A 49,803-nucleotide genomic window follows, 5' to 3' on the forward strand; every position below is an offset into this window, starting at 1 on the left:
CGGGAGTCCGTCCGAAGTGAACCCGATAGGAACAGACACCTCTGGATACCCTGAAATGTTCCCTAGGAGCGTTCTGGATGGTGTATTCTCACAGTCGTAGTCAATGTCTTCTGCTGACGGTAACGGCTCCGGTGGACAAGAACCAGTTGGAGCAACGAGTGCATCAGGGTCGTGTTTCTTCATCGATTCGGTGAGAATCCGCCGGATTATATCCGGTCCTGTATCAAGCGTTCGCTGATAGAAATTGTCGGTAAATGATCCTCGAGATTGGGCCTCTTCCAGCCGTTCAAGCACTGTCTCATCAATCGAGAAGTCCTCACCGCTGCTGATCGCGATGATCTCTTCCAGATTCTCGACTGGCGTATCACGCTCTGTCAGGTATTCATTGAGGTAGTTCTTGAACTCGAGACCGGCAAGACAATCCCTCTCACCTTTCGTCATCACGATCTCGCGCTCACCGACAGCACCTAGTAGACCCTACTCTTGGTCGCCCGTAGAGCTATCCAGAACCCGAGTTTGTTTTGTCTTGTGCAACATCAATAGGAGCGGTGATTGTTGCACAAGATAGTAACCCGGCCGGAACCTCCCTTATTGCGCTCCCTTGCCCTCAACTACTACTAGCTGAACAGTCTTGTTCGCGAACTCATTCCAAAATCTACCACACCGCGATTATCAGTACGATTCCATACACCACATCATTACTCTCGTTCAAGTATAATAACACCAATCAGGATAAGAATCCCACCGATAACTGTTGCCGTCGTAACTGGCTCAGCGAAGAGTACCGCACCGAGAGCAACTGTGACAGGAGGTTCAGCAGTGCTGATGATCCCAGCTCGACTGGCGCCGATCTGTTTGAGCCCGGCGAAGAACGCAACAACCGGAATCGCGGTCGCGAAAATCCCGAGACACAGGAGGATCGTCCACGCGGACAGGGTCTGTGGAATCGTGAGGTCTCCGCCTGCCGTGCCAATGACGACAAACGATGTGCCAGCAGCCGGTAGCACGTACGCAGTCAGAACCAGCGGATCAATCGTCAGGAGCATCGATCGGGAGAGAGTAATGTAAGCGGCGTACGCAAGCGCAGCGCCAAGAACGACGAGTACGCCTACAAGCGATGCACCCGCAGGGTTTGCTCCAGTGACGAGTGCGATACCACCGAGAGCGAAGCAGAGTGCTATTAGCATCGATCGGCTCACCCGTTCCCCAATGAGGGCAACCGCTAGAATGACGACAAAGACAGGATATGTATAGAGAACAATGGCGACCATTCCTGCGGTCATAAATTCCAATCCGACGAAGTAGAGCCCGCTCTGCGTCGCGTAGCCGAACGCTCCGAGGCCGAGTGCAATCAGCAGTGCTCGCCCGTGAAGAAGTGCTAATCGGCCTCTCCACGCAAGGAGTGCCCACACGAATATCGTCGCGAATAGGAACCGAAAGACGAGCACAGTCGGAATCGAGAGACCTGCACGTTGAGCGTAGATGCCAAAGATACCGAGCGTACCGAAGCCCACAGCTGAAAGGAATACCAACATGAGCCCCGTCCGTTCAGAATCAAGATGACGCCAGTCGCTGTAGCCACTCATGCACACTCGTTTCTCAGTATCCCCCTACCAATGAGTATCGTTACATACCAGTCAGCGCCCCCTATCAACAGATCATATACACAGAAGGTACACCGTTGGTAGCCGAGTGAGTGATTATGGACAGAAACGCTGAGGCGTTTTGACGGAGAAACAGCGATAACGATAGACACTGGGGAGAAATATCGTCTGATCCCCTGTAATTTATTATTCTTGAGAATCCCACCCATAGAAGAACAATGTCTGAGTACGGTATCCTTGCGCTTGCGCCACCCCTTGTGGCTATTATCTTAGCAATGACTACGAGACAAACCCTTGTCTCGTTGTTCGCAGGGGTCTGGATCGGAGCATTGATGATCGCAAACTGGAATCCGATCGCTGCAACAGCCCTCTCAACCGACTGGATCGTCGACGTTCTCATGACTCCATTCAACGCGAGATTTCTTGTGTTGATTATGTTCATGGGAGCCGGTGCCGCCTTTATCTACAAGTCAGGCGGAATCATCGCCCTCGAACAGTGGATCGGACACCGAATCGAGACTGCACGTGATTCGCAGATCCTGACGTGGCTAATCGGGATTTTCATCTTCTTCGATTCCTATACAAGTACGATCGTTACCGGCAACGCGACACGGGAACTCTCCGAGCAAAACGATAGTTCCCGCGAGATGCACTCGTATGTCCTCGATTCGACTACCTCGCCCGTCACGACGTTCGGCCCCGTCTCGAACTGGATCGGCTTTCAGGTCTCGATGATCATCGTCGGATTCGAGGCGATTGATGTCACGACCGAAGAACTCGGCGTCACAGCCTTCGGGATCTTCCTGCAAAGTATTCCGTGGAACATCTACTGTTTTATGGCATTTTTCATGGTCGGACTAATCGCAATCACACAACGGTTCTACGGTCCGATGCTCGACGCCGAATGGCGTGCTCGGACTACAGGGCAAACGATACGTGAGGATGCGACTCCCCTGTCCGATATCACGACTGACGTCGGTGAGCCAAGCCGGAAAAATCCCAAGCTGATGAACTTCTTTCTTCCAATCATTGTCCTGCTCACTGTCGGAATCGTCGCAATGTGGTGGCTGGGGGGCGGCTACCAACCCGGTGTTGACATAGCGACTGCGTTCCAAGAGACTGATGTCGCCCTCGGATTGCTGTATGCCGCGTTCGCTTTCATGGCCGTCGGAATGATTGGCGCCCTCGGGTACGGGACAATGGATCTTGACGAGGCCAGTGATACGATCATCAACGGATTCAAAACGATGATCATCGCTGCAGCGATCATCGTTCTGGCGTGGACGATCGGCCTAGCTGCCGAGGAAGTCGGAACCGCCGAATACATCGTCAACGCGATGGTAAGCGGCGGTGTCCCCGGATCGTTCCTTCCATTGATCATCTTCGTCGCCGCGATGTTCATCGCATTTACGACTGGAACATCATGGGGCACGATGGGGATCCTGACACCGCTGGCTGTCCCGCTGGGGTACGAATTAGTCGGGACCGGAATTCTACCGGTCCTCATGGGCGTGCTGTTCGGCGGTGCGATCTGGGGTGATCACTGCTCACCGATCAGCGATACAACGGTGATGTCCTCGATTTTCGCGGGTGCTGACCATATCGATCACGTTAATACTCAGATTCCATTTGCCATGACTGCAGCGGGAGTGACGGTCATTATCCTATTGCTGTACGCTGTTGGCTTACAGCAGGTGTTCATACTCCTGCCATTGGCATTCATTCTCACTACCGCCGCCGTTCTGGGACTTAACAAGCTAGATACACGACGGAAGAATCTCCCCGAGGTGATGCCGACAAGAGAGAAGATCGAGCGCCACGAACTGCATCGCGAATCGGTCGATCGCCAACGGAGTGAGACAACCGGTGAGTATGACCTACTTGACACGGTGCCACTGGTTGCTCTTGTGGTTGTAATCGCATACTTTGCGCTCGTATTCGCCTTCGCAACACTGGGCGGATAATAAATCGTATACATCGAGCAAATCTACGAGGTTCCTAGAGCGTTCGTCCAGCATAAGCGAAGCAGCGTTCCTCGTCAACGATCCGAAGCTCCAGTTGGAAACTCTCACGTCAATTCCTGGGATCGGGCCTACGACCGCAACAGTCGTTCTCGCGTTTCACGATCCGACGACCTACGCAGTCGGTGATCGATATATGGTTGCAGCTCTCTTTGGTGAGGATCGAGCACTGCGATTTTCTGACTATCCATGAATCCTTACTGCACTCCGTGAGTGGAATCCGGGCAAGTTCGATCTCCGGACTGTCGAGACGGCGTACTAGTAGCAGTATCGAGGGACGTACAATGTCGGCCGTTGATGAAGAGTGTATACGTTAGCTAGGACTAACAGCGGGTAGTCGCTCCGCAAAGAGAATCTACCTTGTGCAATATCCTGTATCCAAGAAGCGGCTTGTTGCACAAGGCACGAAATTTGATCATCACGGCCTCAATCTTTCCTTGCCGTCAACCTCAAGCGCAGTGAATTAAAGCTCTTTGTTGGCAAGCGTCACCCGCTCCGGACTGTCAGTCTATTCCTCGGAATAGATGATCGGAAGAATACCGTTTATACAGTATATTTCTCAATCGTCAAAATCGCTTACAAAGTCTCGCTCAGTAAAATAGAGTGTATGTCACACAGACGCACGTTCTTGAAACAACTTGGAATCGCGACGACAGCAACAGCAGCCATCGGTACAAGCACCACGGCGGCCACGGCAACAGACAACGCTCACGACGGATTGAATATCGATGCAGGTCACGGAGCAGAGTTCGACTATCCCTGGCAGTTCATCGGGCGCCGATCGGCAGTAATGGCCCAAAACGGCATGGTATCGACAAGCCATCCACTCGCCGCACAAGTCGGGGTTCAAACTCTGCAGGAGGGCGGGAACGCTGCCGATGCTGCGGTTGCAACCGCAACAATGCTCAATTTCGTCGAGCCCCATATGACTTCGATTGCAGGGGATATGTTTGCGCTGACCCATTTTGATGGGGAATTTAAAGCATTGAACGGCAGTGGTCGCGCACCTGCCGCTGCGGATATCGATACGTACTGTGAGCGTACCGATGAAACGGAGAATGGTCAACCCATTATTCCGGCAGAAGGAGGACTTCCCGTTACCGTTCCAGGCGCAGTCGACGGCTTCCATCAGCTCATCGACCGATACGGCACCCAGGAGCTCGCCGACGTGTTCCAGCCAACAATTGAGTACGCCCGTCAGGGGGTGCCGATTACCGAATACGTTGCAGCACAGTGGGAAGAGGCTGCACCGCGGGTCGAAGGATTCGATTCGTTTGCCGAGACCTTCCTGCCTGATGGGCGACCACCACGGCCCGAAGAGATCTTCTCAAACCCCGCGTTCGCTGATTCGCTCGAACGGATCGCCGAAGACGGTATTGAGACGTTCTACGGTGGTGATCTCGGCCAGGAAATCGTCGAGATCGTCCAACAGCACGACGGCGTGATGGAGCTCTCCGATCTGGAAAACCACGAGAGTACGTGGGGAGACCCTATTTCAACCGAGTATCATGGTGTAGAGGTGCTTGAACATCCACCGAATACGCAGGGTGTTGTTGCGCTACAGGCACTCAACATCCTCGAGAACTTCGACATCGAGGAAGATCCGACTGACCCGGAGCGTCTCCATCGGATGATCGAAGCGATGAAAATCGCCTTTGCTGATGCCTACGAGTTCGTCTCGGATCCCGAAGCCGAGCAAATCCCAGTAGAGACGATGCTTTCGAAAGAGTACGCTGCCAACCGTGTTAACGGGATTGGATCCTCAGTAGGTGAGTATACACCACAGGCCGATAGACACAGTGATACAGTCTATCTTACCGTTGTAGACGGGGATAACAACGCCGTTTCACTGATCAATAGTGGGTACTACCCCTTTGCGAGTGGACTTGCCGTCGGAGGCTTCATGCTACAAAATCGTGGGTTCTCCTTTAGCCTTGACTCTGATGACGCGAACGCACTCGAACCCGGAAAGCGTCCGTTCCATACACTTGTCCCAGCGATGCTTGCCGAAGATGGCGAATTCCGTGCCTCCTTCGGTGTGATGGGAGGGGATATGCAGCCCCAAGGGCATGTCCAAGTCATCGCGAATATGATCGATTCGGAATTGAACCCACAGGCAGCGATCGATACCCCTCGATTCCGATTCATGGAAGATCATGAAGTGACACTTGAAACCTCGCGCCTCCCCGAAGAGACGATCAGTGACCTTCGGGAACGTGGCCATGACGTAATTACCGAAGAAGAGTACTTCGTTCCCGATGCAGGCCACTACGGTGGCGGACAACTTATCTATCGCACCGAAGACGGGACCCTGATCGGCGGTTCGGAACCGCGGCGTGATGGCCAAGCGATCGGATTCTAACGGTTCGCATTAGAACCGTTGTATCCCTGGTAACGTCGTTGAGGCCCTTTGGGAGAAACCCGCTCCTAAGAAGAGGGAGTGGTCACAAAAATCCAATTACCACTTATCCACCGCTATCTATTTATTTAAAATAGTATATAAAATATACTAAGTTAATATTAATAAATATAGTGGATGACTAGCAGAAGATGTCTGATAACGACTATCAGGGAGAAGTATCTGACACTGAGGAAGAAAGCCATGTGAATTCGAAGGACGCAACGGCCTCCCTTCCAGTCACCCGACGGTCGGTCCTACAGGGTGCTGCTGCAATCGGCCCAATTGCTGGGCTAGCAAGCACTAATACGGGTATTCAATCGGCGTCAGCCTCAACGGAGATCCATGGCTCAGGGACTGTAACAAGTCCAAATGGGAGTATCCAAGCTACCGTTGAAATGGGACCATCCCAGCGTCTTGACGATGACCTCCCGTCTGGCCGTGTTGCCTCACTTACGGTGAACTATGACGGAACGACCGTTATCGAACCCTCGCCACTAGGTATTACTACCTACGTAGGACAGTTCGTTACCAGCCTCTCGTTAGAAGATACTACTGTCAAAACGATCAAGCAACAGTACGAGACGGTGGGCGGTGACAAATCCGGACAACAGACCCTACATGCCCGACTTGGAACTCTTACATTTGGCTCACCGAACGGGAGTCTCCAACTCGAACTCCTCGTTTCAAATGAAGGGATTGCGTATCGCTATCAACTTCCCGGCGAGGGGCACATCCTTGTCGACAAGGAAGTAAGTGCGTTCCAGATTCCGGAGGGATCAACCGCATGGCTACATTCATACAATAATCGGTATGAATCCGTCTGGGAGGGAACTGACGTTGCATCCGCCAGCGGTACTTTCGGTTTCCCTGGACTATTTGAGGTCACTGATGACGCCTATACGTTGCTTACCGAAGCAAACGTCGACGGAAACTATTGTGCATCACATCTCGCAGTCAATGGTGAAGATGGTAGAATGGGCGATGACGCCCCACGTGAGGAATCACTCGTTGGCGAAGAGAACGATCGCGATGAAATCATCCCTGAAAACGAAGAGTTCGACTATGACGAGAACCCGCGACTTTTCGAACTCAGGTTCGCTGGACAGGAGGGATATGGGCTGCCCACGATTGTCGATTCATCCCTCCCATTAGAAACGCCATGGCGTGTCGCCCTCATCGGAGATCTATCGTCCATCGTCGAATCGAACCTCGTCGCAGCACTGAGTGAACCTCCACAGGTCAACGACACGTCGTGGATCACTCCTGGAATCGTCGACTGGTCGTGGTGGTCTGATGGCGACAGCCCGCGGGATTTAGAGATACAAAAACAGTACGTCGATTATGCAGCTGAGCAAGGCTGGGAGTATACACTTGTTGACCGCGGCTGGCGCCGTGAGTGGATGCCAGAGTTAGTCGACTATGCGAATGACCGTGATGTTGAGATCCTCGTCTGGATGGTTTGGACAGACTTGAATACGGAGAGAAAGCGAGAGACGTTGTTCTCACGATTGAAATCGTGGGGCGTCAGCGGAGTCAAGATCGATTACATGGACTCCGATCGTCAGCAACGGATGCAGTGGTATGATGAGGTGCTTGCAGCGACAGCCGATCATGAACTGCTCGTCAACTTCCATGGATCAACGCTTCCGAAGGGGCGGCGACGTACGTGGCCACATCTACTGACGTCCGAAGCGATCTACGGTGCAGAACAGTACAAGTGGGAAGAGGTACCGGCGTCGCACAACGTTGTACTCCCATTCACACGAAACGTCGTTGGCCCAATGGATTATACGCCTGTAACCTTCTCGGCAACGGGCGACAATGCTGAAACAACGATTGGCCATGAGCTCGCGTTATCGGTTGTCTTCCAGTCGGACCTCCAGCACTTCGCTGACAGTATCGAAAGCTACCAAGAGTATCCGTTGGCCGAACAATTCCTAAGTGAGGTCTCGGCCGTCTGGGATGAGACAACGTTCGTGAGTGGAACACCTGAAGAAGAGGCCACACTAGCGAGATGCGATGGAGACCAGTGGTTTGTCGGCAGTATCACAGCCGGAGACAGCCAGACGGTTAACCTATTACTTTCGTTCCTCCCAGATGACCAGCAATATACAATGCGTTTGATTAGCGATGCTGATGACGGCACGGCGCTCACATCGCGTGAACAAACCGTCACTGCTGATGAAACAGTCTCAGTTGATATCGCCGAGAACGGAGGATTCGTCGCTCGTCTGTGGCCATCTCGATAAGATCCAGAAAGCCAGAAGTGCAGTATACTACTAACGTCGTTTTTGCGATCAGAGGATGGCTATCGGCCTCAACCAGGATTGAATGCACGCTGCGGACTTCTAGGATCGACAAACGGCGCTCGGTCAGATTCGACGACGCACTCTTTGTCGGGCATCTCGACGTGTAGCGTCCCATCAAGCACGTAGAATGCTTCGACTTGTTCAGTATGGGAATAGTATTTGAGTCCCGATTGGTCACCCGGAGCGAGTTCGTAGACGCGAAGCCCGAGCTTTGAATCTTGGTAGTCGTATCCGGCTGCGACACTCAACGAGCGAACGTCTGTCGGGCGGTCGTCCCATTGGTCAAGGTCGTCAGCGTCGACAAGGTGGTATCCCATCTACTCTTCAACCAGAAGCAGCTACTAAACTGCTGGCCTGAGACATCAGTATAGATAAACGCTATAATGAACAGCTACTTTCAGGATCAAACTGGCTCAAGAATCATGGTGCTACTACTCCCCCGAAAGATGGTCAGCTAACTCTGCATATGAGTCAACCACCATATCAGGCGTATGACTCAGTCGGGTTGCTGGAACGTTAAACCGATTCACTAAGATCGTCTTCATTCCCGCTGCCTGTGCACCAGCGACATCAAAGGTATGGGTCGCAACCATTGTACAGTCTTCAAGCGAGCGGTCAGTATAGTTCTCGATGTTCTCGTAGGCCTTCGGGTGCGGCTTGAATACCTCGACATCCTCGACGCTTACAATACCGGTGAGATACTCGTCAAATCCAGTATTTTCCGCAAGTTCAGTGAGCATGTCTTGGTTGCCATCAGAGAGAATATACAGCTCGTGACCAGCATCTCGAAGCTGCCCGAAGTTCGCAAGATCCTCGTACGGTTCGAGATGTTTGTAGGCCTCCATCACTCGCTGATACTCCGTATCGGTCAAGTTAACGCCATAGTAGTCGAGGACATAATCAAGTGATTCAGTGGTGAGATCCCACCATGATCTGTAGTCCCTCATCAGCGTGACTTCCATCGAGTATGAGATCTGGTATTCAACCCACATCTCGGACATGTCTTGTACGATTGGACTTGGGAGACCCGTGACCGCTTCTAACGTATCTGTAACACTATGCTGATTATGGGTTGATCCATAGACATCGAAACAGAGTACTTCGGTCATGCGTGGGCACCGACGTGAAAGTCTTATATAAATTTGTTCCGCAGTAGGATGGCAGTTGCAACAACCGACGAGTCAGTGTTCGTGGCCTGCCGAAACAGTAGTGCCACCAGAGTAGTTCTGCGTAAGCATACTGACTGCAATAATCGCGATTGCAGCAGCCGGAGCCGCAATAATGACGGCGTCTAACCCTAGCGGCTGGCCAAGGATTGCTTCCCAAGAGACAGCAATAGCAAATCCAACAAGCATCCCTGCGATACCACCCATCTTCGTTAGCCGGTTACGCATAAGGAATATCGCGAACACAGCAGGCGTAATCGTTGCACCATAGGCGGTGTACGCGTAGAGTTGCAGTTCCAGAATCGTTGGAAAATATTGGCCCATTATGTATGAGAAAGTCCCGAGCACAACAACAGCACCTCGCGTGAGCCATAGAACGGCTCTATCGGATGCTTCTGGATTGATGAACCCCTTGTACAGGTCTTGTGAGATATTTGTACTCGCAGAAAGCAAGAACGAATTCCCAGTAGTAATGATAAAGGCAGCAGCTGCAGCCAGTAAAATCCCGCCTACCCAGGTTGGAATAACGGTTGTCACTGAAATCAGTGCCATGCCAGGATCAATGTTAGGGAACATAGATCGTGCCGCAAAAGCAATGATCGGAATAATAACGCCAGCGACGGCGACACCGATAAACCAACCAATGATACCAATACCGGTTCCTTCATCGCTTTCGCCAGCGATCAACCGCTGATACATGTTCTGATCTGCTAGTACTAATAATAGTGGTGGCACCCATAGTCCCATAAATTGAATCGGGCTCAAATCACCCAAAACAGTCAGACTAGATGCTGGTACCGTTGTCGTAATTTCTCCCCAGCCACCTGCAGCACTCAACACAAATGGAAGCCCGACAACAAGACCAACGACCATCAAAAATGCGCTAATTGCGTCCGTATATGCAACTGACATCAATCCACCCATCGTTGCTAAAACAATAATAACAACTGCTGCAATGAGTGTGCCAGTCTCAACAGGGAGTCCTGTTGTTGCTGCCAGAATAAAACCGAAGCCTGTGAATTGGTATGAGACAATACCAACGTATGCGAATGCAATAACCAGTAGGCCGATCCCTTTCGCTTCTTTCCCAATTCCTTCTTCGAGTATTTCCGGAATAGTGTATGTACCGAATCCCCGAATCTGTGATGCGAATGATTTGAGAATTGCGATACCAAGGAGAGGAGCAGTGCCAAAAAGTACCGCCGCCCAGATACCATTGCTGTAGGCGACAGAGTTACCTCCGCCAGTCACACTACCAGACCCCATCCACGTAGCCATCAGCGTTCCTGCGATAATGAGTGCGCCAAGACTCCGCCCAGCCAACATGAAGTCTTCTGCAGTCTCTGTTTTTTGGTAGGCCCAGAAGCCCACAACTAGCATTAGTCCTAAGTAGCCAAGAACGATGTAAAGCAGCGTAATATCGGGCTCTACGCCTGCTTGTAGTATTTGTAGCACCATTTTCTTTGTCTCTATCGGGTATGTTATTCCGTATTACGGTGACTGAGCACAAGATATATAATTAGTGGATCACTATAGTGAAAATATTATTTAAGATTGATATTTGATGGGTGGTTATATGCGGATACACGAACCGAACAGTGTATGGACTCTCTCAAGCTACCCCGTGCAGAATATCAGGATCGGACTGAAACACTCCTCTCCCATGCTCATGCGGACGGCTACGATGCTGTTCTTTTGTTCGGTTCTTTGAACATCCAGTACATCTCAGGCATGTATCATCTGCCAACAGAACGACCTGTCGTCCTTGCAGTTACCGATAAGCAGATGGACATTGTCGTCCCACGACTAGAAAAGGAACATGCAGAGCGCGATTCGTTCCTCATTGACGATGTTCATGTCTACTTCGATTATCCCCAAGGGCAACCAATGGATCGTGTCGTAACGATGTGTGAATCGTTAGGGATTGCTGATAGTACCATTGCCGTCGATACGGATGGGAGTCCGGGCAGAAATGGATACCAAGGACCGGCATTGTCTGAGCTGCTTCCAGGGACTGTACACACGGAAGACTACATCACTTCAATGCGTGAGCAAAAGAGTCAATCTGAAATTGAGCTCATCCAAGAAGCGAGTACCTGGGCGACTCTAGGCCATCGACTGTTACAGGAGCGGATTGAGCCGGGGCGACGCCCGATCGTTGTCAGTACAGAGGTCGAAGCTGAGGCATCGAAGACTATGTTGGATACACTCGGTGACCGCTACGAGATGATGAACTGGTCCGCACCAATGATGTGTAAGTTTACAACGGGTGAGGTCACTACACGGCCACACAGTGTCGATCAAACTACTCGAATCCAATCAGGCGATACCATTGTAACGATCGTCAAACCGCACGTTAGCGGTTATACAACCGAACTAGAACGAACGCTCATTGTGGGAGAACCATCCGAAGAACAACGCCACTATTTCGAGATTATGCGTGAATCACAAGAAATCGCAATCGAGGCGATCAAGCCAGGAGTGGAATACAGCACCATTGAGCAAGAGGTCTTGAATTACTACGAAGAACAGGGAGTCAGCGAATATGTGCAACATCATATCGGGCACAACATCGGATTAGAAGGTCACGAGCGACCGTTCTTGGATTTGGAGTACAACGGGGAGATTCAGCCGGGTGAACTCTATACAGTTGAGCCAGGATTCTATGTCCCTGACGTGGGTGGCTTTCGTCACTCGGATACGATTGTGGTTACAGAAGGCGGAACCGAGATGCTCACCAACTATCCACGTCAGATTTCGGAACTAACCATTACAACCAATGCGTAAACTCACACCTACACCCGATTCGCAGTTCATCGATGACGATCGCCTGCTAAAGGTTCGCGAAACAATAGCTCAAACGGAGGTCGATGGACTACTTGCATTGTCGCCAGCAAATTCGTACTACCTCACTGGCTGCTATGCAGGTATGTATTCTCGTCCGGTAGCTGGTTTGGTCACACAGGGCACAAGCATCTTTGTCGGCCCAGCATTAGAGGCACGGAAAGCAGATCGAACCGCCTGGACGGACCGAGCGATATTGTATGAGGATGCGGATGCACCCTTCGAGATACTGGCGGAGGTAGTTAAAGAGACAGGCGTTACCTCGTTAGGTATCGATCGGGCAGTAGCCCAAGCCGGCTGGGTCGATCAACTCACAAACTCAATTGACGTCGATCTAGTCGATCTAACAGAGGAGTACCAGTCATTGCGGATGGTCAAAACGGACTGGGAATTGGACATGATCCGTCGAGCAGCTGATCTTGCGGGGGCGGGTATGGAGGCGTATTTGGAGACAATTGCAATCGATACGCCTGAGCTTAGCGTCGCTAATGCAATTCAGGACGCCTACTATGAGACATATCTCGAATGGTATCCATCGTATGATATCGGGACTGCAAATGAGCTTGGCCAATATGGGTTTGCGAGCGTCCTCGCAGGTTCTCACGCCTTAGAGCCACACAGCATCTCTTCAGCCCGCGAGATCAATAGCGGTGATAGTATCGTTGGTATAGCGCTTCCTTCACTACAAGGGTATGTGTGTGAAGAAGAACGCACAGTACTGGCAGGAGATGTCTCGGATGAGATCTACCAAGCAATGGAGACGCTCGTTGACGTACGACGTGGTACGATCGAGCGCATTGAATCGGGAGTCGGCGTCGATGAGATCGATGCATGGACAGCACAACAACTGAAGGACGCTGGCTACGAATCGAACCTTATCCATCGGTCGGGGCATGGTGAAGGAATCACGATCCATGAGGGGCCCGCCCTCAACACTCGAGAAAACGGAATGCTCAAGCCGGGAATGGTCATCAGTGTCGAACCAGGCCTATATTTCCCAGACCAAGGTATCGGCCTTCGGCATTCAGATACGCTCGTCATTACCGAAAATGGAAGCGACCGACTCACTCACAGCGACGACGGAGTGATTATGATTGATTGAATTAACACCAGCAGTCCAATTTTAGCGACGACCATTTTTCTCGACGGGTCCAGAGCCTCGCACGAGGTGTCTATGCCGAAGAGATGCCGTATCGCGACCCACATACCGCAGCTCCTTGTCTCTGGGCCATCAGAGATGAGATTGGCCCCGCTCTCGAAGTATTACACGTGAGCAGCACAAAGTTAGAAGACGAGCAACAGCGAAAGGGCCTGGAAACGGCATTCATTGCCCTCCATCGGCGTGCAACCGATCGGAGTCCCACGGCTAACTTCGGACGAATAATCGACGGCTACAAACAATCCTCATACAGCTATAGCGACCCTACGTTCAAAGGCGGTATCCTCGACGAAGGCGATGAGGAGCCAAATGCTGAGCAGGGCATTGAGCCACCCAGCTGGCAACAATGGGGAACGCCGCGGTCCCGAGAGTGGATGGACTCGAGTGGTCCGAGCCATATCAACTCGATCAGCGCCTCGAAGCCACTCCGCCGGATAACGGCCTGTATCGGATCTGGTATGAGAACAGCGATGCACCGTTGGCCTACATTGGCGAATCGAGCGCGATTCCCTCCCGTCTCTACAATCACGAGAAGGCCTTCGGCGGGAAGCTCTATTTGCGTACGCAGAGCGCCTCGATCTCGACGCTGCTCACAAACGCCAAGAGATCGAGACAGACCTTTTTGGCGCGTATTATCTCGCTACGAATGAGTCACCATTAGCTCAATTTGGCCATTCGGAGAACGTTGGGTATATGTAGCACGGGACCATCGTTTGTTTCACATCAAGGTTAATAATCAATATCTGAATATCCGTACAACGTATCATGTCGATCAATTGTGAATAACGGCTTTACATAGCGGCGGAGAACGTGACGCATGAATATCGCGGTCATTGGTGCAGGCGCGCTCGGCTGTCTGTTCGGCGGACATCTTGCTGTCGCCGGTCACGACGTATGGCTTCTCCACCGCCGAGAGCAGATCGCCAACACCCTCTCAGCGGCAGGAATTTCTATTCACCGAGACGACGACCCACCGCTGGCGGCCGGAATCAACGCAACGGCGACTGCAAGTGATGTGGGAACCGCTGACTTGGTTCTCGTCCTCGTTCGGGCTCACCAAACGCCAACGGCACTGGCCGAGCACGCAGCGTGTATCGGACCGGAGACGTTGTTGCTATCGCTGCAGAACGGCCTCCGCAATTACGACTATCTGCTCGATCAGGTTGGACGCGAACGAGCGTTCTGTGGGGTCACCTACGAAGCAGCAATCACAAAGGAGCCGGGTACCATCATCCACACCTCGACCGGTTTGACGACGTTCGGTGGCAGCAGTGTAGGTGCCCGCACGACGATTCAGGAGACGTTCGCAGAGGCGGGATTCAACGTCAACACCGTCACCGACCCCCGTCCCGTTATCTGGGAGAAAGGGGCTCTCGTAGGGGCAACAGCACCTGTACTAACGCTGACCGGATGTCCAGTGACACACCTGCCCACCGACCCGCTGGACGAAGTTGTAACCCAACTTCTGACGGAAGCCGACCACGTCGCCACCAGCCAAGGGATCGACATCGACGTAGAGACGATACAGCAAACGATTGCGTCGATGACCGAGTCACACGCCGAGCATCGCGTGAGTATGGTACAAGATATCGAGCATGGACGACGAACAGAAATCGACGAATTGAACGGCGTGATTATCGACTTGGGGAAGACTGCAGACATTGCCGTCCCAATAAACAAACACGTGACAGCACTCATTCACGGTGTCGAGCAGTGCTCGTGACGTGAGTCTATACTACAGCTTCGGATTGGGTTACCTGACCGAATTCAATTTTTTCACAGGAGTAGTGTCTTTGCAATTGTTCCGATTGAGCCGAGAGACGTTCTCGTCGGTGATGAATCGGAGGAAGTTGTAATCGGACGCGACGCCGTCAAGGAAGTCACCTCGGCCGCTGAGGCAGTCATCCAGACAGAACAAGAAGTGGACCGCTTGATCGGCGAGGGGAAATCGCTTGAGCAGACATTCGAGGACCTGGCATGGAATAATCCGTCATGCTGAATATGCGCTCTGTATTCAGTACAACTCCTGAAACCTATCATCAATTGAAAGATTCCAACAAGGCCAAATCGTTATATGACCCTGACCAACCCAACTCGCTCACCGAAAGAACGGCCAGCTCACAGAATATCGTCCGTGGTCTCGGCGGTCCGGAACGACTCTAAATCCGTATACCGGAGTCCATACGGAACACGCGTTGCCAGTGGAATCGGGATAGTTCATACAACGATTCGGGCTCAAACACAACGACACGCGTGTTCGGATCGAACGGTCCCTGATCACCAGTGAACAGCGTGACTTGCTTATTCTTCGGTGCCCGGTTCCGCAATCGCATAGAGAGTTCCGTCTGAGATCACGTACACACTTCCGTCGACGACGACGGGATTGCCAGTGATCGGTAGATCGAACATCGCGATGATTGTCCCTGTCGATACCTCGATGGCATACAGAGCATCGGTCTCTACACCAAACGCGTCCGAGGTAGCGCCGACGTAGAGCACATCGTTAGCGACTACTGGTGCCGTTGAAACGCCGAAATCCATCGTATCTCCATAGATCGACCAACCACCGGCCCCATCAACGTTCCCGGCGGCTAGAACGGACACCATGTCATAATCGACCGCCGTCGTATAGATATGGCCGTCGCCTGCAGCTATCGGTAAGAGGCCGAACCCAGCGTTCGTCCTTACGGTCCGTACGTCCCCACCGGTTGTCTTATCGAGGGAAACGAGACTGTAGACAGGAGCACCAAGGATATCCTCGTCACCGCCAGCTGTCACACGTAGATAGACCCGTCCATTGGCGACGACTGGTGGGCCATCGATGTTCGCCTCGGACGCAAACGGTGGAACTAGTTTTTGTTGCCACTGAATACGTCCAGTTCGCGCCCCGAGAGCGAGGACGGTTCGATCCAAGCCTCCGTCACCGGTAACACGACCAACGTAGACACACTTCCCATGTATCGCCGGAGGCGTGAGACGGCTTCCGAGTGTTCGTTCCCAAATCACCGTGCCGGAAGCAGTGTTAAGGCTATATATTGTCTCGTGATCCGTAACATAGAGCCGCCGGCCGGCCAAAGCGAGCCCGCCAGTAGTCAGTGGCGTGGCCGACGAGATGGGCGCCGTCCATCGAACACTGCCGTCCGAACGCGAATATGCTCGGAGCGAGCCACCGCTTGCGTAGATATGTCTGTCGTCAACGGCCAGTGCATCTATTTCCGTCTCGGGATCGACCATCCAGAGAAGTGACCCATCGGTGGCATCCAGCGCGTATAGCCCTGCACGAGACTCATCAGTCTCCGGATCAAGTACCTGCCCGCTCGCATACACTACCCCGTTGCTAATGACGGGATCGGTTATCGTATTGGACTCGAATCGCCATCGTTCCTCGAGACCGCTCCGTGGCCCATCTGCAGTCGGATGATACCCCGTATGGGCGCCATTGTACCGCTGTTGTGGCCATTCTATCTCGCTCGCTGTTAGTGAGTCCTTCTGAGAGGCAGGACGAGCTCCGTGATCCGAGCGTGCCGCTGTCGCTGTCGATGCGAGAAGGCTGCTACCAGTAATCGCCCCGGCTGCCAACAAGAACTTGCGTCTCGTCGGAGTTATATTTAATAAATCATGAGATAATGTATTACTCACATGTATTCTATAGTCATCTGAGGATATAAGGAGATTGTCCATATTATATTCCAATTCGCAAGACATGTTTGTCATTTACAGCCAGTAATACTGGGGAAAATCACTGGTTCACAGCGGCGGACAGCACACAAGCCCACGAGTTTACTTTTACTGAGGCGATCTCATTTATCATTCACTGCGAGACACAGCAGGACTCGGAGACATTGCTCACTACTGGGTTCTCGACGAACACGAACTGGCTGAAGCAATAATATGATTGAGGCCGTGTGCACCACTATCCAAATCTCAACTACTGATGTTGCACACGGCTTCCACTACAAAGGAGATCACTACTTGAGGAGACGGAATGATTGATCTGTCTCAAGGGACTGGCTCTCGTATGATCGACGTCACATACGAGGACGCCAATGACGAGATAACGACGATCCACGCGGATGAAGCGAATATAACGCCCGAAGAACGCTATCTCCAGATACGAATTACAGACGACGAACGGCAACTCGATATCCCAACACGGAGGGTGATCTCTGTCGAACGTGATCTCGAGGAACTGGATTCGGACGACCGGACAGCAAGCGCACAGTATCTCTAAATCGCTCTCACAATTCACTCTCGTCGTAAGCAGCAAACTGGCTACGACGTATATGGACTCCCGATATTGACATCCTCCCCACCCTAAAGGGCGAGGATTCGTCGAAGGGGAGTTCAAGGTTGCACGTTTCCTCGGTGGTCAAATTCCCTTTCGGGAGCCACGTCAGCGGTTGCCTCCCAATTGTGACCGAGGAGGTGCGTTGCAGTGCGTATAGCCCTGTCAAAGGGGCCTTCCGTCCGACGCTCGGTCGGCGGTTCAACGCGACGAATACCGCTCGTCGCTCCACGGCGGGGTATTCAGCCCGCACGGTACCACGATTCGCGTCGCCCGAAGCGTTACGTCGTGGACTGGTTCGATGCGCGCACCGGATTTGTGACCACGGGGCAAGTCGATGCGAAGCATCGGTGCGGTCAAAGACCGCGTTTGCCGACGTGGGAACTCCGGTAGTGCGGTCTACGGCAGCGGCGAGTATAGAGAGTACGGCGCGTATCCCTGCCCTGAATGGCGAGGCTTTGCGCCTGTTTTTACGTAAGAGAGGAGACTATGGTAGTGGAGTAGTTCATAGAAGATAATTATAATGTTCTGGATTCCGTCGGCTAACAAGGACTGATGACAGACCAAAGTCACACGCCGACTGATGCTCCATCGCCTGGCGCAAGCCACACGATGAGTGGGATCGAAAACGAGTACTACTCACAGGAAGTTCACGGCCCATACGAGACGTACTCACTGGGTGAGTTCGAGCTCGCCGAAGGCGAGACACTGCCCGACTGCCAGATCGCATATACAACGTTCGGCGAACTCAACGACGCAAAAGACAACGCCATTCTCTTCCCGCATATGTATTCAGGGACCAGCAAGGATATGGAACTGTACGTCGGCGAGGAGATGGCGCTTGATCCACAGACGTATTTCATCATCCTCCCCAATCAGATCGGCGGGGGACTCTCGACGTCACCCCACAATACCCCGCCACCATACGGACAAGCGGATTTCCCGAACGTGCGTATCAGTGACGATGTCCGTGCACAACAGCAACTAGTTACCGAGAAATTCGGGATTGACGAAATCGAACTCGTCCTTGGGTGGTCGATGGGGGCCCAGCAGACCTACGAGTGGGCTGTCCGATACCCAGAGATGGTCAAGCGAGCGGCGCCGATCGGCGGCACCGCGAGAAATCCACCCCAAAGTAGCCTCCTTGTCGATGCACTCATCTCGGCTTTCAAATTGGATCCGAACTGGAATGACGGGTATTACGACGATCACCGATCGATGCGTCAAGGACTCAGGCAACATGCCCGGACGTGGGTCTTAATGGGAACGAGCGCGGATCTCTGGCGCGAAGAAGAGTGGCGTGCGGCCGGATTCTCGTCATTGGACGACTTCATGCATCGGCTCTGGGATGAGTGGTTCCTCCCAATGGATCCGAACAATCTGATTCGAATGGCTTGGAAGTGGAAACACGCCGATGTGAGCCGAATGACCGACGGTAATCTCGAGAGTGCATTGGAACAAATCGAGGCTCGCGTGTACGTTCTGCCATTTGAAGAAGACATGGTGTTCACACTCGAGGACAATCGTCTCGAAGAGGAGATGATTCCCGATAGCGAGCTGCGACCGATCCCGACGCCATGGGGACACTTCGGGATGTTCGGATTCCGTCCGGAAGACAAAGAATTCATTGACACCGCGATCGGTGAGCTCCTCGATGAATCAGTAGCCTAAGTGAGTTCGAAGAACAGCAACCCAATTCAATTTTTCACCGCCTGACCAGAAGGCACCACCACTGGCTGACCGCCCACCGGTGAGCATCCTTCTACCGACGGCGAGGGAAACCAATGCCGGCGAGGAGCTGCCCGCTCAACTTGAGGAGCTCATCGTCCTCGATAATGACTATTCTCTTCTTCAGGATACCTGGACGATCCGCGACAGCAAGACGGGTGCTACACTCGCGAAAATCACCTCCCGTGGAGCACTCGCAATACTCGCGCGACGGAAGCTCCCACTCGGTGGATTGATTCAGCACAAATACGAAATCACTGACGCGGACGGTGCGCACGTTGGGACGATCCGTGGCAAACTATCGCTTCGGGACCGATACGAGATCACCATCGACGACGCAACTACGGTCCCAAAAGAGTCGATCGTCGCTGCGGCAATCGTCATTGACGCTATTCAAGGCAATTAGCTCAGTCAGAGATACGACACCCCGGTAAGATCACTTGGAGCCGAGGACGAAGATAGCGACTACCGTGAGCTCGAATTGACGCTCTCACTGATGACGTCTCCCGATTCGAAACCCAGTCTAACTGGATGAAACAACTTTTACCGATATATCGAGAACAGATAATCGATGCCGGGCCTGCTCGTCTCGCTCCTTCTCGTGGTGGTTGCAGTGCTCATCATCTGGAAAGGAAGTGAGTACTTCGAGCGAGCAGCAGAGCGCCTCAGCAAGCACTATGGCTTGCCGGTCGCTGTCCATGGTGCCGTCGTCGTCGCAGTTGGATCGAGTTTCCCTGAGATCAGTTCGGTCGTTATTAGTACAGTCGTCCACGGGGAGTTCTCTCTCGGTGTCGGAGCGATCGTTGGCAGTGCCATCTTCAACCTCCTCGTCATTCCAGCTTTCTCGGCATTCGCCAGCGAGAACCTTGAGGCAACCCGCGATATCGTCCATAAAGACGGTCAATTCTACATTATCAGCGTTCTCGTTCTGTTCATCATGTTCGCACTCGGTGCGACATACGTTCCGGGAGGAACAAACGAGGCTGCGATCCTGACACCAGCGTTGGCGATCTTTCCCCTCGCGACGTACGGAATCTACATATTTCTTCACCAGCAGGACTCCAGTGCGCACGTTGGGGATGACTCCATAGACGTGCGACTAAGGCGGGAGTGGGGACTACTCGCGGTGGGGCTCCTGGTCATTGCTGTCGGCGTTGAACTGATCGTTCGCGCCGCCCTCTCACTTGGCGCTATCTTCGGTACACCAAGTTTCCTGTGGGGACTGACCGTCATTGCTGCTGGAACGAGCCTGCCAGATGCGTTCGTAAGCGTGCGCGCCGCTCAAAACGATAACAGCGTTACCAGCCTCACGAACGTTCTCGGGAGCAATACGTTTAATCTCCTCGTCGCCATCCCTGTTGGCGTCATCCTGGCGGGGACAGCGACCATCAATTTCCTCGTTGCGATCCCGACGATGGGGTTCCTCGCGTTCGCGACGCTCGTGTTTATTGTTTTCATCCGTACCGATCTCGAACTGACGAATCTCGAGGCCTACGGCTTTCTGGGACTGTATGGGCTGTTTCTCCTCTGGATGACGCTCGAATCAGTCGGTATCATCGAGACCGTTCAGGGCATCTAACTTGGTTCCGGGATCAAGTAGAGGGTGACTAACCTATCCTCCGTGGTTTGATCGCCTGCAGATCCGCCGTCTCGTCAGCCCGATCTCGCTTCAATTCAACAATGACCGGTTGCCGATAGAGACAAAGACAATAGACCGTCTAACCGTGTTCAGTCCTCGACTGCAGGATGCACAACCCAGCGGAGACAGAGATCCCTCCAGCCCCCAAAGTAGTAAACAGTGCCAATTGAACTACGCGCATGTCCGGTGATCCCGACGAGTTGGGCACACAGCTCTATCGCGCCTATTGAGATGTCGAGCCAATCGACTCAACAGCACTTCCGTCAACAGTAACGGTTGAGGAGGGATACGCGACCTAAGACGCGTTTATAGACCACCGGATCGCTAAGGAAGGAGAGCCAGTTGGGTACAAAATCGGCTTCACGAGCGAAGCTGTTCGGACTGATCTTTGCGTCGATGCTCCGGCATTCGGGCGGCTCCTTGCCGATACGGTTCGGGACGATCGACGCTTCGACACGGAGTCACGAATCGAGCCGGAAGTTGCCTTCCTGATGGGGGATGATCTATCGCCGCCGGTGAGTCGCCTCGACGTTATCAGTGCGACTGACCTCCTTGTGCCGGCCATTGAAATCGTTGATAGCCGAATTCGTGACTGGGACCTTATAGGACCAGCGGCGATTGCCGACAATGCGCTCGCAGCCCGACTCCTCATTGGCGATCGAATAGCGGCCAGTGATGTAGATCTCGTCCGTGAAGGGGTGGAAGTGTTAATCGATGGCGTCCGTCGGGCAACGGGAACCGGCGCAGCAGTGCTGGGCCATCCAGCCGACGCCGTCGCCTGGCTCGCAGAGACGCTCCCTGAGCATAACGAGTCGCTCAAGGCGGGCGATATCGTCACAACGGGTTCGATCACTAAACCACTCCCCATCAACGCTGGTGAAACTGCTGTTATGCGCTTCTCGTCGCTGGGTTCCGTCGTCGCACACGCTGAATAATCCGTGACAGAGAAGTCGAGATGGAGAGCTGAACCAGCCGTCGTACTCCAGCATACGTTCCATTAGGATGTTGTCTCGCCGTTCATGCTCCGACGAACTACGTAGTCGGTAACCGAATAGATAATTGCAGCTCTCTTCAGTACTTTCACGGATGGAAACGCACGTCCTATTGGAGATTTACGGTTTGCATCCCGTCGTGATACGGGCCGTGCCACGCGGCCGTTACCCCTATCCGGAGAGGACTCGGGGTTACTTGGTTGTTTATTGACGGTATCCCACTGCGGTCGCCGAGGGGGATACCCTCGACCAACCGAGGGGAACCCCGATACTGTCTCATTAGAGTAGGCGGCACGGCCGCCTCGGTTGGTATCACAGACAGACTGTATTCACGTGAATCTACCGATGCGGCGATTCATCCCCACCCTAAAGAACGGGGTTTTCTCGCCTAATTCAGATAAACAGGACAAGACCCGCTCGTGAATCGTCTCGGCCCCTTTCGCGATCCTTGGCGTACCGTAACTCGAACAACCCTTGCTGTTAGTGAGTACGGATCCCAATCGGGACGCCCCCTGATCGGCTAGTTCGTTCCAGAGGTCTTCTGTTCTCAGTCGAGATTCGTCTAAAAGAAGCGTGTAGTCGGCCGTCGGTTTGCTCAGTGGCGGTTTATATTTCATATATTTCCCTTGGAATATTCCGCCAATATATCTCGGATTATTGGACGTAGCTGAGCAGCGTAAAAAGCCGGTCAGTGTGGATCGAATCTTCTTTGAGTCGCGCTTTATAGTAATCCATAATGAGGCTCCCGAGATGTATCAGTGAGGACGATAACGGAGGGGAACGGTAACATGGAGGGCTCGGGGCCTGCAGGAAACCAGATGAGTTCCGACGAGCAAACCCCGGCTCCGAATATCCTTAACTCACTCATCGATACCGGTCAACATGAAATCGAGCGCGAAACGACGGGACTGCTTCTATCGGGCTTTTCGGCTGGTCTCGATATTGGATTCGGACCACTGCTGATGGCTGTCATACTGACGCTCAGCGATGGAGGGTATGGCGATATCGGGACGGAGTTACTTCTGGCGAGCGCCTACGCCGTGGGTTTCATCTTCGTTATCATCTCACGTTCGGAGCTGTTCACTGAACACACGACCCTTGCAGTGATGCCAGTGCTCGACAACCGAGCATCACTAGGGGGGTTAGCTCGGCTCTGGGGGCTCGTCTGGGTAAGCAACATCGTGGGTGGTATAGTGTTCACTGCGCTCATCGTTACGTTGATGCCCAGTCTCGGGGTTGCTTCGCCGGAAGCGTTCGGCAGCATTGCGCATAAACTGGTCGATCACGATTTCAGATGGCTGTTCGTCGCCGGTATCCTTGCGGGTTGGCTTATGGGGTTGCTGGCGTGGTTACTCGCCGCAGCCCAGGAAACGACTAGCCGTCTTCTCATCATCTGGCTCGTCACTGCTTCGATCGGCCTTCTCCATCTCCCACACTCGATCGCAGGCAATATTGAGGTCCTGTTCGGGGTCTTCGTCTCACCGCGGGTCTCGGTGCTCGACTACCTAGTGTTCCTCGTACTGGCGACAATCGGGAATGCGATTGGTGGCGGTATCTTCGTGGGGGTATTGAAATATGGACACGTAGTCCGCGGCGGTGGGTGAAGAACTCATCACTACTGCTGATACTCAAAAATAGACTGTCTGGCTCGGGATCAGGCCTCATGTCGACCCCGTACAGTCTTGTGATCTCCATCATGACGCACTTTTTCTATTCTATTCGCCTATTGACGAGCCCTCGAAAACCCCTCCGAATCGGAGAGGTCAACCATGAACGAGAGGGGTGGGTGTGCGGTTGGTCCGCGTGCCGCAGTCTATCTTAGAATGTCAACTGTATTAATTAACAGGTGGTTAGTGCTCTCTCAAGCTTGGCGGTATGACTACTGTCCTGAGCGTGCGAGGAACTCCCGTCTCGGAGCCGACCAACGGGAGGCGAGAATACGGCATTACTTTCTCGCGAGTGAGGGTTCCGGCCGTGAACTGTGGTACATCTCAGAGGTTAGTCCACACCCGCCGATCGTAACTAAAGGGACCGATAGATACAGAGCAACAATCGTTTCTCTCCCAGTCCCGAAACAGCACGTGAATGGATTTGGATCGGTGGCTTCAACAGCATCAGGTCGCCGTTTACGCAGTCGCAGTCATACTGGCGATTGGCGTTGGAGTTAGCCGTCCGAGTTCGGCGACATTTATCGAACAGTTCATTGACCCCGTACTGGCGGTTCTCCTGTATGTGACCTTTCTTGAAATCCCGTTCATACGACTTCGCCGTGCGTTTACGAACGGTCGATTCATGGCGGCGGCTCTCGGGATGAACTTCCTCGTCGTCCCTGTCGTCGTCTGGGGCCTTACTCGATTTCTCCCCCCAGAACCAGTCATCCTTGTGGGCGTGTTCATGGTTCTTTTGACACCATGCATCGACTACGTCATCACCTTCGCTGGGCTTGCAGGCGGCAACTCTGAGCAGATCACCGCGACGACGCCCGCTCTGATGCTCGTGCAAATTCTCTTGCTCCCGGTGTACCTGTGGCTCTTTATGGGAGCAGAGGTAGCCGACGTTATCGAACCCGGGCCGTTCATTGAGGCCTTTCTGATAATCATCGCGCTCCCGTTGGCACTTGCATGGCTCACGGAAGTGTGGGCAGAACGGTCTCCGAGAGGTGAGTCGTGGCAAGAGACGATGGGGTGGCTCCCCGTCCCCATGCTGGGTGTGACCCTATTCGTAGTTATTGCCTCCCAACTCCCACGGGTTCAGGACTCAATCGGGCAAATTGCAGTTGTCGTTCCAGTGTATGTCGCGTTCCTCATCATAATGCCCGTACTCGGACGGGTGGCGGCGGGACTGTTCCAGATGGATGTCGAGGAGAGTCGTTCTCTCGTGTTCACGTCTGTCACCCGGAACTCACTGGTTGTTCTTCCGTTGGCGTTGGCGCTTCCAGCAGGCTACGAACTGGCTCCTGCCGTTGTCGTGACACAGACGCTTGTTGAACTGATGGGAATGGTCGTTCTTACACGGGTGGTTCCGGCATGGCTTCTCCCAGAGTCACCTTCGTCGATTTCACTCCCTGACAGGGTACGAAGTGGTTAAGCCCTCACTCTCTTGTCGCTACGCCTGCAATAGGAGAGCATGAAACTCGCATTTGTCTGTGTTGGGAACGCTGGGCGAAGCCAGATGGCGACCGCTCTTGCGGAACGGGAACAGACTGAGCGGGATATGGACGTCAAGATCATCACCGGCGGGGTTGATCCGGCTGAAAATGTTCATAACGAGGCTGTCGAAGCGATGGACGAGATCGGTATCGACATTAGCGACCGATCACCTCGACAGATCACATCTGAAGACATTGAGGACGTCGACTATGTCGTGACGATGGGCTGTTCGGTCGAGCAATTCCGCCCAGACGATTGGGAGGGCGAAAGTTCCGTTTGGGACCTAGAGTCCACAGACATCCGTGAGCAGCGCGATGAACTCAGTCGCCGCGTCGAGCAGTTCTTTGACGATCTCGAATGACACGAGCCAGCACCGTAGCACGCCTTCCTTCCGATTTGATGAACCACTGCTAAACGTACACGGAACCTATATGGGTTACATAGATCCAGTAAAATAGCCAGATAACGTTGCTGGACAGGTTAATACATTGTGCCGCCTTGACCCGATATAGTGGCGTTTTCAAGTGAATAGAGGGCTCCACCGGAATGGCCAAGCAGAGTTACTGGATCGTCGATTGCATCGACTACTGCTCCCACGTCCTCGGCCTCTCGTTCAAGTTCGTACTCCTCGGCATCACCGCTCCCGCCGCGACCGCGACGGTCGATCGCGTAGACCGTGCAGTGTTCTGCGCAGGGAGAACGTGTCCCAGCCAAATCCCAGAACGTGTGAAGGTCGGCGTTCCCGTGCACGAGCACAAGCGGTGGTCCACTCCCCGACCGTACGAAGGTGATCTCAGTTCCATCAGCGGACGTGACCATTCCCATATCTTTGCCTTCATCTGGTGGTGTTGCTTTGGGCATACGTCAGGTCTCCCTTGTTTAATTGTGTGGGATAGTCATATAGCGTCATCTACTGATGAATTTGCAGAAGTTGAAAGGCACTTCGTGGAAGACACGCGCAACAGATTTTGCATACCTCGCTCGCTAGCGCTCGCTCAGCACTACTCCATCTCGTATTCGGCTTCGGTTTTCGACACCTCGGTGTCGTTATCAGATTCGGAGTCGACATCCCTGCCCTGCTTGATCGCGTCTGCCTCCCGTTCCATTGCCTCGAGATCCGGTTGTGCCTCCTCCTCGATCCCGGCGATGAGTTCGCCGATGTTGTCCAGCCCGAGCAAGTCGCGGGTTTCCTCGTCGAACTCGAGGCTGTCGAGCTGATCCTCGTCGAGTTTCACGTCGCTGCCGGTGAGGTGCTTGCCGTAGCGCCCGACCAGCGAGGTGAGCTCCTGGGGCATGATGAACGTGCTCGATTCGCCGTGACCGATCGACTCCAAGGTCTCCATGCCCTTCTCGATGATGGCGCGCTCGCCCATCGACTCGGCGGATTTGGCTCTCAGGACGGTCGAGACTGCATCTCCCTGCGCTTCGAGGATCTGGCTCTGTTTTTCACCCTGTGCGCGGATGATGTTTGACTGCTTGTCACCTTCGGCCTTCTCGACGGCGCTGCGGCGTTCACCCTGGGCTTCAAGGATCATCGCCCGCCGCTTGCGCTCCGCAGAGGTCTGCTGCTCCATAGCACTCTTTACACCCTGGGCCGGCGTGACCTCGCGGACCTCGACGGACTCAACGCGGATTCCCCACTCGTCGGTCGGTTCATCGAGTTCCTCGCGAATCCGTGCGTTGATCTGTTCGCGCCGACTGAGCGTGTCGTCGAGTTCCATACCCCCAATAACGGCCCGAAGCGTCGTTTGGGCGAGGTTCGAGACGGCGCGCTTGTAGTCGTCGACCTCCAGGAACGCGCGTTTGGCGTCCATCACGCGGATGTAGACGACGGCGTCCGCGGTCACCGGCGAGTTGTCAATCGTGATCGCCTCCTGGCTCGGCACATCGAGGGTCTGGGTCCGCATGTCGAAGTGATGGGTCGCAGAGACGAACGGGGGAACGAAGTGGATCCCCGGCTCGAGGAGTTTACGGTACTCACCGAAGACGGTCAGTGCGCGCTTCTCGGTCGCGTCGACGATCTCGACCATCTGCCAGACGGTGACGATGGCGAGGAACAATAACAGCAACGCGACGAACGTCAGCGTGAATGTCGCCTGCAGAGGTACGAAGGGGATCATATTCTACGTTTAGGGGGTCGCTACGAAAAGGGTTCGCCCGGACGCTAGATCGAGATACTATCGCTCGTGCTCAAGCTGACGGTCATGTTCGTGTTCGTCGTTGCCGTCAGTCCCGGTCTCAATTCGTTCCATGGAGCGCACAGTTGATTTCGTCCTTACTTGCACCAAGTGACTCAACGATGACGACGTTGCCGCCGCCAGGGTTGATCCCCATCCCTTTCTCGCTTTCCTTGATAGTGCTCTCCATCGACCGCGCGGTGTAGCGTGCCTGATCGCCAGCGCCAGTAGAGGACGCAAGCGAGCGTGACAGTGTCGCCTCGCTCGCCAGCACGATCTCTTCGACACATACAGCATGCATGACGGCCCCAACAGCACCGGGGATATCCAGTCCAGCAGACTCCGGATTCTGTCCGATACGAACGAACCTCAAGCATTGTTCTCCTTGAGAATTTCCCTACCATTTGTTAGTAGGTATTCCGGATCGCTTGGGTATAAGTCGGTTCAATAGCACAGAGGAGTATGGCTCGTATCGAACAATATGCTGCGGTTGGTCTCTCACCAACCGTCTGGGGTGTCGAAACGCGAGCAGATATTCGAAAGAACCTTGAGCACATTCACGAGAACCTCTCGGCTGCGGTCTGGTTGAGTGGACTCGAACTTCCTGTTCAATTAGCAGTTATTCCTGAGGGCGCTCTTCAAGGATTTACCGACGAGGTACTCGATATGGATCATGCCGAGTATCGTGAGGAGATCGCGATTGACATTCCCGGTGAAGAAACAGATATTCTCGGCGAGTATGCCCAAGAATTCGATATCTACCTTGTCGCGTCGGCTAAAGAACGGGCTCCGGAGTATCCCGAGAAATTCTTTAATACAGCATTCGTGATTGATCCGGATGGAGAGGTCATCCTCAAACATCGAAAGGTCACCCCGCTATTGCCTGTCGAACGATCGGTCTCACCACATGACGTCTGGGATGACTGGGTCAGCACCCACGGCGCCGATCTAGACTCACTGTTCCCAGTTGTCGATACCGATATCGGACGGATCGGTATTTCACTCGCCATTGAGGGTGCCTATCCCGAGTATATTCGTGGATTGGCAATGAATGGTGCCGAAATCATTTGTCGTATTTCCTGTCCGGAACCGCTTGTGGCGAACGAAGGCTGGCGGATCCAGAACCGCGCTCGAGCACTCGACAACTCGGTATACGTTGTCGCTCCAAACCTCGGAACATACTACCTTACACCGGACGCTGAGACACCTGTTGATACATTCGGTGGGGGCTCGATGGTCGTTGACCGTGATGGGGCAATTCTAGCAGAACACGAATACGGCGCGGGCTCATCGTACGTCGCTGCAACGATCGACATTGAAGGACTTCGAGAGTTCCGATACCGCTCACCACTAACAAACTGGCTGAAGGATTTACGGACAGAACTCTGTCAAGTGATCTACGATCGCGAACTATATCCACCGAATCTCTGGTTAGACAGTGATCCAGTTGATCATGAAACCTACGCAGAGGAGATCACTCAGGACCGAATCGATGCAATGGTTGAAGCAGATATATGGGTTCCACCGTATTGGGAACGCGAGGATACAGACGAACAGGACGGTGAGCGCGAGGAAACCTAAAGAACACCTCATGACTCATACCGCGTTAACTCATCGCCGGAGACCCAGGCGCTGCTCGATAAGACTGAGGAGGTTGGTGCCGACATCGTCACTGACTGGCACCACCAGTTTACCTATCGGAACGAGAACTGCGAGATGATCAACGCATCAACTCGATGGCCGCTCAATGAGGTCGCACCAACAGAAGCGGTGAATCTCTCGCGACAGATCTCCGCGTACACGCCTATCAGCAAACCACGGGCTACGGTCACACGACGTGGGATCTCATCACACCTATCGGAACCCGGTACGTTGGCGAACATGAGACCGGAATTCCAGCGACACTCTATACGCTGACTGATGAAGGGCACGCAGTTGTTGAAGAGTACTGAGCGTATAGAGGCCGACAAGGTCAATCGATGCCGTTGAGGAGCGTATCCGTTGAGTAGGACTAACAGTGGGTAGTCACCCCTCAAAGAAAGTCTCCCTTGTGCAACATTCTGTATCCGAGGACGTTTTATTGCACAAGGCCGGCTAGGTCGGGAGATAGTAGTCCGTGCGCACTGCCGCAGCTGGTACAATCAATACTCTGTTGAAATTCTCAGAATGTAATAGGAATGAGGTAATGCATAGAGAAGATGAGTTCAGCACACGGATCAGTCGATAAGATCCCGATTGATTCCATCGTAGTGATCGTGGATGGACACGCGCCCGTGTCCCAGTGTCGATGCCTTCTCCTTGAATTGATGGACGAGTTCCTCACTTGGCCGCCCATACACATCAATGGCCTCAAGTTCGATGAACTCGCCAATTGGGGGGAACTTGGGGCCTGCAACCTCCATGTGATACGCTAACGATGCCGAATCAGCGTGCGCGTGTACGACGGTCATTCGGGTGTCGTCATCATTGAAATAGACATCGTACGACAGGATGTCGGGTTCGTTGGCATCAATGAACTCCACCAAATCAGTCATCGCTGCCTTGAGTTCGTCCAGTTTCCCGTCACGTACTGCCGATTGGTCAACGTACACGATCACTTCAGACACCACCTTTCCGTTGTGAGCGGCCCCATATAGGCCGTCTGACTATGTGACCCTTTCGCAAAGTCCATAGGGGGAGTCAAACGAGATATGAGTGCTCTGTATTCAGCACGACTTCTAAAACCTATTACCGTTCGAAAGGTTCCAACACGGCCAAACCACTTACGACCCTAACCCAACAAACTCGCGAAACGAAAGAACGGCCAGCCCACAGAATATCGTCTGTCGTCTCGGCCATCCGGAACGATTCGAAGTCTATCTACCGCAACCCGTACGGACACGCGTTGTCAGCGGAATTGAATCGGACAACGCAGACAGCGACTCGGGCTCAAACACACCGGCACGCGTGTTCTGATTGACCGGTGCCTGATCGCCAGTAGAGGACGCAAGCGAGCACCCATCTCGGATCTTGGCCACAAGCCCCCTCTAACAATAGTAATATAACGGCATAGAGGAGATTGGACGCCCTCGGCGTGTTTCATCGTAGTAGGTTCGTGGCTCCAGGGGGCGTCTTACTATAATTCATTGTAGCTCCCCCGCTACTCTGTTTCTTTACTACTCGGCAGGCAGCCATCCCGAGCATGCGATATGAGAACTGTCCCGCTTGAGTGAGGTATCCCTATCTCGGAACAGAGCGAAGTGACGTTAGACTCCGGCGTTTCTTGCTCGCGAGTGAGAGTTACGGGAGGCAGCTGTAGCATCTGTCATAAATTAGCTCACACCCGTTGATCGTAACTGGAGGTTTGAGAGCTACAGATGACACAGGCATCACTCAGCAGAGAGCTATTCACAGATCCAAATATATTTGGAATACTATGGTATAATATTATATATGAACCGACGCTCGTATCTCTCCGTTTCGTTGACCCTCTTGATACCCCTCGTTTCGGGTTGTTCAGAACGTCTCTCTGATGACCAAGAGCAAGAAACTAGTGGACAAAGAGATTACAGATTAGGTGTATATAACGAGTCGCGGGATACCCATTCATTTACAGTACGAATTGGTGATAGCCCGGACGGGTATTTTCACGAAGAGAGTCTCGAATTAGAGGGAGAAACAGCTAACGAAGATATCAAATTTGACGGGATCCCGGCCCGTCTGTTCGTAACGATTGGTTCCGAAGAAGAACAAGAGTTCCCTTGGCCTGTTTCCTACTCGGGTTCGGATGAAGCATCTCTCAAAGCCAATATATATTATGACCCAACTCGCGATCAGGAAATTCTAATTTACGCCTGATTTCTGTTTCGGTGTTCGGTTCGCAAGTGAGCATAACAATGGTACCTCGCTCGCCGGCACGATCTCTTTGACACGTGTACAAACATAACGGCCCCACCATCACCGATGATATACAGTCTAGCCTACTCCGGATCCTGCCCGAGACGAACGGAACCCCCCAGCAGTGGTCTCCTCAAGAAATCTCGTCTGTTGGCACCCAGAGATTCCGATTCATTGAGGAACACTGTACGACCGACGAGAACATAGAGGAGGAGGGACGGAGTATATTGCTGTCCTCGAAAAGACAGAGGAGTAGTTCAGCAAGCCTGTCTCCCGACTGGGAAACGACATCGGTTTTGTCAGAACCACCAAACTCCGTGAAGGTAACAATCCGTATGGGCGTACTGACTAGTGGAGTTTCTTTTGGAAGCGAACACGGAGATGAATCGGGCTCATTGGTACTCCGTTTTGACCGCCGTTCCTATCTCGACTCGAACTCCACGAGTTCGACTTTGAGTTCGAGATCACCCTCGTCAGTATAGGTAGCTGCGTAAGGGGCAATACCACTCTCAGCATCGCGGATGCAGCCCTCCTGACTGAGTGTGCCGTCAAGCGTTGTTTCGACGAAGAAGCACTCAACACCCGCATAAGACCGTTTCTCAGTGACTTCCGTGATCTGTGTGCCGTCATCAGTGGTAGTCTGCTTGTAGTTGCCGATGGCCGGATCGGTAAAGCCCATCTCGAAGAGATACTGCAGCGAGACACCTTGAAGCGTAGCAATGGGCGTGTACGCTTCATTGAGGAACAGCTGGGCAGAGAACTCATCGGCGGGCCCAGTAGTAGTCGATTGGAACTGCTCACTGCCGAACTCGTAGTCCACACTCACAGTCAGCTCACCGTCACCAGCAGCCTCAGCATCATACACCAGTCGTCCAGTGACCTGCTCACCGGTCTTCCTGTCTATCCCCGCGAGGTCAAACTCGTAGTAGCCGGGTTCGCTGAGGTCGAACCAGTTGTCCTCCGTCTGAGAGCCCTCATTGACCGTTGAGCTGGTACCATCCTCGGCACCGCTACCGGCCTCGGCATCATTACTAGTATCGGTTTCGACACCGTTACTGGATAGGTCTTCGTTCGAATCGCCGTCCCCGCCAAGGCTACCGACTCCGGTACAACCTGCCAGAATAACGGTAATGGCCAGTATCACTGTTGTTAGGACGCGCATGTTCAGTAGTTGTCTATTTAATTCGTACATGATTTCGTGATTCGTATCGTATATCTGATTGTTGTCGGTCATTTCCGTCAAGCGTCAGCCCGGCTGTGTTCGGATGAGCTCGTTGGATGAGAACTTGGTCCAAGAGACCGCGGGATCTCGTCCGATTCAAGCCGTTCATCTGGCCGTCTATCATCAGCCGTTCGGGTTCACATCAGCAGTGAAACCGATATCTTCATCAGATAGATGCAAACAGTCGGCAACCGTTTGCACGGGTTCATCCACGCCCCTCGTTCAGTACTGGGCTCCGATGGGCGGGGACATCTCCATCCAAACACCGCTCGAGAAACGGTCTCTCGGCCTGGATGATCGTGCTGTGAGCAGCGGAGATCGTTTCATTTGCGTCGGATTCACTGTGTGTCGACCCCCTGTATCTGTTCAGGGAAGACGGTCAGCCTCGTTTACGACTGCCATATGTTTCAGCCACATATCTACCGTGTTCCGACCAACTTGTCAGCGATGCCCGCGACAATCGGTATGCGCGGGGTCTTGCCTTGATAGGAGCTGACCAGGAGGTAGAGCCACGTGGCCAATCCACCGAGTGCGAGAACCAACCAGACCAGTCCCAATACCATCGAAACGATACTCCCGACGAAGAACGTACTCGTACTGGAGAACATCACGGTAGTAATGACCGTCCCGACGATGCTCAACGCGATATAGGCCACAAAGAGCAGCCCCGAGAAGGCCATACTCTGGGCTGCGTGGAATCGCACGAAGTCGTTTTCCTTCTCAATCAGGAAGAAAATCAATCCCGTCACAAATCCGAATAGGTACGACAGTGCTCCTGCAACGTTTTCATCCAGTCCTGACTCGCTCTCAGTGCTTGCGACCGCGGCTTCTTCGTCGATGTCGTGTGTGATGCTTGTCATTGATCTCACTGGTGGACTCCTTGCTGTGTTCCCATTCAGACGAATGGAGCAGTATCATCCGCCAACAGCTGTCAGAAGGATAGAAACGGGATTATAATTACCGACCGGGATAATTCCAGGGCGTAAAACCGTCTCAGGTCGTGGGATGATACTACTCAGTGAATAGTAACTTAATTATGATAGATGAGTGTAGAAATTATATAATTTTCCTTATCGCTTCAATGAGATGTAAGTTACATTTAATAGATGGATGACGAAATGGAGCACTGAGGATGGACACCGAGCGGCTCATCGAACTTATTAGGTATGCACCGGTCCTCAAAACGCTCCAAGAAGGAGGTGTAGCGGATCGACGGGAGTTGGAGCAGCAGCTGGACGTATCGAAATCGACTGTACATCGATTTACGAGATCACTAAGAGAACATGGCCTGATCGAACGCTCCAATGGTGCGTTTGTGCTCACGACGCTAGGGGAGGTAAGCATCAAAGAAATCACGGCGTTCGAAACGTCCATCGAAACCGCATGGAGACTCGCCCCTGTCTTGGAGGTCCTCAGCGCCGCTGACGTAGATATCGATGTAGCGGCGTTCGCCGACGCAACCGTGACGGTCGCCGAGCCTGGCAACCCCTACCGTCCGGTGAACCGATTCATGTCGCTAGTTAGTGAGACCGACAGGCTACGCGGTCTCGATCCTACCTCGATCAATCCGTTGCATCTGGATGAGATCTATGAACGTATCGTCACTGGTATGAAAACCGACGTCGTCTTTCGGCCGGTGGTCGCTGAGGAACTCCTCATATCGAATCCCGATCGAGCCCGGACGGCCTTCGAAAGCGGGAATCTTACGATTCGAACGTACACCGATCTTCCGTTCGGACTAACCCTCTGTGATGACCAAATAGGGATCGGTATCTATGGGGATGAACTGGGTCTCCTGCGGATGTACGTCGATACGGACGCACCTGCCGCTTGCGAATGGGCTGAGGAAGTCTATACCGACTTCCGCGATAAAGCGACCGAACTCACGAAGCACAGCGAGCTTTCTCGATTGCCGCCTGTTCAAGCACTCGATGACAACGACTGAGTAAGCAGTCAAATAGGAACGATGAGTTATGGTTATTACCGCGAGCTGTCACCGTCTCAATGTCTTGTTCTGATCGAACGGTACCTAATCACCAGTAGAGAACGCAAGCGAGCGTGACAGTGTCGCTTCGCTCACTGGCACCATCTCTTTTCTACGCGCCACATAGATGACGGCCCAACAGCACCGATAATATACAGTCCAGCAGACTCTAGATTCTGCCTCATACGAACGAATCTTCAAGCATTGTTTTCTTCATAAATGGAATACCGTCCTCGTAGGAGAGGATTAACAAATGAATATTCTGATATATATGGCAATAACGGAGGGGTGACATCTTCTCTACTTACTGAGTCATGCGAGAAAATACTACTGACCACGGTACGATGAAGCGCAGAGGCTATCTCAAAGGACTCACAGCAACTGGACTCGGTGCCGGTACGATAGCTACGGCTACTGATCGTTCACGTGCAGAGGTGGAGCAACAGGATTCAGCAGCAATACAAGACACTGATTCGTACATCTTCGAGCAGGGAGATGTTTGTCAACCGATTGAGCCGCTGGAGTCTGGTGAAACAATCGAAGAGTTCTACGATTATCGGGATCACCAAACGCATCCGGAAGGTGTCGAGAGAAGTTACAGTTCATATGGAACGACGCATTTACAGGAAGACGATACAAGCATTTTATTCCTTCATGAAGGGCCCAACGGTTTGAGCCTCGTCATGGTTCATGGACGACTTGGCGGGGACGGTGATGAAAATTATGTGACGTTCGACCTTATTGGACTCCCCAATCAAGCCGACTGGGTCGTCAGAAACGACAGTTACACTTCTGAGGAGAACGTCGACGAGTTTCACCGTGGCGACGGATGGGCAAGCGCATCCTGGCTCCAGCGGGGAGACCGGACCGGCGGCGGTGCAATTCAGGGAGGGTTCGACGGTGAATTCGCCGTGACAATACAACCAGCGTTTAACGATGAAGCTACCGTTACCCCTGAAAATCATGGGCATCCGGATCCTGACTTCTATGACGAAGGTGAAATGGAAGCGTGGCATGTTCTTTCGGGAAGTGCCGACGACCCGGATCGAATGACCCTATCATCGCTCGAGGAACCGGTTACGATCCGGACTGGAACGTGCGAAGCCCCCTCCATTGTATACGATCGAAGCGACGATGGAATTACAGTCGATGTCGTGGATGCCGAGCCGGATGATCGCGTGAGTCTACAACCCACGACAGGTACGAATGATGCCATTCAATTCGAACAGATCGAGATAACCGGCGTTGATGGCGATTTTTCGCTGAACTTTGAAAACGAACCTCCGGAACGAGTGCCGTCGTCACCCGACGGCACCGATTCATTGTCATACCTCCTGATGAACGGTGAGCCAGCACAAGACATTCAAACATCTGTCACGTTTAGTATCGATCGGGAACTCCTCGAAGAACAAGACCTAGAGCCGAAATCCATTGCCCTCTACGAGGCTGCCGACGGAGAATGGGTCCAGTCGGAAACGACAGTGAGCAACGAATCGGATACGGGCTATCAGTTTATCGCAGAGGTATCCTCGCTCGAAGCGGTTACTGTTGCTGAACAACAAGGCGATACAGATGATGACGATGGTCCTGAGGTACTCTCGCTTCCCGTAGTTGGTGGTATAACTCTCGGTGCGCTCCCAGTGATTATTGTCCTCTGGGTACTGCGAAACCGTCGGTGATTTCTTTCAGCGCAATAATACCGATGGAGAACGGCGGCGTTGCGATCGGCCTTGCACACGTTTAGAGAGTGATTCGCATACGAGCGAGCGCACCCCATCTTGTGCGCACTGTAACAAGGAGTAAATGGCTTTGTTGAAACCTTCTTGCTGTCGTGTGATTTGCTGAGAGGCTACTTTGGTATCGGATCTGTGAAAATCGGTGAGAAGAGTGGCTCGTCTCACTGTCAACGCTGAAGGGTTTTAACAGAACCGCTACTACCTACTTCGAATACCTTGAAAGCAGACGTCAGCTAGTCAGCGCTGTTGTAGAGCTCAAGGAGCTCATCGTGCAGCTCACAGTTGGTTGCGACCGTATCGCCCGCTAAAATCGCCTCCAATGAGCTATTTCCTTCGAAGTCCGTCACTGTACCACCAGCCTCCTCAACGAGCAGCGCTCCGGCTGCGATATCGACCTCTTTCAAATCTTTCACAGTGAGTGTATCAAATACCCCCTCGGCGACGAACGCAAGATCAACCGCAGCAGCGCCCAGCTGCCGAATTCCGAGCGAATCCGTCACAAACGTCTTCATGAGCTCACGGTAACGCTCGTCGTCGATTCCGGCTTCCGAGTAAAAGCCGACAGAATTGAGTGACTCTTCGACCGTCTCAGTTGAGGTGACCGTGAGTTCAGTCGTCGTACCCGAAACTGGCATGCCATCCTCACCGCCAAGATAGCGATACGTGCCCTCACCGCGAACAGCCACGTACACCTCATCGGTCGGTGAGTAATAGATCACACCGGCGTAGAGTTCACTATCCCGTGTTACGGCGATCGAAACACAGTAATGAGGAATCCCGCGTGCGAAGTTGGTTGTTCCGTCAAGCGGGTCGATAATCCAGACACGGTCCCCTTCTAAAGACCCACCTTCTTCTTCGCCAAAGAGCGCGTAGCCATCAGCTTCAAAGTCGTCACCGAGTTCGTCACGGATCGTATCGCGAATGATCGTTTCCGAGCTCGTATCGACTTCCGTGACGAGTTGCTGGGGAGCCTTCGTATCCGCTTCGACGCCCGCATCTGCATTTTCATCGTGAATATCGGCAGCTTGTTTTGCCGCCATGACTGCAACCTCAAGGTCACGGCTATCAATCGGAAGTGCCTCAGTATCAGTCGTATCAGCATCGTCCGCCGCTACAGCCCCTGTGGTGCCGATACCTGCAAGGCCGGTCGCACCCATCATCTGGAGGAGGCGACGTCGCGACGTGCTAACTTCAGTTCCGGGCGTACCAGAGTTGGTTTGGTCATCAGTAACCATAGTTCATGCACCTCTATCCAACCTAATAAATACTATCCGTTCGTTAATTAGTATGAGGATTTAATATAATTATGGTTCATATGTCGATATTATTTTAGAAAGATTACTAATTGTTACTTCGGTCGGCAGTATCGGGCTTGCGTCCGCCACAGTCGTTCTCGCAGTTCATGATCTGACGACCTATGTAGTCAGTTAGTAAGGAGGTATCGCTCACCGAAAACAGACAGACACTATTTATTTCTCAAAACGTGTCTTCAGGTTTATAATCTAAATAAAGACAAATTCCATGCAGTATAAATTGAATGTCCACATACTATTACTATTGTTAGTCATCATATTCCTATAAGGGTTTTGTATGCCGGTGTTGTAGCTGCTCACGATGGCTCCTTCAACGTCAGTGGAGGTCCAGAATATCGTCGCTTCAACAAAAATCGCTCAAGAAGTTGATCTCAATACTCTCTGCCAAGATCTCGACAGAGCACAACACAGCACGGGAGCAATTACCTGTCTTACCTACCGATTACAAGAGCCAAAAATAGCAATCAATATTCATCAATCCGGCAAGCTCATCATCACGGGTGCAAAATCCGTTCAAGACGTGTATACAGGCTTCTATCGCCTGTTTGATGAGCTGCGAGAGCTACACATTGATCTGTTGAATCCACCGCACATATCTATTGACAATGTAGTAACTAGTGCTGATCTTGGTCAGTCAGTGGACCTTGCTATGATTGCTATTACATTGGGAGTCGAACAAATCGAGTATGAACCAGAGCAATTTCCAGCACTTATCTATTGGCTCGAAAAGCCAAGTGCGGTTGTGATGCTATTTGCAAGTGGGAAAATGGTTATTACTGGCTGCACAACCAAAAAGACGGCAACAGAGGTACTCGAGATCGCTGTCTCTCAAGTGCTTGATGCATGATCTTCTGTGAACGGTCGTGGTCGTATTTCTCTGTTTTCTGTAGTGTAGTTACAGCTGATATCTTCCCCGTATCAATATTCGAAATGTCTATCGGATGCATGGCTTCGGCGAAACGCTGTACAGCTCTTTGAGAGAGCTGTCGATTTTTATCGGACGTTCTTGCAGGCACTTAATTCCGTGCAGAAGTCATTCAGCGACAACGTCTATGGCGTTCTTGCCGAAGAGGGAAGCTGGTAATTTCTTTCACGTAGTGAAGGAACGTCTCAATAGAGCTAATCACAAGATGAGCTTCAACAGTGATAAGCTCGAGTCCCAGTACGGAAATACGATCCCAGAGATCAACGACAATACCTTTATCGAGAATTCGGTCCAGTATTTCTGCTAGACTTGACGTGCTTGGTCGAGCTGAACTCATAGTCCCATCGTGAATAGATACCATATCTGTACCCTCTTAGTGTTTCGTAGATAATTGCTGCCCAGACTGTGTAACATATCAATCAGAATAACCACCTGTCTTAAAATGAGCGCTAAAACAGTTCGGTATTGTCATATTGTTCACCAGTAACCCATGTGGCCTAACAAATATTACTGGAACAGGGTTAAACTCATAATTCGATATCAAAGACAAGCACGAGTAGTCTGAAACGGTCGCGAGTTAGTCGGTGCCGTCGTGATCACAAGAAGCTCATCGTAGAGTTCCAGTTGGTTACGAGCATGTCTCCCGCTAGAATTGCCTCCAACGATCTCTCTCCTTCACAATCCGTCACCATCCCCCCAGCCCACACCGCCGAATTGGCAGGGACTTCATCAAAGGGATCCTCAAGCGTCGTCTCCCCAACTTGGAGTACGAGACTCTGATCGTGAGCCAAATGAGTATTCAATCGGGTTATCGAAGACAGTAGAATGGAAACTCCTATTGCCTTAACCTATAGTACTGAGATATGGTAGCACAACGTGTAGACAATCTTCCTGCAATACTAGACGGGATCTAACAGAACAACCATGTCCAGTGTCGAACGTGCGCGATCAGCCGTCTCGCGCAATTGGCTACGGATTCTGTTCGCAGTAATTATCATTCTCTCGATCGCCGTTCTCGTTAGTGGCGCAACCGCTGACACTCTCTCAACGGCAACGAAAGAGGACGTCCCACGCGCCGAGGAGGCCGACGGTCATACGGTCATCACTGAGTCAGGGCGAGCAGGCACGATCACTGCGTATGAACCCGATGGGAGCATTCTCTATTATGAGAACGAACGGACGAAGTATTTTGACGTCGATCCCGTCGAAGACGACCCGATGACCGTCGAATACACGGCGACTGATACCATCCACACCGAGGGGCCGAAATGTGGCTCGCCCCCATGTGCGCGAAACGTCATCGAGCAGACGGACTTGGAGACCGGCGAGACCGAGGTGCTCTACGAGCGGTATGACTACACGGAGACGGCTGCCGAGTGGCACGACGCCGATCGCATCGGCGAGAACCGCTTTATCGTTGCCGATATGGTCGCTGATCAGGTGTTTATCGTCAACACCGAAACAGAGATTATCGAGTGGACGTGGGATGCGCAGGCTGACTACCCCATTGAAGAGGGCGGCCCGTTCCCCGGTGATTGGGCGCACATCAACGACGTCGAGTACATCGACGATCCCGAAAGCGAGGTCGACGGGACGATCATGGTCAGCATGCGCAACCAAGATCAGGTCGTCTTCGTCGACCCTGAGGAGGGCCTCCAAGAAGAGTGGACACTCGGAGCCCAGAATGATCATGACGTTCTCTACCAGCAGCACAACCCCGACTACATTCCGACCGATCAAGGCGGACCCGCTATCGTCGTCGCCGACTCGGAGAACGGCAACATCGAAGAGTACCAGCGCGAGGGCGACGAATGGACTCAGACGTGGGAGTGGTCCGACGAGTGGATGCAGTGGCCACGGGACGCTGACCGACTACCCAACGGCAACACGCTCGTCGTTGATAGCCATGGCAATCGCGTCATGGAACTGAGTCCCGATGGCGAGGGGGGCTGGGAGGCCGTCTGGGAGGTCGGCTCAACGATGCCATATGACGCCGAGCGCCTCGAAACCGGCGACGAAAGCGAAGGTGGCGAAAGCGCCCAGCAACTGGGCTACGAGTCCCAGACGCCGAGTGATGCCGATGGAGTCAGTGACAGCGCCGAAAGTGACAGCGGGTTCGACCCGCTCCAGGTAGTTGTGGGGATCTACGATGAGATCGGCCTTATCATCGAATCGTTGCTTCCCCACCGGATTCTCAATGCTATCCTGTTCATCACTCCGGTGTGGATGACCACCCCTCACTACGCTGCCGTGGCTGTTGGTGCCCTGACTACAATCGCATGGTTCGGAATCGAACTCGGTTGGCAGCTGTATGACAGGGGAATCCGAGCGCGACTCCCCGTCTACCAGAAGCGGTAGTAGTGATATTCAGTCATCGATTTTACGTTACGAAAAGATAGTCTGGCGCTGCTGACAAGCAATACTGATGTATTTTCGTATTCACAGCGATCTATGGACTGGGAACTCGCGCTATTTCGTGTCGTTGCGGTTCTCACGCATGCTCTCGTTGGCTATGCGCTCGTCCAGGCGTTTACAGACGTCAACCCAACCGTCGGTGTTATCGTTGGAATTCTTCCCGACGTCGATTTCTTCTTCCCAGCGGCTTGGGGAACACCATTCGTTCACAGGGGGATAACGCATACATTGTTGTTCGTCGGTGTGGTCGTCGCCGTGGCTACCCTATTTCGCTCCTCCAAGCGACTTGAACTGGCAAGTGGCCTCGCCGTTGTCTCGCACTTGGTGATTGATTCAGGATCACCCATGGGGGTACAGTGGTTGTTTCCACTTGATTTTCGTGTGAGTGGTGATCTCCCCATTCATGATCCGGTGGGAACACTCGTTCTTTGGACGCTCTCGCTTGGGGTACTCGTCTGGCAAGGCCATGTGCCGCTGACTCTGTCAGATACTGGATAATGATCACTGATTCTGCCGCCTCTCTTTGATTGAAACTGACAATGGAAGGATTCGTCTGAACATCGAACACACAGTGACGACGACCTCAAGAGAATCTAGTTGTTTAAAGATCCAGACCTTCCTTCAACAGGCATGGCCGGTTGGGATTGGCGAGCACTGCTTATCGGGTTCGCGGAAGCGTTTGCTCTTTTGAGTGGCCTCTTTCTCGTTGTCGGTGCTGAGCCCATCTTCAACTCACTCGCCAGTGCTAATCTCACGCTCGTTGGGACAACACTCATCTGTGCCTTCCTGTGGCTCAGTGCTTTGGGGGCTCGTCCTTCGAACGGTACTCGACTCTCTCGAGATCTCCATTTCCGGCGGCCTGTCGTTTTTCGTCTATACCAGTGCTGCTTTCGCAAACAACGTTACTCCGTTTGGCCAGGCCGGTGGTGAACCCATTGCAGCCCTCTTGATCTCAAAGGTCACTAACGCTCGCTATGAGACTGGGCTTGCGAGCATCGCGACTGTCGACATGCTCAATGTCGTCCCGTCACTCTCGTTAATCCTCGTCGGGGTCAGTTATTATGCGACGACCGCCGTCGTTGGCGAGCGTCTCCAAATAACTCTCGGGACAGCGTTAGCCCTTATCGCTAGTTTGGGACTCCTTATGAGCGCCGTCTGGCGGTATCAAGGTTTTATCACCGACGAACTCCCGAAACATATCGCGAAAATTGTTGCTTGGTGTCCAATTGGAACAGCAGACTCAAGGATCATCGCTGCGACCCTCTCCCGCCGCATTCACGGATTTTTCGACAAATTCAGCCAAATAGCAACTCAGCGGCATCATCTTGCGATTGCGTTCAGTCTCTCATTGCTCGGGTGGCTCCTACAGGCCATTGCATTGGTGGCCGCATTCGCAGCGATCGGTTACAATGTCCCACTCTATATTGCGATCTTCGTGATTCCACTTGGAAACCTCGCCGGAGCGGCCCCGTTACCGGGCGGTCTCGGTGGTATTGAAGATGCGTTTATTGTACTGTTAGTCCCCACAACAGGACTCCCTGTCACCACTGTCACTGCAGCGGTTCTGATCTATCGAGGAGTGATCTATTGGCTCCCGGTGATCATCGGTGGGAGTTCGATGGCCGCGTTCAGTGTCCGAACAATAGCATAGGTTTGTCGGTTACTCGTGTAGAATCGAACGAATTTGCGTTACTTGCCAGTTGTTAACACGCGCAGTTGCTGGACCACCTTACTCACAGATAGTATCGATTTCAGAATGAGCAAAGAACTCTAATTGCTGTTGATCAAGCGGAAGCGAAGCAATCTCTCCTGCAACACTAATGATGAGTTTGTGAGTGTCCTCTCCCTCATTACTATTTATCCACGGCGACAGAGCAAACCCCGTTTCCCCATTCAGCCGACAACTATTGAGAGTAGTCTCTGCGAGAGTTCGTTCGATACAGGTCTGGAGCATCTCGAGTTGGTCTCTATCACACTGAAATGAGAGATCCGTGTCTGCTGTTGTAATATGTATCTGATAACCCTCTGGTGAACCATCCACAGATTCGATTTGTAATCCTTCCACGCAGAAGACCCCACTGAATTACTCTTTGCGGACGAAGTGTATAATTCTACTGCCTTAGCCTAACAAAAGGAGCCTATCGCACATGCACCGTGGGACACAGACCAGAAATACCGTGCCGTAACCGAGAACTCGACAAGAATTTCACTATGGTGTCGGTAGGATATACCAATGGCAATTTCGTCTGAGATTGTTTCGACACTCCATGACTCCGCCCCGTCAGTATGCGAATGGACCTCTACAGTCGGTATTGGCCTCTTCTTGAGAAGCGCTGCCACCGTTCCGGACGTCTCTGTCACTACCAGTGCTCTCAGAAGGGGTATCGACAAGAGCAACGAGGCACAGACGTCGTTCGCAGTGCGGAGCAGTCAATAGATGGCCGAAAAGTATGGGAGCCGGGAACGGGAGGAGACCGGAATGCTCACGGTCGGGACGCTGCTTAATGATGAGTGAGTCTGGCTCACGGTCGCACTTCTCGCTGGCAGCATCGTTGTCACGAGCTACTACCTTACCCATCCATATCCGTCGTACGCGACGGCGCTGTTCCCTCACATGGCTGAGGTGCTGCTCGAAAATGGCTACCGCAGGCCCGAGACCATCCCGTACTATACGGAGATGGGGTGCCCTTCGCCTACCCGCCGCTCATGTTCTACGTTACGGCCGTCATGATCGGCACTGGGATCGACCCGATCCAGATCACACGTGACGTGATACGCTCGCGAAGACAGAACCGACGAATCCGTTTCTACCACCCATATATGTATCCCACACCTCCCTCACCTGTCCTGCAATATCACGGCCCATGGTCGACGCGTTAGAGACAGCGATGAAAAGATCCGACGATTCATCTCCGTTTACGTCACTGGCTCCATGCAGTGGAAGCTAAACGCCCAGCGCGGACGGCGAGATTGGTACATCGAGTGGCTGTACGAGGTTCCTGCAGTGTTCGTCCAGCGAATAAGCCAAGCAGCGTTCCTCGTCGACGATACGAAGCTCCAGCTGGAAACTCTCACGTCAATCCCTGGGATCAGGCCTGCGTCCGCCACAGTCGTTCTCGCCTTCCATGATTCGATGAACTACGCAATCGGTGATCGATACATGATTGCAGCCCTCCTCGGTGACGACCGAGCACTGCGACGTTCTGTCTACCTGCGACTCCTCGCTGAGCTCCGTGACCGAAACTCTGGTGAGATCGATCTCCAGACTGTCAAGACGGCATGCTATCAGCAGTATTGAGATACCTACGATGGCGGCCGCTGATGAGGAGCGTATTCGTTGAGTAGGACTAACAGAGGGGAGTCACTTCGAAGAGAGTCTCCCTTGTGCAACATTCTGTATCCGAGGACGTTTTGTTGCACAAGGCTGACCAAAGCAAACGATGGTAATCCGTGCGCACAGTCGCAGATGGTACAATTAGTACTCTGTTGAATTCTCAGAATGTGACCTGAATGGGGTGCTGCATACAGAGGATGAGTTCAGCAAATCCGTATCCGTTTCTCCTCCTGAACCCATCGCTACCTGAGGAATCCAGCAGAGCCAGAACTTTCCGAGGATATGCCGCCGTTAGCTCTCGTCCCAAAAGCTGCGGTCTGCTGCGTGTACGGCCCCCACCGCGCGATAGTATTTCGTATCTGCTGGCGCGGATTGCGATGGTCTGGCCGTGTTGCAATACTCAGTGGCACACTCGAGGCTAGCTCTCTCGACGGAGGATATGGCGGACCCAGCGACTGGCTCAGAGACTCACGCAGACGCTTTGAGACAGGCCTCGTGGACGGTCTCGTTGTCCTCGTTCGGCCGTCGGGATTGGCCAGGCACGATGGGGTCGCCACAGATTGCACAGCGCAGCTGTGTGGTCTCACTCGCTGCTTCGGTATCGAGATCCACTGTGAGATGCTCCATCACGTCGTTGGATTCGGTCACAGCGCTGTACCCAAGTGCGACGACACCAAGACCCGCTAGCACGCCGCGCACGGGCTTACCCTGCCGGAGCGACCGGAGTGCGACGACCGCGAGCCCGGCGGGGAGGACTATGCGGATAAGCCAGTGACGATTGCGAAGATTCTTCGTCAGTTCCATACTCCCTCTTCGTTCTCCGGATACTTGTGCTCATCCGTGCTTTCGGCGCGAGATTGGACGGCGCGACCCGGGAGCACCCGGCCAATCCCGCCGGTCGCCTGGCCGACGGATTCGGTACTCCCTCTCGATCTCTTCACCGCCGTCACAGGGGTCTTGCAGATTGGAAGAGCACTCGATGTCCCGAGTCGTCCAGGGATTAGAACGGAAGACAGCATCCGGATTTTAATCAGATTACGCAACATTCGATTGCCCAGCAGTAGGTGCAGCAGGATGTAATTACAATATGCCGAGATATCCGCGGATTCGTTCTACGAGATAGGCGCTTTGTATTCAGCACGACTCCTAAAGCCGATCACCGCTTGAGGAATTTCAACACGGCCAAATCGTCGTATGACCCTGACAAAACCAACTCCTAGGTTAAAGAACGGTCACCTCACAGAATATCGTCTGTCGTCTCGCTGTCCGGAACGGTTCGAGGTCCGTCTACCGCAGCCCGTACAGAACACGCGGTGCCAGCAGGGTTGAATCAGGCAACGCAGACAACGACTCGGGCTCAAACACGAAGACACGCCTGTTCTGATCGAACGGTGCCTGATCACCAGGAGAGGACACGTATTCCCACCGGAGCTCTTCCAGACAGAGACGCATCAAAGCGATTCAGACAGGATCTACAGGTAAGGCTGACTATGGCATAGATCATTAATACAAGTGAGTAAAGTTAGCGTCGCCAATGGGCGACAGGCTGAAGCAGGTATTATGCATGAACGACGTTTGTCGCGGTTCAAACAGGCACGTTAATATTCTATGTCAAGATCACTGAACGGAGCACTCATGACTAGAGGGAACCTATGCAAACGGAGGACTACAGTCAAGTGAGTTCACACCATCTCGGGCAACTCTACTCATGGATTACCCAAGTCAAGACGGTACTCAAAGAGATGATCCGCCTTGCAAAAGTCATAGAATTACCATTTCTCGCCGCAAGTATTGCATACTACGCGTTCGCTACGCTCATTCCGTTCTTCATTGTCACATTTATCGTTATCTCTGCTATCGGTGGCGATGACCTCGCAATACAGATTATTACCATCACCCAGGAATTTCTGACACCAACCAGTCAAGAACTCATTCGTAACGCCGTTACGAGCACAGAGGGGCGATTAGGTGTCATTGTCGGAGCGATCTTCCTTTTCGTCTGGAGTGTGTTTCGACTCCTCAGAGGCCTTGATATCGCATTTTCCGTAGTCTATAAGACAAAGACATACCTCCCAATTATAGGTCAGATTACAACCGCTATAATGTTATTCGTTGCACTTTTAGTCGCTGGAAGCGGATTAGTTGGAATCAGTGTCTTATTTACAATACTTCCAGATGTACCATTACTCGGTGTGATGAGTATAGTAGGCGTACTAGTCGTTTTGACCTTGGTGTTCCTGCCGGTCTATTACCTGCTCCCGGATATCGACCATTCGGCGGCCGAAGCGCTCCCTGGAGCGATCATTGCAGCATTCGGTTGGGTAATCCTGAATACTAGCTTCGGACTCTATGCGGCAAATGCAGGCCGATACGAACTATATGGTGTGCTTGGTGGTGTGTTGCTCTTACTTACCTGGTTCTATATTGGTAGTATGATACTCTTGGTTGGTGCCGTAGTGAATGCCGTACTCTATAACCGATCAACGGATACCAGCGTCCAAGTGAATCAATCTGCTTTAAATTGAAATGTTCAAGACACTATTAAAGGGCTCGCAAGCAGCGTAGAGTGAGTATCTATAGAAGATTCAATAACTCGCTACACGAAAGAACGTCCGGCTCACAGAATATCATCTGTGGTCTCTGCTGTCCGGAACGACTCGAGGCCTGTATATCGCAGCCCGTACGGAACACACGTTACCAACGAAATGGGATTGGACAACGCCGACACCGACTCGGGCTCAAACACACCGACACGCGTGTGCTGATCGACCGGTGTCTAATCGCCAGTAGAGGACGCAAGCGAGCGTGACACTGGTGCCACACTCGTCGGCACGATCTCTTTTATTCGTACACCATACGTGACGGCCCCAACAGCACCGATGATATACAGTCCAGCATATTCCGGATTCTACCCGACACGGACCAATCCCCGGGCAGTGGTCTCCTCGAGAAATGGAATGCCATCTTCTCGGGAGGGAGAGATTACAACCTTCGGGTCAGCAGCTCCCGGAAGTTCGCGCAGAGAGACCTCGCCGACTACAGCGTTTGCGCCACCATCTCCAAGCTTTCGTTGAATGGGTGAGTCGGTGGCTGGTGAGTAAAGAGACCTCACCTAGTAGCACGATAACTGCTCGCCAACTATTGGATCATTCATCCAGTTTCTGAACAACGTAGAGGTACTGTGTTAGATTGAAGAAGGTGTTTCCCAGGTCGTCAGTTTCCTGTAGATCATCAATCCAGGATCATGAGTAAGCCGATAATTTTGTAAGAACTTGTGGGCGAGGAATGCTCTCGACAGTCATGGACGCGAATATCGCAAGCCGTACTGGTTTCAGTGCCCGAACGTGCATATCTAGTGTTCATGACTGATTGGCGCTCGGTCGGTATCGGGTTCGTTTTGCAAGTAGTGTTCGGAATCATCGCGTTTGCGTTCCTAGGGGTCGGGACCGCCATCGCTGGGTTTCTCGCTGGCCTCGTCTCGGCCTACCTCACCAATCATGATGCCAGAGACGGTGCCTGGCACTCGCTTCTCTCCGGCGCTCTCGGTGGGATTATTATTGCAACTATCGCCGGTGTCGCTATCTCCCTCCTTGGCTTCGCACTCGGCTCATCAGAACTGGGGGCACTGTTCGGCGGAAGTGTAGTGGCTATCGGGGTTCTGATCGCATTCCTTACCGCGATCCCGAGTTCGGTCGGTGGTGCAATCGGTGGGTACATCAACTGAAAATGATGGATCACTAACGGACTACGACCGCAAAGCGATACCGACACCGGTCACATCGGGCATCCGACCCTTCGGTGTCTCGCTGGACCGCTCTTCTTAGTGACCGAAGCTCAAGAAGGCATACTACCAGTCGTACCGAGATACATACGATATCGGCCGTTGATGATGAGCGTATCTGTTGACTAGGACCAATAGGGGGGTAGTCGCTTCTCAAAGAGAGTCTCCCTTGTGCAACACCTCGCATCTAAGGACATTTTGTTGCACAAGGCCGACCACGTCAAGAGATGGGAGTCTGTGCACACAGCCGCAGATGGGACAATCAGTACTCTAGTGAGACACTCAGAATGTGAGAGGAACGAGGTGCTGCACAGGGATTGTATTCAGCACGACGACCCCATTTCTTTCAGACATTCTCACTGAACTAACTCTAGTATGCGTGACTCTTGAACGGTCATCTTGACGAAAATAGTGTTCGAGAGCGATTGCCGTTCAGGTGGACACGTTGCCACGCGTCCAGCCAGGATCGTGGCCCGTACGATCTATGAGATCAGACCGACACGCCGGACAGTAGTCAGGAGTGACGGATTCAGTTCGGGGAACGTACACTGCGCCGCCACACTTCACGCACGCATCCGCGACGATGGTCGCACAGTCCGCACAGACGTTGAAGTCGTCAACCGTGAGGTCACGCAGGGGATCGAGCTGTTTATCGAGGAGATACTCGTCGATGACCGTCTGGCAGTTCTGGCATGGTTTCATGGCGATGCATTTTCTCCCTCGTGACCGTACGGTAAATACCTGTCCCGAACCCGAACTGACTGCTGAAATTCGAACGAATTGTACGCGTGACCAATCGTTCCACAGATCTCGTAAAAGAAGAGCCGTGGTACCGCGACGCTCGGAAGTGTTATCAGTCGCCGGGGACTACATTTGTTTGCAATGGCAAACGGAAAAGTTGATTTCTTCAACGATACTGGCGGCTACGGTTTCATTTCGACTGACGACGGCGATCTCGACGACGACGAAGACGTCTTCTTCCACATGGAGGATGTCGGCGGCGAGGACCTCACGGAAGGTACTGAGGTTGAGTTCGACATTGAGTCCTCACCGAAGGGGCCTCGCGCGGCGAACGTCGTCCGACAGTAATACCGAGACACACTCGTCGCTCACAGCGACAAACACTACCCTCGATTTTTTAGACGGTTACTCGTTCCAGCGGAGGCTATCTATACACGCCAGAAACATCGAGATCGAAAACGGTGCGTAACCGAAGATTGCAACCGTTAGGTCAGCAGTCCCAGGAAGCTCACGCCGAGAGATCTCGCCAACCACAGCGTTTGCACCACCGTCCGGTGTCCACCCCTCTGGGTCTCGTTCTTGTTCTCGCCCATCTCCTGACTGTGGCTCACGGAACTCTATCACGTCTTGAACCAACCCAGCAAGCGATCCAGCGTCAATTGTATCGAATTGCAACAGTAGATTGTGAATTTGCTCGTGCTGTAGCCCAGAGTCCTCTTGGATCTCGAGAAACGTGAGTAGCTATGAGGGAGAGATACTCCGAATTCGATCACGATACTCTAAGCCACGAATCGTATTGACCACAGTATCGGTATCATCATCGCCAAGGTCACTTTTGACGGTTGCCGGCAGGAAGGCACCACGAGGATTGCCGCCATTTCCAGATGTGTGCTTGCCTTTGGGGACGTAGAGACAATAGTGATTTTTAGAAAACAGTCATTATTTAACCCCTAATCGGTGGCTCTGACAGGTAATATAATCTAAGACGGGTTTCCCTTCTCA

General features: G+C 52.8%; 43 protein-coding genes and 2 pseudogenes (1 of these 45 only partly in view). 28 read left to right on the forward strand and 17 right to left on the reverse strand.

Translation table 11 applies throughout. The annotated features are described in order from the left end of the window. Together HAPAU_RS19220 and HAPAU_RS19225 are read right to left on the reverse strand one after the other, a co-directional pair. On the reverse strand, positions 1–441 hold the 5' portion of the coding sequence (locus tag HAPAU_RS19220) for an amidase family protein (protein ID WP_066385797.1). It extends 75 nt beyond the left edge of the window; only the first 441 of its 516 coding nucleotides appear in the window; it begins with the start codon at positions 439–441; the stop codon falls past the left edge of the window. Positions 442–698: 257 nt separating this feature from the next. Beyond that, positions 699–1,586 carry a DMT family transporter gene (locus tag HAPAU_RS19225; protein ID WP_066385798.1) on the reverse strand — a complete coding sequence of 296 codons (888 nt, stop codon included), beginning with the start codon at positions 1,584–1,586 and terminating at the stop codon, positions 699–701. Positions 1,587–1,879: 293 nt separating this feature from the next. Here HAPAU_RS19225 and HAPAU_RS19230 point away from each other — a divergent pair, with 293 nt between their 5' ends. From HAPAU_RS19230 to HAPAU_RS19240, 3 genes are all read left to right on the forward strand, one after another. Beyond that, positions 1,880–3,568 (forward strand): Na+/H+ antiporter NhaC family protein, encoded by a 1,689-nt coding sequence (locus tag HAPAU_RS19230; protein ID WP_394327305.1) that lies wholly within the window; start codon positions 1,880–1,882, stop codon positions 3,566–3,568. A gap of 664 nt (positions 3,569–4,232) precedes the next feature. Continuing rightward, positions 4,233–5,987, forward strand: a complete 1,755-nt coding sequence (ggt, locus tag HAPAU_RS19235; RefSeq protein ID WP_084383925.1) for a gamma-glutamyltransferase — start codon at positions 4,233–4,235, stop codon at positions 5,985–5,987. Positions 5,988–6,175: 188 nt separating this feature from the next. Next, positions 6,176–8,275 (forward strand): glycoside hydrolase family 97 protein, encoded by a 2,100-nt coding sequence (locus HAPAU_RS19240; RefSeq protein WP_084383926.1) that lies wholly within the window; start codon positions 6,176–6,178, stop codon positions 8,273–8,275. 68 nt (positions 8,276–8,343) lie between these two features. Here the strand turns inward: HAPAU_RS19240 and HAPAU_RS20730 are convergent, their stop codons facing one another. From HAPAU_RS20730 to HAPAU_RS19250, 3 genes are all read right to left on the reverse strand, one after another. Then, complete coding sequence (locus tag HAPAU_RS20730; RefSeq protein ID WP_084383927.1) at positions 8,344–8,652, reverse strand: cupin domain-containing protein; 309 nt, start codon at positions 8,650–8,652, stop codon at positions 8,344–8,346. A 114-nt stretch (positions 8,653–8,766) separates the two neighbouring features. Continuing rightward, positions 8,767–9,444 carry a haloacid dehalogenase type II gene (locus HAPAU_RS19245; protein ID WP_084383928.1) on the reverse strand — a complete coding sequence of 226 codons (678 nt, stop codon included), beginning with the start codon at positions 9,442–9,444 and terminating at the stop codon, positions 8,767–8,769. A 72-nt stretch (positions 9,445–9,516) separates the two neighbouring features. Beyond that, a complete protein-coding gene (locus HAPAU_RS19250; protein WP_066385803.1) occupies positions 9,517–10,959 on the reverse strand; it encodes a sodium:solute symporter family protein in 1,443 nt (480 codons plus the stop codon). A gap of 144 nt (positions 10,960–11,103) precedes the next feature. Here HAPAU_RS19250 and HAPAU_RS19255 point away from each other — a divergent pair, with 144 nt between their 5' ends. The 4 genes from HAPAU_RS19255 (at position 11,104) to HAPAU_RS19270 (ending at position 15,227) form a co-directional block, all read left to right on the forward strand. Continuing rightward, positions 11,104–12,288, forward strand: coding sequence for a M24 family metallopeptidase (locus HAPAU_RS19255; RefSeq protein ID WP_066385804.1), 1,185 nt, complete (start codon positions 11,104–11,106; stop codon positions 12,286–12,288). Continuing rightward, positions 12,281–13,447: a M24 family metallopeptidase gene (locus HAPAU_RS19260; RefSeq protein ID WP_066385805.1), complete on the forward strand. Its 1,167-nt coding sequence runs from the start codon at positions 12,281–12,283 to the stop codon at positions 13,445–13,447. The genes HAPAU_RS19255 and HAPAU_RS19260 overlap by 8 nt, the downstream gene beginning before the upstream one ends. 427 nt (positions 13,448–13,874) lie before the next feature. Then, positions 13,875–14,165: a hypothetical protein gene (locus HAPAU_RS19265; protein ID WP_157078578.1), complete on the forward strand. Its 291-nt coding sequence runs from the start codon at positions 13,875–13,877 to the stop codon at positions 14,163–14,165. 156 nt (positions 14,166–14,321) lie between these two features. Continuing rightward, on the forward strand, positions 14,322–15,227 hold the full coding sequence (locus tag HAPAU_RS19270) for a ketopantoate reductase family protein (protein ID WP_066385810.1): 906 nt from the start codon (positions 14,322–14,324) through the stop codon (positions 15,225–15,227). Between the two features lie 578 nt (positions 15,228–15,805). Here the strand turns inward: HAPAU_RS19270 and HAPAU_RS23190 are convergent. After that, a complete protein-coding gene (locus HAPAU_RS23190) occupies positions 15,806–16,282 on the reverse strand; it encodes a PQQ-binding-like beta-propeller repeat protein (protein WP_368085911.1) in 477 nt (158 codons plus the stop codon). A gap of 6 nt (positions 16,283–16,288) precedes the next feature. Next, positions 16,289–17,218: pseudogene (locus tag HAPAU_RS23195) on the reverse strand (outer membrane protein assembly factor BamB family protein); the annotation flags it as partial. On the opposite strand from HAPAU_RS23195, the gene HAPAU_RS23200 reads away from it, so the two are divergent. The 9 genes and pseudogenes from HAPAU_RS23200 to HAPAU_RS19315 all read left to right on the forward strand — a co-directional run bounded on the left by HAPAU_RS23200 (position 17,212) and on the right by HAPAU_RS19315 (position 25,658). Next, positions 17,212–17,394, forward strand: coding sequence for a VOC family protein (locus HAPAU_RS23200; RefSeq protein WP_211263643.1), 183 nt, complete (start codon positions 17,212–17,214; stop codon positions 17,392–17,394). The pseudogene HAPAU_RS23195 and the gene HAPAU_RS23200 sit on opposite strands and share 7 nt — an antisense overlap. 128 nt (positions 17,395–17,522) lie before the next feature. Then, positions 17,523–17,735 (forward strand): hypothetical protein, encoded by a 213-nt coding sequence (locus tag HAPAU_RS19280; RefSeq protein ID WP_066385812.1) that lies wholly within the window; start codon positions 17,523–17,525, stop codon positions 17,733–17,735. Between the two features lie 666 nt (positions 17,736–18,401). Further along, positions 18,402–19,460, forward strand: coding sequence for an alpha/beta fold hydrolase (locus tag HAPAU_RS19285; protein ID WP_066385813.1), 1,059 nt, complete (start codon positions 18,402–18,404; stop codon positions 19,458–19,460). Between the two features lie 142 nt (positions 19,461–19,602). Further along, positions 19,603–19,923, forward strand: a pseudogene (locus tag HAPAU_RS19290) (hypothetical protein); the annotation flags it as partial. A 165-nt stretch (positions 19,924–20,088) separates the two neighbouring features. Beyond that, positions 20,089–21,096, forward strand: coding sequence for a sodium:calcium antiporter (locus HAPAU_RS19295; protein WP_066385815.1), 1,008 nt, complete (start codon positions 20,089–20,091; stop codon positions 21,094–21,096). 527 nt (positions 21,097–21,623) lie between these two features. Beyond that, positions 21,624–22,091, forward strand: a complete 468-nt coding sequence (locus HAPAU_RS22680; RefSeq protein WP_368085912.1) for a 2-keto-4-pentenoate hydratase — start codon at positions 21,624–21,626, stop codon at positions 22,089–22,091. Between the two features lie 875 nt (positions 22,092–22,966). Beyond that, positions 22,967–23,752 (forward strand): formate/nitrite transporter family protein, encoded by a 786-nt coding sequence (locus HAPAU_RS19305; RefSeq protein WP_368085913.1) that lies wholly within the window; start codon positions 22,967–22,969, stop codon positions 23,750–23,752. A 481-nt stretch (positions 23,753–24,233) separates the two neighbouring features. Continuing rightward, positions 24,234–25,235 (forward strand): arsenic resistance protein, encoded by a 1,002-nt coding sequence (locus HAPAU_RS19310; protein ID WP_066385818.1) that lies wholly within the window; start codon positions 24,234–24,236, stop codon positions 25,233–25,235. Between the two features lie 39 nt (positions 25,236–25,274). Then, complete coding sequence (locus tag HAPAU_RS19315) at positions 25,275–25,658, forward strand: arsenate-mycothiol transferase ArsC (protein WP_066385820.1); 384 nt, start codon at positions 25,275–25,277, stop codon at positions 25,656–25,658. Positions 25,659–25,777: 119 nt separating this feature from the next. Here HAPAU_RS19315 and HAPAU_RS20745 read toward each other — a convergent pair whose 3' ends face one another. The 3 genes from HAPAU_RS20745 to HAPAU_RS19325 form a co-directional block, all read right to left on the reverse strand. Further along, on the reverse strand, positions 25,778–26,158 hold the full coding sequence (locus tag HAPAU_RS20745; protein ID WP_211263644.1) for an alpha/beta fold hydrolase: 381 nt from the start codon (positions 26,156–26,158) through the stop codon (positions 25,778–25,780). Between the two features lie 140 nt (positions 26,159–26,298). Further along, positions 26,299–27,417 carry an SPFH domain-containing protein gene (locus HAPAU_RS19320; protein WP_066385821.1) on the reverse strand — a complete coding sequence of 373 codons (1,119 nt, stop codon included), beginning with the start codon at positions 27,415–27,417 and terminating at the stop codon, positions 26,299–26,301. Between the two features lie 118 nt (positions 27,418–27,535). After that, positions 27,536–27,775 (reverse strand): hypothetical protein, encoded by a 240-nt coding sequence (locus HAPAU_RS19325; protein WP_066385823.1) that lies wholly within the window; start codon positions 27,773–27,775, stop codon positions 27,536–27,538. 161 nt (positions 27,776–27,936) lie between these two features. On the opposite strand from HAPAU_RS19325, the gene HAPAU_RS19330 reads away from it, so the two are divergent. Continuing rightward, on the forward strand, positions 27,937–29,055 hold the full coding sequence (locus HAPAU_RS19330) for a nitrilase-related carbon-nitrogen hydrolase (protein ID WP_066385824.1): 1,119 nt from the start codon (positions 27,937–27,939) through the stop codon (positions 29,053–29,055). 635 nt (positions 29,056–29,690) lie between these two features. Here HAPAU_RS19330 and HAPAU_RS19335 read toward each other — a convergent pair. Further along, positions 29,691–30,080, reverse strand: coding sequence for a putative quinol monooxygenase (locus tag HAPAU_RS19335; RefSeq protein ID WP_066385905.1), 390 nt, complete (start codon positions 30,078–30,080; stop codon positions 29,691–29,693). 826 nt (positions 30,081–30,906) lie between these two features. Here HAPAU_RS19335 and HAPAU_RS21395 point away from each other — a divergent pair. Continuing rightward, complete coding sequence (locus tag HAPAU_RS21395) at positions 30,907–31,311, forward strand: hypothetical protein (RefSeq protein WP_157078579.1); 405 nt, start codon at positions 30,907–30,909, stop codon at positions 31,309–31,311. A gap of 460 nt (positions 31,312–31,771) precedes the next feature. Here the strand turns inward: HAPAU_RS21395 and HAPAU_RS19340 are convergent, their stop codons facing one another. Together HAPAU_RS19340 and HAPAU_RS19345 are read right to left on the reverse strand one after the other, a co-directional pair. After that, complete coding sequence (locus HAPAU_RS19340; RefSeq protein WP_066385826.1) at positions 31,772–32,584, reverse strand: hypothetical protein; 813 nt, start codon at positions 32,582–32,584, stop codon at positions 31,772–31,774. A gap of 407 nt (positions 32,585–32,991) precedes the next feature. Next, positions 32,992–33,432 (reverse strand): DUF4870 domain-containing protein, encoded by a 441-nt coding sequence (locus HAPAU_RS19345; protein ID WP_066385828.1) that lies wholly within the window; start codon positions 33,430–33,432, stop codon positions 32,992–32,994. Positions 33,433–33,704: 272 nt separating this feature from the next. Here HAPAU_RS19345 and HAPAU_RS19350 point away from each other — a divergent pair, with 272 nt between their 5' ends. Then, a complete protein-coding gene (locus HAPAU_RS19350; protein WP_066385829.1) occupies positions 33,705–34,517 on the forward strand; it encodes a helix-turn-helix transcriptional regulator in 813 nt (270 codons plus the stop codon). Between the two features lie 473 nt (positions 34,518–34,990). Next, complete coding sequence (locus HAPAU_RS19355; protein ID WP_211263645.1) at positions 34,991–36,235, forward strand: PGF-pre-PGF domain-containing protein; 1,245 nt, start codon at positions 34,991–34,993, stop codon at positions 36,233–36,235. Positions 36,236–36,525: 290 nt separating this feature from the next. Here the strand turns inward: HAPAU_RS19355 and HAPAU_RS19360 are convergent, their stop codons facing one another. Beyond that, complete coding sequence (locus HAPAU_RS19360) at positions 36,526–37,527, reverse strand: inositol monophosphatase family protein (RefSeq protein WP_084383933.1); 1,002 nt, start codon at positions 37,525–37,527, stop codon at positions 36,526–36,528. A 379-nt stretch (positions 37,528–37,906) separates the two neighbouring features. Here HAPAU_RS19360 and HAPAU_RS19365 point away from each other — a divergent pair, with 379 nt between their 5' ends. Continuing rightward, positions 37,907–38,452 carry a TATA-box-binding protein gene (locus tag HAPAU_RS19365; protein ID WP_066385831.1) on the forward strand — a complete coding sequence of 182 codons (546 nt, stop codon included), beginning with the start codon at positions 37,907–37,909 and terminating at the stop codon, positions 38,450–38,452. A gap of 190 nt (positions 38,453–38,642) precedes the next feature. On the opposite strand, the gene gvpA is transcribed toward HAPAU_RS19365, so the two are convergent. Continuing rightward, complete coding sequence (gene gvpA / locus HAPAU_RS22845; protein WP_084383942.1) at positions 38,643–38,867, reverse strand: gas vesicle structural protein GvpA; 225 nt, start codon at positions 38,865–38,867, stop codon at positions 38,643–38,645. Between the two features lie 587 nt (positions 38,868–39,454). Between gvpA and HAPAU_RS19380 the strand changes: the two genes are divergently transcribed. The 4 genes from HAPAU_RS19380 (at position 39,455) to HAPAU_RS19395 (ending at position 44,243) form a co-directional block, all read left to right on the forward strand. Then, a complete protein-coding gene (locus HAPAU_RS19380) occupies positions 39,455–40,888 on the forward strand; it encodes an aryl-sulfate sulfotransferase (protein ID WP_066385836.1) in 1,434 nt (477 codons plus the stop codon). Between the two features lie 93 nt (positions 40,889–40,981). Then, the gene (locus HAPAU_RS19385; RefSeq protein ID WP_066385837.1) at positions 40,982–41,443 is read left to right on the forward strand and encodes a metal-dependent hydrolase; all 462 of its coding nucleotides are present in this window, start codon (positions 40,982–40,984) and stop codon (positions 41,441–41,443) included. Between the two features lie 298 nt (positions 41,444–41,741). After that, the gene (locus tag HAPAU_RS19390; protein ID WP_245634273.1) at positions 41,742–42,596 is read left to right on the forward strand and encodes a lysylphosphatidylglycerol synthase transmembrane domain-containing protein; all 855 of its coding nucleotides are present in this window, start codon (positions 41,742–41,744) and stop codon (positions 42,594–42,596) included. A 1,281-nt stretch (positions 42,597–43,877) separates the two neighbouring features. After that, complete coding sequence (locus HAPAU_RS19395) at positions 43,878–44,243, forward strand: hypothetical protein (protein WP_245634274.1); 366 nt, start codon at positions 43,878–43,880, stop codon at positions 44,241–44,243. 504 nt (positions 44,244–44,747) lie between these two features. Here the strand turns inward: HAPAU_RS19395 and HAPAU_RS19400 are convergent. Continuing rightward, positions 44,748–45,083, reverse strand: coding sequence for a hypothetical protein (locus tag HAPAU_RS19400; RefSeq protein WP_066385838.1), 336 nt, complete (start codon positions 45,081–45,083; stop codon positions 44,748–44,750). Positions 45,084–45,931: 848 nt separating this feature from the next. Between HAPAU_RS19400 and HAPAU_RS19405 the strand changes: the two genes are divergently transcribed. Beyond that, complete coding sequence (locus HAPAU_RS19405; RefSeq protein ID WP_066385842.1) at positions 45,932–46,804, forward strand: YihY/virulence factor BrkB family protein; 873 nt, start codon at positions 45,932–45,934, stop codon at positions 46,802–46,804. A gap of 836 nt (positions 46,805–47,640) precedes the next feature. Next, positions 47,641–48,003, forward strand: coding sequence for a DUF5518 domain-containing protein (locus HAPAU_RS19410; RefSeq protein WP_066385844.1), 363 nt, complete (start codon positions 47,641–47,643; stop codon positions 48,001–48,003). Between the two features lie 489 nt (positions 48,004–48,492). On the opposite strand, the gene HAPAU_RS19415 is transcribed toward HAPAU_RS19410, so the two are convergent. Further along, complete coding sequence (locus HAPAU_RS19415) at positions 48,493–48,762, reverse strand: DUF7571 family protein (RefSeq protein WP_066385845.1); 270 nt, start codon at positions 48,760–48,762, stop codon at positions 48,493–48,495. Between the two features lie 180 nt (positions 48,763–48,942). Between HAPAU_RS19415 and HAPAU_RS19420 the strand changes: the two genes are divergently transcribed. Continuing rightward, the gene (locus HAPAU_RS19420; protein WP_008418277.1) at positions 48,943–49,149 is read left to right on the forward strand and encodes a cold-shock protein; all 207 of its coding nucleotides are present in this window, start codon (positions 48,943–48,945) and stop codon (positions 49,147–49,149) included. Positions 49,150–49,803: the final 654 nt, after the last annotated feature.

This window comes from Halalkalicoccus paucihalophilus (assembly GCF_001593955.1).
Classification (GTDB): domain Archaea; phylum Halobacteriota; class Halobacteria; order Halobacteriales; family Halalkalicoccaceae; genus Halalkalicoccus; species Halalkalicoccus paucihalophilus.

What these genes read in the sequence shown, in the direction of transcription:
- HAPAU_RS19385 (WP_066385837.1), top strand. Translation starts at nt 40,982, where the DNA reads ATGGACTGGGAACTCGCGCTATTTCGTGTCGTTGCGGTTCTCACGCAT.
- HAPAU_RS19410 (WP_066385844.1), top strand. Translation starts at nt 47,641, where the DNA reads ATGACTGATTGGCGCTCGGTCGGTATCGGGTTCGTTTTGCAAGTAGTG.
- HAPAU_RS21395 (WP_157078579.1), top strand. Translation starts at nt 30,907, where the DNA reads ATGAACCGACGCTCGTATCTCTCCGTTTCGTTGACCCTCTTGATACCC.
- HAPAU_RS19340 (WP_066385826.1), bottom strand. Translation starts at nt 32,584, where the DNA reads ATGACCGACAACAATCAGATATACGATACGAATCACGAAATCATGTAC.
- HAPAU_RS19320 (WP_066385821.1), bottom strand. Translation starts at nt 27,417, where the DNA reads ATGATCCCCTTCGTACCTCTGCAGGCGACATTCACGCTGACGTTCGTC.
- HAPAU_RS19255 (WP_066385804.1), top strand. Translation starts at nt 11,104, where the DNA reads ATGGACTCTCTCAAGCTACCCCGTGCAGAATATCAGGATCGGACTGAA.
- HAPAU_RS19330 (WP_066385824.1), top strand. Translation starts at nt 27,937, where the DNA reads ATGGCTCGTATCGAACAATATGCTGCGGTTGGTCTCTCACCAACCGTC.
- HAPAU_RS19350 (WP_066385829.1), top strand. Translation starts at nt 33,705, where the DNA reads ATGGACACCGAGCGGCTCATCGAACTTATTAGGTATGCACCGGTCCTC.
- HAPAU_RS19325 (WP_066385823.1), bottom strand. Translation starts at nt 27,775, where the DNA reads ATGCATGCTGTATGTGTCGAAGAGATCGTGCTGGCGAGCGAGGCGACA.
- HAPAU_RS19395 (WP_245634274.1), top strand. Translation starts at nt 43,878, where the DNA reads ATGCAGTGGAAGCTAAACGCCCAGCGCGGACGGCGAGATTGGTACATC.
- HAPAU_RS19295 (WP_066385815.1), top strand. Translation starts at nt 20,089, where the DNA reads ATGCCGGGCCTGCTCGTCTCGCTCCTTCTCGTGGTGGTTGCAGTGCTC.
- HAPAU_RS19310 (WP_066385818.1), top strand. Translation starts at nt 24,234, where the DNA reads ATGGATTTGGATCGGTGGCTTCAACAGCATCAGGTCGCCGTTTACGCA.
- HAPAU_RS19420 (WP_008418277.1), top strand. Translation starts at nt 48,943, where the DNA reads ATGGCAAACGGAAAAGTTGATTTCTTCAACGATACTGGCGGCTACGGT.
- HAPAU_RS19365 (WP_066385831.1), top strand. Translation starts at nt 37,907, where the DNA reads ATGGCTCCTTCAACGTCAGTGGAGGTCCAGAATATCGTCGCTTCAACA.
- HAPAU_RS19260 (WP_066385805.1), top strand. Translation starts at nt 12,281, where the DNA reads ATGCGTAAACTCACACCTACACCCGATTCGCAGTTCATCGATGACGAT.
- HAPAU_RS19230 (WP_394327305.1), top strand. Translation starts at nt 1,880, where the DNA reads ATGACTACGAGACAAACCCTTGTCTCGTTGTTCGCAGGGGTCTGGATC.
- HAPAU_RS19360 (WP_084383933.1), bottom strand. Translation starts at nt 37,527, where the DNA reads ATGGTTACTGATGACCAAACCAACTCTGGTACGCCCGGAACTGAAGTT.
- HAPAU_RS19380 (WP_066385836.1), top strand. Translation starts at nt 39,455, where the DNA reads ATGTCCAGTGTCGAACGTGCGCGATCAGCCGTCTCGCGCAATTGGCTA.
- HAPAU_RS19345 (WP_066385828.1), bottom strand. Translation starts at nt 33,432, where the DNA reads ATGACAAGCATCACACACGACATCGACGAAGAAGCCGCGGTCGCAAGC.
- gvpA (WP_084383942.1), bottom strand. Translation starts at nt 38,867, where the DNA reads ATGAGTTCAGCTCGACCAAGCACGTCAAGTCTAGCAGAAATACTGGAC.
- HAPAU_RS19270 (WP_066385810.1), top strand. Translation starts at nt 14,322, where the DNA reads ATGAATATCGCGGTCATTGGTGCAGGCGCGCTCGGCTGTCTGTTCGGC.
- HAPAU_RS20745 (WP_211263644.1), bottom strand. Translation starts at nt 26,158, where the DNA reads ATGCCCAAAGCAACACCACCAGATGAAGGCAAAGATATGGGAATGGTC.
- ggt (WP_084383925.1), top strand. Translation starts at nt 4,233, where the DNA reads ATGTCACACAGACGCACGTTCTTGAAACAACTTGGAATCGCGACGACA.
- HAPAU_RS19405 (WP_066385842.1), top strand. Translation starts at nt 45,932, where the DNA reads ATGCAAACGGAGGACTACAGTCAAGTGAGTTCACACCATCTCGGGCAA.
- HAPAU_RS19280 (WP_066385812.1), top strand. Translation starts at nt 17,523, where the DNA reads ATGATCGACGTCACATACGAGGACGCCAATGACGAGATAACGACGATC.
- HAPAU_RS19225 (WP_066385798.1), bottom strand. Translation starts at nt 1,586, where the DNA reads ATGAGTGGCTACAGCGACTGGCGTCATCTTGATTCTGAACGGACGGGG.
- HAPAU_RS19400 (WP_066385838.1), bottom strand. Translation starts at nt 45,083, where the DNA reads ATGGAACTGACGAAGAATCTTCGCAATCGTCACTGGCTTATCCGCATA.
- HAPAU_RS19305 (WP_368085913.1), top strand. Translation starts at nt 22,967, where the DNA reads ATGAGTTCCGACGAGCAAACCCCGGCTCCGAATATCCTTAACTCACTC.
- HAPAU_RS19315 (WP_066385820.1), top strand. Translation starts at nt 25,275, where the DNA reads ATGAAACTCGCATTTGTCTGTGTTGGGAACGCTGGGCGAAGCCAGATG.
- HAPAU_RS20730 (WP_084383927.1), bottom strand. Translation starts at nt 8,652, where the DNA reads ATGGGATACCACCTTGTCGACGCTGACGACCTTGACCAATGGGACGAC.
- HAPAU_RS19415 (WP_066385845.1), bottom strand. Translation starts at nt 48,762, where the DNA reads ATGAAACCATGCCAGAACTGCCAGACGGTCATCGACGAGTATCTCCTC.
- HAPAU_RS19285 (WP_066385813.1), top strand. Translation starts at nt 18,402, where the DNA reads ATGAGTGGGATCGAAAACGAGTACTACTCACAGGAAGTTCACGGCCCA.
- HAPAU_RS19240 (WP_084383926.1), top strand. Translation starts at nt 6,176, where the DNA reads ATGTCTGATAACGACTATCAGGGAGAAGTATCTGACACTGAGGAAGAA.
- HAPAU_RS19245 (WP_084383928.1), bottom strand. Translation starts at nt 9,444, where the DNA reads ATGACCGAAGTACTCTGTTTCGATGTCTATGGATCAACCCATAATCAG.
- HAPAU_RS19250 (WP_066385803.1), bottom strand. Translation starts at nt 10,959, where the DNA reads ATGGTGCTACAAATACTACAAGCAGGCGTAGAGCCCGATATTACGCTG.